General features: G+C 51.7%; 62 protein-coding genes, 5 tRNA genes and 1 pseudogene (1 of these 68 only partly in view). 58 read left to right on the top strand and 10 right to left on the bottom strand.

Annotation, left to right across the window (positions count from 1 at the left end):
• The 10 genes and pseudogenes from J3482_RS01415 to J3482_RS01455 all read left to right on the top strand — a co-directional run.
• Positions 1 to 322, top strand: a 322-nt coding sequence (locus tag J3482_RS01415; RefSeq protein ID WP_206921971.1) for a hypothetical protein, incomplete at its 5' end; no start/stop codon positions are given.
• Between the two features lie 43 nt (positions 323 to 365).
• Complete coding sequence (locus J3482_RS01420; protein ID WP_206921972.1) at positions 366 to 1,034, top strand: hypothetical protein; 669 nt, start codon at positions 366 to 368, stop codon at positions 1,032 to 1,034.
• A 130-nt stretch (positions 1,035 to 1,164) separates the two neighbouring features.
• Positions 1,165 to 1,503, top strand: coding sequence for a hypothetical protein (locus tag J3482_RS01425; RefSeq protein ID WP_206921973.1), 339 nt, complete (start codon positions 1,165 to 1,167; stop codon positions 1,501 to 1,503).
• 445 nt (positions 1,504 to 1,948) lie between these two features.
• A complete protein-coding gene (locus tag J3482_RS21455; protein ID WP_328702631.1) occupies positions 1,949 to 2,380 on the top strand; it encodes an aldo/keto reductase in 432 nt (143 codons plus the stop codon).
• A 202-nt stretch (positions 2,381 to 2,582) separates the two neighbouring features.
• Positions 2,583 to 3,542, top strand: coding sequence for a 6-phosphofructokinase (pfkA, locus tag J3482_RS01435; RefSeq protein ID WP_206921974.1), 960 nt, complete (start codon positions 2,583 to 2,585; stop codon positions 3,540 to 3,542).
• Positions 3,543 to 3,563: 21 nt separating this feature from the next.
• Complete coding sequence (locus tag J3482_RS01440) at positions 3,564 to 3,998, top strand: hypothetical protein (RefSeq protein ID WP_206921975.1); 435 nt, start codon at positions 3,564 to 3,566, stop codon at positions 3,996 to 3,998.
• An 86-nt stretch (positions 3,999 to 4,084) separates the two neighbouring features.
• Positions 4,085 to 4,633, top strand: a pseudogene (locus J3482_RS20795) (phosphate propanoyltransferase); the annotation flags it as partial.
• A 108-nt stretch (positions 4,634 to 4,741) separates the two neighbouring features.
• Positions 4,742 to 5,806, top strand: coding sequence for an acetate/propionate family kinase (locus J3482_RS20800; RefSeq protein WP_236017778.1), 1,065 nt, complete (start codon positions 4,742 to 4,744; stop codon positions 5,804 to 5,806).
• 277 nt (positions 5,807 to 6,083) lie between these two features.
• A complete protein-coding gene (locus J3482_RS01450) occupies positions 6,084 to 6,602 on the top strand; it encodes a hypothetical protein (protein ID WP_146822774.1) in 519 nt (172 codons plus the stop codon).
• 147 nt (positions 6,603 to 6,749) lie between these two features.
• Entirely contained in the window at positions 6,750 to 7,298 is a 549-nt protein-coding gene (locus J3482_RS01455) for a DoxX family membrane protein (protein ID WP_146822772.1), read from the top strand.
• 98 nt (positions 7,299 to 7,396) lie between these two features.
• Here the strand turns inward: J3482_RS01455 and J3482_RS01460 are convergent, their stop codons facing one another.
• Positions 7,397 to 7,900 carry a hypothetical protein gene (locus J3482_RS01460; protein WP_223204122.1) on the bottom strand — a complete coding sequence of 168 codons (504 nt, stop codon included), beginning with the start codon at positions 7,898 to 7,900 and terminating at the stop codon, positions 7,397 to 7,399.
• Entirely contained in the window at positions 7,878 to 8,384 is a 507-nt protein-coding gene (locus tag J3482_RS01465) for a hypothetical protein (protein WP_146822770.1), read from the bottom strand. Before J3482_RS01465 ends, J3482_RS01460 begins: the two co-directional genes overlap by 23 nt.
• A gap of 235 nt (positions 8,385 to 8,619) precedes the next feature.
• Here J3482_RS01465 and J3482_RS01470 point away from each other — a divergent pair, with 235 nt between their 5' ends.
• From J3482_RS01470 to J3482_RS21460, 4 genes are all read left to right on the top strand, one after another.
• Positions 8,620 to 9,225, top strand: a complete 606-nt coding sequence (locus J3482_RS01470; protein ID WP_146822768.1) for a nitroreductase family protein — start codon at positions 8,620 to 8,622, stop codon at positions 9,223 to 9,225.
• Positions 9,226 to 9,469: 244 nt separating this feature from the next.
• Complete coding sequence (locus J3482_RS01475) at positions 9,470 to 10,009, top strand: small multi-drug export protein (protein ID WP_223204121.1); 540 nt, start codon at positions 9,470 to 9,472, stop codon at positions 10,007 to 10,009.
• Between the two features lie 31 nt (positions 10,010 to 10,040).
• Positions 10,041 to 10,727 (top strand): response regulator, encoded by a 687-nt coding sequence (locus J3482_RS01480; protein ID WP_206921977.1) that lies wholly within the window; start codon positions 10,041 to 10,043, stop codon positions 10,725 to 10,727.
• A complete protein-coding gene (locus J3482_RS21460; protein WP_206915434.1) occupies positions 10,724 to 12,115 on the top strand; it encodes a sensor histidine kinase in 1,392 nt (463 codons plus the stop codon). Before J3482_RS01480 ends, J3482_RS21460 begins: the two co-directional genes overlap by 4 nt.
• Here the strand turns inward: J3482_RS21460 and J3482_RS01490 are convergent.
• Complete coding sequence (locus tag J3482_RS01490) at positions 12,105 to 13,685, bottom strand: putative polysaccharide biosynthesis protein (protein ID WP_188332222.1); 1,581 nt, start codon at positions 13,683 to 13,685, stop codon at positions 12,105 to 12,107. The genes J3482_RS21460 and J3482_RS01490 overlap by 11 nt on opposite strands.
• Positions 13,686 to 13,826: 141 nt before the next feature.
• Between J3482_RS01490 and J3482_RS01495 the strand changes: the two genes are divergently transcribed.
• Positions 13,827 to 14,600, top strand: coding sequence for an SDR family oxidoreductase (locus J3482_RS01495; protein ID WP_146822760.1), 774 nt, complete (start codon positions 13,827 to 13,829; stop codon positions 14,598 to 14,600).
• 142 nt (positions 14,601 to 14,742) lie between these two features.
• Positions 14,743 to 16,188, top strand: coding sequence for a cardiolipin synthase (cls, locus tag J3482_RS01500; RefSeq protein ID WP_146822758.1), 1,446 nt, complete (start codon positions 14,743 to 14,745; stop codon positions 16,186 to 16,188).
• Positions 16,189 to 16,242: 54 nt separating this feature from the next.
• Here cls and J3482_RS01505 read toward each other — a convergent pair whose 3' ends face one another.
• The gene (locus J3482_RS01505) at positions 16,243 to 16,491 is read right to left on the bottom strand and encodes a hypothetical protein (protein WP_146822756.1); all 249 of its coding nucleotides are present in this window, start codon (positions 16,489 to 16,491) and stop codon (positions 16,243 to 16,245) included.
• Positions 16,492 to 16,549: 58 nt separating this feature from the next.
• Here J3482_RS01505 and J3482_RS01510 point away from each other — a divergent pair, with 58 nt between their 5' ends.
• Together J3482_RS01510 and rpiA are read left to right on the top strand one after the other, a co-directional pair.
• Positions 16,550 to 16,795: a hypothetical protein gene (locus J3482_RS01510; protein ID WP_146822754.1), complete on the top strand. Its 246-nt coding sequence runs from the start codon at positions 16,550 to 16,552 to the stop codon at positions 16,793 to 16,795.
• Between the two features lie 146 nt (positions 16,796 to 16,941).
• Positions 16,942 to 17,616 (top strand): ribose-5-phosphate isomerase RpiA, encoded by a 675-nt coding sequence (rpiA, locus tag J3482_RS01515; RefSeq protein ID WP_223204120.1) that lies wholly within the window; start codon positions 16,942 to 16,944, stop codon positions 17,614 to 17,616.
• Between the two features lie 74 nt (positions 17,617 to 17,690).
• Here rpiA and J3482_RS01520 read toward each other — a convergent pair whose 3' ends face one another.
• Complete coding sequence (locus tag J3482_RS01520) at positions 17,691 to 17,966, bottom strand: hypothetical protein (RefSeq protein WP_146822750.1); 276 nt, start codon at positions 17,964 to 17,966, stop codon at positions 17,691 to 17,693.
• A 145-nt stretch (positions 17,967 to 18,111) separates the two neighbouring features.
• Here J3482_RS01520 and J3482_RS01525 point away from each other — a divergent pair, with 145 nt between their 5' ends.
• The 7 genes from J3482_RS01525 to J3482_RS01555 all read left to right on the top strand — a co-directional run bounded on the left by J3482_RS01525 (position 18,112) and on the right by J3482_RS01555 (position 22,563).
• Positions 18,112 to 18,306: a hypothetical protein gene (locus J3482_RS01525; RefSeq protein ID WP_146822748.1), complete on the top strand. Its 195-nt coding sequence runs from the start codon at positions 18,112 to 18,114 to the stop codon at positions 18,304 to 18,306.
• Positions 18,307 to 18,470: 164 nt separating this feature from the next.
• Positions 18,471 to 19,151 (top strand): TVP38/TMEM64 family protein, encoded by a 681-nt coding sequence (locus tag J3482_RS01530; RefSeq protein ID WP_146822746.1) that lies wholly within the window; start codon positions 18,471 to 18,473, stop codon positions 19,149 to 19,151.
• A gap of 64 nt (positions 19,152 to 19,215) precedes the next feature.
• A complete protein-coding gene (locus tag J3482_RS01535) occupies positions 19,216 to 19,662 on the top strand; it encodes a MarR family winged helix-turn-helix transcriptional regulator (protein ID WP_236017771.1) in 447 nt (148 codons plus the stop codon).
• 12 nt (positions 19,663 to 19,674) lie between these two features.
• Positions 19,675 to 20,535 carry an NAD(P)-dependent oxidoreductase gene (locus J3482_RS01540; RefSeq protein WP_206915424.1) on the top strand — a complete coding sequence of 287 codons (861 nt, stop codon included), beginning with the start codon at positions 19,675 to 19,677 and terminating at the stop codon, positions 20,533 to 20,535.
• Positions 20,532 to 21,062, top strand: a complete 531-nt coding sequence (locus J3482_RS01545; protein WP_146822742.1) for a D-glycero-alpha-D-manno-heptose-1,7-bisphosphate 7-phosphatase — start codon at positions 20,532 to 20,534, stop codon at positions 21,060 to 21,062. Before J3482_RS01540 ends, J3482_RS01545 begins: the two co-directional genes overlap by 4 nt.
• Positions 21,063 to 21,114: 52 nt before the next feature.
• Complete coding sequence (locus tag J3482_RS01550; protein ID WP_146822740.1) at positions 21,115 to 21,357, top strand: hypothetical protein; 243 nt, start codon at positions 21,115 to 21,117, stop codon at positions 21,355 to 21,357.
• Between the two features lie 75 nt (positions 21,358 to 21,432).
• Positions 21,433 to 22,563, top strand: coding sequence for a glycosyltransferase (locus tag J3482_RS01555; protein WP_206915423.1), 1,131 nt, complete (start codon positions 21,433 to 21,435; stop codon positions 22,561 to 22,563).
• 63 nt (positions 22,564 to 22,626) lie between these two features.
• Here J3482_RS01555 and J3482_RS01560 read toward each other — a convergent pair whose 3' ends face one another.
• A complete protein-coding gene (locus tag J3482_RS01560) occupies positions 22,627 to 23,634 on the bottom strand; it encodes an LCP family protein (RefSeq protein WP_236017772.1) in 1,008 nt (335 codons plus the stop codon).
• Positions 23,635 to 24,069: 435 nt separating this feature from the next.
• On the opposite strand from J3482_RS01560, the gene J3482_RS01565 reads away from it, so the two are divergent.
• Positions 24,070 to 24,312, top strand: coding sequence for a DUF72 domain-containing protein (locus tag J3482_RS01565; protein ID WP_146822736.1), 243 nt, complete (start codon positions 24,070 to 24,072; stop codon positions 24,310 to 24,312).
• A gap of 116 nt (positions 24,313 to 24,428) precedes the next feature.
• A complete protein-coding gene (locus J3482_RS01570; RefSeq protein WP_146822734.1) occupies positions 24,429 to 24,653 on the top strand; it encodes a hypothetical protein in 225 nt (74 codons plus the stop codon).
• 71 nt (positions 24,654 to 24,724) lie between these two features.
• On the opposite strand, the gene J3482_RS01575 is transcribed toward J3482_RS01570, so the two are convergent.
• Positions 24,725 to 25,093: a hypothetical protein gene (locus J3482_RS01575; protein WP_146822732.1), complete on the bottom strand. Its 369-nt coding sequence runs from the start codon at positions 25,091 to 25,093 to the stop codon at positions 24,725 to 24,727.
• A gap of 154 nt (positions 25,094 to 25,247) precedes the next feature.
• Between J3482_RS01575 and cax the strand changes: the two genes are divergently transcribed.
• Both cax and J3482_RS01585 read left to right on the top strand, forming a co-directional pair.
• Positions 25,248 to 26,309: a calcium/proton exchanger gene (gene cax, locus J3482_RS01580; protein WP_499704303.1), complete on the top strand. Its 1,062-nt coding sequence runs from the start codon at positions 25,248 to 25,250 to the stop codon at positions 26,307 to 26,309.
• Positions 26,310 to 26,329: 20 nt separating this feature from the next.
• Positions 26,330 to 26,971: a DUF502 domain-containing protein gene (locus J3482_RS01585; protein WP_223204130.1), complete on the top strand. Its 642-nt coding sequence runs from the start codon at positions 26,330 to 26,332 to the stop codon at positions 26,969 to 26,971.
• 96 nt (positions 26,972 to 27,067) lie between these two features.
• Here the strand turns inward: J3482_RS01585 and ilvA are convergent, their stop codons facing one another.
• Complete coding sequence (gene ilvA, locus J3482_RS01590; RefSeq protein ID WP_146822728.1) at positions 27,068 to 28,300, bottom strand: threonine ammonia-lyase; 1,233 nt, start codon at positions 28,298 to 28,300, stop codon at positions 27,068 to 27,070.
• A gap of 134 nt (positions 28,301 to 28,434) precedes the next feature.
• On the opposite strand from ilvA, the gene hisC reads away from it, so the two are divergent.
• On the top strand, positions 28,435 to 29,538 hold the full coding sequence (hisC, locus tag J3482_RS01595) for a histidinol-phosphate transaminase (RefSeq protein WP_223204116.1): 1,104 nt from the start codon (positions 28,435 to 28,437) through the stop codon (positions 29,536 to 29,538).
• A gap of 169 nt (positions 29,539 to 29,707) precedes the next feature.
• Here the strand turns inward: hisC and J3482_RS01600 are convergent, their stop codons facing one another.
• Entirely contained in the window at positions 29,708 to 30,058 is a 351-nt protein-coding gene (locus J3482_RS01600) for a hypothetical protein (RefSeq protein ID WP_146822726.1), read from the bottom strand.
• 66 nt (positions 30,059 to 30,124) lie between these two features.
• On the opposite strand from J3482_RS01600, the gene gltX reads away from it, so the two are divergent.
• The 12 genes from gltX (at position 30,125) to trhO (ending at position 41,223) form a co-directional block, all read left to right on the top strand.
• Positions 30,125 to 31,624 carry a glutamate--tRNA ligase gene (gltX, locus tag J3482_RS01605; RefSeq protein WP_206921978.1) on the top strand — a complete coding sequence of 500 codons (1,500 nt, stop codon included), beginning with the start codon at positions 30,125 to 30,127 and terminating at the stop codon, positions 31,622 to 31,624.
• 162 nt (positions 31,625 to 31,786) lie between these two features.
• Positions 31,787 to 31,860 (top strand) — tRNA-Gln (locus tag J3482_RS01610).
• Between the two features lie 3 nt (positions 31,861 to 31,863).
• Positions 31,864 to 31,938 (top strand) — tRNA-Glu (locus J3482_RS01615).
• Positions 31,939 to 31,947: 9 nt separating this feature from the next.
• Positions 31,948 to 32,023: transfer RNA gene (locus J3482_RS01620), tRNA-Lys, on the top strand.
• A 149-nt stretch (positions 32,024 to 32,172) separates the two neighbouring features.
• Complete coding sequence (locus tag J3482_RS01625; protein ID WP_206921979.1) at positions 32,173 to 33,732, top strand: hypothetical protein; 1,560 nt, start codon at positions 32,173 to 32,175, stop codon at positions 33,730 to 33,732.
• Positions 33,733 to 33,748: 16 nt separating this feature from the next.
• Positions 33,749 to 35,554 carry an excinuclease ABC subunit UvrC gene (gene uvrC / locus J3482_RS01630; protein WP_146822720.1) on the top strand — a complete coding sequence of 602 codons (1,806 nt, stop codon included), beginning with the start codon at positions 33,749 to 33,751 and terminating at the stop codon, positions 35,552 to 35,554.
• A 184-nt stretch (positions 35,555 to 35,738) separates the two neighbouring features.
• A complete protein-coding gene (locus tag J3482_RS01635; protein ID WP_021295750.1) occupies positions 35,739 to 36,365 on the top strand; it encodes a succinate dehydrogenase cytochrome b558 subunit in 627 nt (208 codons plus the stop codon).
• A 63-nt stretch (positions 36,366 to 36,428) separates the two neighbouring features.
• On the top strand, positions 36,429 to 38,141 hold the full coding sequence (gene sdhA, locus J3482_RS01640; RefSeq protein WP_236017782.1) for a succinate dehydrogenase flavoprotein subunit: 1,713 nt from the start codon (positions 36,429 to 36,431) through the stop codon (positions 38,139 to 38,141).
• Entirely contained in the window at positions 38,138 to 38,914 is a 777-nt protein-coding gene (gene sdhB / locus J3482_RS01645; protein ID WP_146822718.1) for a succinate dehydrogenase iron-sulfur subunit, read from the top strand. Before sdhA ends, sdhB begins: the two co-directional genes overlap by 4 nt.
• 86 nt (positions 38,915 to 39,000) lie before the next feature.
• Entirely contained in the window at positions 39,001 to 39,615 is a 615-nt protein-coding gene (locus J3482_RS01650; protein WP_146822716.1) for a hypothetical protein, read from the top strand.
• A gap of 55 nt (positions 39,616 to 39,670) precedes the next feature.
• Entirely contained in the window at positions 39,671 to 40,141 is a 471-nt protein-coding gene (locus tag J3482_RS01655; protein ID WP_146822714.1) for a hypothetical protein, read from the top strand.
• A 146-nt stretch (positions 40,142 to 40,287) separates the two neighbouring features.
• Entirely contained in the window at positions 40,288 to 41,223 is a 936-nt protein-coding gene (gene trhO, locus J3482_RS01660) for an oxygen-dependent tRNA uridine(34) hydroxylase TrhO (protein ID WP_146822712.1), read from the top strand.
• Positions 41,224 to 41,270: 47 nt separating this feature from the next.
• Here trhO and J3482_RS01665 read toward each other — a convergent pair whose 3' ends face one another.
• Positions 41,271 to 42,125 carry an SPL family radical SAM protein gene (locus J3482_RS01665; RefSeq protein WP_206921995.1) on the bottom strand — a complete coding sequence of 285 codons (855 nt, stop codon included), beginning with the start codon at positions 42,123 to 42,125 and terminating at the stop codon, positions 41,271 to 41,273.
• 180 nt (positions 42,126 to 42,305) lie between these two features.
• On the opposite strand from J3482_RS01665, the gene J3482_RS01670 reads away from it, so the two are divergent.
• From J3482_RS01670 to ccsA, 16 genes are all read left to right on the top strand, one after another.
• Positions 42,306 to 43,490 (top strand): MalY/PatB family protein, encoded by a 1,185-nt coding sequence (locus tag J3482_RS01670; protein ID WP_146822708.1) that lies wholly within the window; start codon positions 42,306 to 42,308, stop codon positions 43,488 to 43,490.
• Between the two features lie 156 nt (positions 43,491 to 43,646).
• A complete protein-coding gene (locus tag J3482_RS01675) occupies positions 43,647 to 43,874 on the top strand; it encodes a helix-turn-helix domain-containing protein (protein ID WP_021295742.1) in 228 nt (75 codons plus the stop codon).
• A 198-nt stretch (positions 43,875 to 44,072) separates the two neighbouring features.
• Positions 44,073 to 44,513 carry a MarR family winged helix-turn-helix transcriptional regulator gene (locus J3482_RS01680; protein ID WP_021295741.1) on the top strand — a complete coding sequence of 147 codons (441 nt, stop codon included), beginning with the start codon at positions 44,073 to 44,075 and terminating at the stop codon, positions 44,511 to 44,513.
• Positions 44,514 to 44,545: 32 nt separating this feature from the next.
• On the top strand, positions 44,546 to 45,397 hold the full coding sequence (gene murI, locus J3482_RS01685) for a glutamate racemase (RefSeq protein ID WP_146822706.1): 852 nt from the start codon (positions 44,546 to 44,548) through the stop codon (positions 45,395 to 45,397).
• Between the two features lie 12 nt (positions 45,398 to 45,409).
• Complete coding sequence (rdgB, locus tag J3482_RS01690; protein ID WP_206915420.1) at positions 45,410 to 46,000, top strand: RdgB/HAM1 family non-canonical purine NTP pyrophosphatase; 591 nt, start codon at positions 45,410 to 45,412, stop codon at positions 45,998 to 46,000.
• On the top strand, positions 45,997 to 46,524 hold the full coding sequence (locus tag J3482_RS01695) for a metallophosphoesterase family protein (RefSeq protein WP_206915418.1): 528 nt from the start codon (positions 45,997 to 45,999) through the stop codon (positions 46,522 to 46,524). Before rdgB ends, J3482_RS01695 begins: the two co-directional genes overlap by 4 nt.
• Before the next feature lie 78 nt (positions 46,525 to 46,602).
• Positions 46,603 to 46,676 (top strand) — tRNA-Gly (locus J3482_RS01700).
• Between the two features lie 3 nt (positions 46,677 to 46,679).
• Positions 46,680 to 46,756 (top strand) — tRNA-Arg (locus J3482_RS01705).
• 231 nt (positions 46,757 to 46,987) lie between these two features.
• Entirely contained in the window at positions 46,988 to 48,280 is a 1,293-nt protein-coding gene (tig, locus tag J3482_RS01710; protein ID WP_146822698.1) for a trigger factor, read from the top strand.
• 108 nt (positions 48,281 to 48,388) lie between these two features.
• Positions 48,389 to 48,982, top strand: a complete 594-nt coding sequence (clpP, locus tag J3482_RS01715; protein WP_021295736.1) for an ATP-dependent Clp endopeptidase proteolytic subunit ClpP — start codon at positions 48,389 to 48,391, stop codon at positions 48,980 to 48,982.
• 92 nt (positions 48,983 to 49,074) lie between these two features.
• On the top strand, positions 49,075 to 50,349 hold the full coding sequence (gene clpX / locus J3482_RS01720) for an ATP-dependent protease ATP-binding subunit ClpX (protein WP_146822696.1): 1,275 nt from the start codon (positions 49,075 to 49,077) through the stop codon (positions 50,347 to 50,349).
• A gap of 200 nt (positions 50,350 to 50,549) precedes the next feature.
• Positions 50,550 to 52,241, top strand: coding sequence for an ATP-dependent protease LonB (gene lonB, locus J3482_RS01725; protein WP_146822694.1), 1,692 nt, complete (start codon positions 50,550 to 50,552; stop codon positions 52,239 to 52,241).
• 135 nt (positions 52,242 to 52,376) lie between these two features.
• Positions 52,377 to 54,815: an endopeptidase La gene (lon, locus tag J3482_RS01730; RefSeq protein WP_206921980.1), complete on the top strand. Its 2,439-nt coding sequence runs from the start codon at positions 52,377 to 52,379 to the stop codon at positions 54,813 to 54,815.
• Positions 54,812 to 55,417: a ribosome biogenesis GTP-binding protein YihA/YsxC gene (gene yihA / locus J3482_RS01735; RefSeq protein ID WP_146822690.1), complete on the top strand. Its 606-nt coding sequence runs from the start codon at positions 54,812 to 54,814 to the stop codon at positions 55,415 to 55,417. Before lon ends, yihA begins: the two co-directional genes overlap by 4 nt.
• Positions 55,418 to 55,504: 87 nt before the next feature.
• Positions 55,505 to 56,908 carry a glutamyl-tRNA reductase gene (gene hemA / locus J3482_RS01740; protein WP_206921981.1) on the top strand — a complete coding sequence of 468 codons (1,404 nt, stop codon included), beginning with the start codon at positions 55,505 to 55,507 and terminating at the stop codon, positions 56,906 to 56,908.
• Between the two features lie 6 nt (positions 56,909 to 56,914).
• Positions 56,915 to 57,360, top strand: the 5' portion of a protein-coding gene (gene ccsA / locus J3482_RS01745) for a cytochrome c biogenesis protein CcsA (protein WP_223204115.1). 373 nt of this gene lie beyond the right edge of the window; the window shows 446 of its 819 coding nt (coding positions 1-446); it begins with the start codon at positions 56,915 to 56,917; its stop codon lies off the right edge, out of view.

A 57,360-nucleotide genomic window follows, 5' to 3' on the forward strand; every position in this document is an offset into this window, starting at 1 on the left:
GGTTTTCTCCAATCTCACATTCTACCAAAGAGGGGCGGATGGCTCATATTTTATGCCCCGGGGTGCCATCCCTTTTTACACAGTATATTGGACTCTACTTTCGGGAGATGGCGGCAAGTGGGACAAAAACATCTATCTAAACAACTGCGGGGCCGTCCTATTTCGTGGCGGTTTCGATTATTTTTTCGCTCTAAAATTTATACAAGCTAGTATTTGGTTTAATGATATAAGAATATTTGAAATTAAATTACAAGTAAATATATTAATACTTGAAAAAATGTGGTATGATTGGAATACGGTTTTTGATTTACTTTTGAAGTAACTGTGGATCAAAAACCGAAATTCCGTGGGAAGAGATGATAAGGGTGTTTAAAAAGACTGCTCTAGGTGTTGTATCTGGTCTAACTATTGCTATGGTAACAGGTGCTCCAGTGTTTGCAGCAACACAGACTTCACAGGCAACTATTCTAGTTAGCACTACTACGAGTAGCTCGACGCAAAGTTTTGTGCCATCTCAAGCTGCACAGGACTTTTTGGGGAAAATGATTAGTAGCGGCTTAATAAACGAGTTTTCTTTTGACCAAAATGGAAAGTTAACATTAAATGATTCAATCAGTGACCTTGCATCGAAGTATAATTTAAACAGCTCAGATGTGGCTAATCTTCAAGCTATAATAAATGCCGCACAGAGCTACGGTAGTGAGTCTACTTCGTCTTCAAAGACGGGCATACAGCCGCAGTTAAGTTACAGTGGTGGGACAGTTTACTTTAGTCACGACGACGTAGATGCTTACTTATTTGCGGCAGCTTCTGTCGGGCCTGCTGCACTCATGGCGGCACTCGATGCACTTGCAACACTTACTGGCGGCCCAGTAGGGGCAGGCTTATCGCTTATTTTAGATGTTTTAGGAGCATCTTCCTTGGCTGGTTTCACTTACATGTGTGTCCAGGCGGAATATAATGGTCAAGGAGTGTATATCGGGCTAACTTGGAACGGGGTGTTCCCAAACATTTCGTACGGATTCTGGAAATAACATTTATCCTCCCGTTTCATGTTTATTGCAGGCGTGGTGTCTTTATGGATACCATGCCTGTGATGACCCACGGTTTCACTTTGTGATATTATGGATTCCGAAACTACTACACGGTAGGAGTTGTTAAAGAGTGAATAAGGAAAAAGTAATGAAGATTGCCCACTTTAGCTATGTCGGCATTTTTACTGCAATGTTTGGATACACGTTACTACCTAAACTACCGTACCTTTGGCTCGCAATCGCTTTAGTAGGCGGCGTGCTATTAGCGGTTAAGAATAATTTTCTGAAAACCGCTCATTCGAGGAATAAAATTAGAATGTTGGACATCGTGATAGTTCTTGGCCTGATTGTGATGATTTTTCTTGCTCCTATGCCTGCGATTATAAAAGAAGTAATCATTTTGATTGTGGCATTTTTCTACTACGTGTATTGTTACAAAATTATGCTCAAAGAATTGAGCGACGAGTGATCCTGACGCTCCTATTAAAAATCCTTCAAAATAATCCTACCAATTATGAAGTATCTCACTGTGCTCAAAATCCATTTCTGTAAGCTACCGAGATGAACAAGTGCTTTTCCATGTGGAGTAGGAGATATTAAAGCCGTTTAGATGCGATTCCTTCACGGAATAAGACAGTGACCAGTGCGTAATAGGTGTTTCCAATGCTTTACATGTAAACTGCGACGTTTTTATACTAGCTGTAACGGACATTAGTCAAAGATAAGGGGCGGGCCGAGTATTCAGCTCGTTTTTTCCGATTAGCAAGATTAAATCGTGTAGCGGGTGGAGATATAATAAATGTGCGATGTACCATTTTGGAGGGGCTGTGTGCATTTATAGGCAGGGCGAGAAATCCGTGATATACTGCGGATTACCGCTCCATCTCCATACATTCGCAGTACAGCATATATAGGTGAGCAACTGGGCGGCTTGGCAAATCGCGAAGGCACTTGGAATATCCCCGCAGGAACAACTCGCGCGCTTTGAACGGATCCAACCGATGTACAACTTAGTCAAACGACCCGCTCAAGGGCGTTTGGTGGATGAAGCAAGATACATAGCTCGGTATCGTGATGAGATGAATTTTGTCGTGGCGGACCGTTTTGTGGCGTATGCCGAAAAGCATGGAATCAACCCGGCGACGCTGGCCGTCGCTTGGGTGATGTCGCATCCCGCGGTAACAGCGCCGATTATCGGGGCACGAACCGTAGCGCAACTGGAGGATTCGCTCGCTGCCGTCGATGTGGGTATGACCCCAGCATGGCGTGATGAAATCTCTGCACTCTCTGTCGAGCCCGCGCCTGCGACAGACCGTGGCGAAACGCTCTTGCCGAATTGGAATTAATTCCACGTTCATGGATGACGGGCTAGTGTCCTTCGCACCGATAGTGTACCCCAACTGACTTTTCCGTATCTGACGAGAGATGGCAATTGTTCGCGCCCCAATATAGTCCAACTGGACCACTCTAAACTATCCTTTCGGTGCATGTGCAAAAAAGCCGTCGATGTAACAATACAGACATCAGCAGCACACAGGGGTGACGAGTATGAAAAGAATTGCACTGCTCACCAGTGGCGGGGACGCGCCAGGCATGAACGCAGCGATTCGCGCAGTTGTGCGTACGGCATATCACTTCGATTGTGAAGTGCTGGGCATTCGACATGGCTATCAAGGATTGCTTCAAGACGACATCATTCCACTAACTCCAAGCTCCGTGGGTGACATTATACAGCGCGGTGGGACGATTCTTTTGACGGCCAGGTGTGATGCGTTCAAGACGGATGAGGGATTGGCACAAGGCGTTGCCACCTTGCGGCGAGAAGGCGTGGAAGGGCTGGTGGTCATTGGCGGGGACGGATCGTTTAGAGGTGCTTGTGCCCTCGCACAACATGGCATTCGCACGATTGGTATTCCCGGCACGATAGACAATGACATTCCTGGTACGGATGAGACCGTGGGATTTGACACGGCATTGAATACGGCCGTGGAGGCCATTGATAGGATTCGAGATACCGCAAGTTCGCACGACCGGACCTATGTTGTCGAAGTGATGGGCCATCACTCAGGTGCGATTGCACTTGCCGTAGGAATGGCGGCAGGGGCCGCATCCATCATGATTCCAGAAGAGGAACCGAACTTGGAGCGGGTCTTGCGTCAATTAAATCAAGCCGCAGCGAGAGGAAAGAAACATCCGATTGTCTTGGTGGCCGAAGGTGCGGCGCATGCGATGGAGGTCGGGGAATTTTTGAAAGATCACATCGCATATGAAGTGCGCGTGACGGTGCTTGGACATATCCAACGTGGAGGTGCACCGTCGGCTCGGGATCGGATTTTAGGGAGCCTGTACGGAACACAAGCCGTTCACCTGCTCTTGGAAGGTTGTACCAACCAGATGGTCGGTATGCGATGTGGCCGGGTGGAGGCAACCAGTTTTGATCAGGTGCTCAGTAGTGTGCATCAAACCAATCTATCACTTCACACGATTGCCGATATCCTTGCAGTCTGACGTTCGTAAGGGGGAAGTACGATGAATGTGTTGATGGTCGTTGACGAACTTGCTGATGTGGATGCCTTGAAAGCGTTGAAACCGTATTTCGATCCGGTCGAAGACTTGCAACTGACGGTACTGTACATCACGGATGATAAAAGTTGTATACAATTGGGCACCGACGAGCACCCACACTTTGTATTGCCAGATGCGGAACTCATCTATCGAGATGAAATCGAAGATCGGGTATTGCGGACGTTTCGCCCGTGGCACGAACGGGTGCATTTTCGGCACGAAATCGGCGGCGACGACGTGGAAATCCTCAGGCGAGTCATCCGGGAGGCGTCTATCGACCTGATAGCACTGAATCCAAGACAGCACACGGACGACGCATACAACGGACTTCCTCTTCGGAAGATTGTGTTACGTGGTGACGAACAACCGGTTTCGATAGCGGACGCCGTGAGAACTTGAGCTCGCTCTGTTGCGGGGGATGGATGGATTCGCTTGTTTCATAATCACGCGGTTTGCAGGAGATTGCTTCGGCGAGGAGAGGTTATATGTTTGTACCGGTTGGTGTGTCAGGTCGCCATATTCATTTGACGCAGCAAGATGCGGACGCGTTATTTGGCAAGGGATACGTGTTTGAGAAATTTAGGGCATTGAGGCAACCTGGACAGTTCGCGTGTGCAGAAACGGTGACCTTGCGTGGGCCGAAGGGCGATATTACACATGTTCGCGTATTAGGTCCCGTTCGCGCATATTCGCAAGTTGAAATCTCCAAAACAGATGCACGCGTGCTTGGTGTCACCCCGCCGGTGCGTGATTCGGGCGATATCGAGGGGACACCGGGTATTGAGGTCATTGGGCCACATGGGTCTATCTGTTTAGAAAGCGGGGTTATTCTCGCCCATCGACATATCCACCTGCATCCTACGGATGCCATGCAACTGGGCGTGAAGGATAAGGAATTCGTCGCCGTAGAGACAACGGGTGAACGGCAGGTCATCTTGGAGAAGGTGCTTTGTCGGGTCAGCCCAGATTATCGTTTGGAATTTCACGTCGATACAGATGAAGCAAATGCGTCCGGGTTGTCAAATGGTGATACGGTAAAAGTGATTCAAGTGGACGCCGTCCACGAAATTCTGACGTTCATTCCAGAAACCGTACTCGTGCTCAACTGTGGAAGCAGTTCGGTCAAATATAAGCTGTATGCTATGCCTATCGAACAAATAATTGCGAAGGGCAATATTCCACGAACACCGGATCACCCGTTGGAAACGACCTTAGCCGACATTTTCCAGCAGGTTGGCAATGACGTCGACTTGGTCGCCCATCGGATTGTTCATGGTGCAGATTTGTTTTCGGCATCGATACGAATCACGGATGACGTTTTTCAGCAGATTCAAAGCATTTCTCACCTAGCTCCACTCCACAACCCTGTAAATCTGGAGGGGGTGGAAGTCGCAAGGCGGTTTTATCCGGACATTCCTCACGTGGCGGTATTTGATACGAGTTTTCATCAGACGATGCCGCCGGAGTCGTTTTTATATCCCATTCCATATGCGTACTATGAAAAACACAAGATTCGTAAGTATGGATTTCACGGCAGCAGTCATCGTTACGTGTTGGAACGCGCAGTTCAAATGCTCGATGCACCGAAAAATAGGCTGCGCCTGATTAGTTGTCACATTGGCAACGGCGTCAGTGTCACCGCGATTCGCAATGGGCAGTCCTACAATACGTCGATGGGATTGACGCCCTTGGCTGGCGTCGCGATGGGAACCAGAAGTGGGAATATCGATCCCGCTATCATCCCGTTTCTCGAACGTCTCGAGGGGATGACGACCAATGACGTGATCGACATTTTAAATCACCAGAGTGGCTTGTTGGGCATTTCCGGCATTAGCAATGACGTTCGCGTGCTGTTGGAACACGAGCAGCAGGGAGACGAGCGGGCTCGTCTGGCACTAGATCTGTTTATTTCGAAAATCCACAATTACATCGGCGCGAGCCTGGCGAAACTCAATGGTGCTGATGGCCTCATCTTTACGGCAGGGATTGGCGAGAATAGCCCGGAAATTCGCGAGAAAATCTGTTTGGGATTAGAGTACGCGGGTATTTACCTAGACAATCAGGCCAACTGGGAAGGGTCGGGGGAGCGGGTCATTTCGAGCCCGTATTCACCCATTAAGGTGATGGTGATTCCGACGAACGAGGAACTGATCATGGCGCGCGACGGCTATTGGCTGTCTCTCGAAAAAGCTGGGGTAACTGGTTGAGGTTGAAGGGTAGGGTACCGCGAAACTTGCGCATGGGGTTGGGATGACATAAGCCCAACCCCAATTTGCATGATACTTTTTCACATGTGGCGATGCATTCAAGAAATAGTCCAAATGGACTATATACAATTAGTCCGCCTATATCTCGCTATCGTTTGTGGGCGGAGTTAGGATGAAATTAACCTAAAACTAAAATAAGATCACTTCAGCATCCAGAAAGCTGGTATTACAAGATATGAAACGGCTATTGGAATACCTCATCTCAGGGGGTGGTCGTTTGGATAAGCGGGTCATGTTGTTTACGGTCCGACATGAAAATTTAATGGTGGCGATTGCAATCGCTGGCCTTGCGGTGTGGGGTGGGATGACGGGACATCCTGCGTTTATCTTCGGACTCGCATTGGTTGGCGCGACAGCGTATTTTGCCGGCGTCATCATTGCAGTTTGCATGGCGTTCTTATTGATGGGATTAGATTTGTTTTTGGGACATATATCTTTCGAGTCGTCGAGTGTTGTGATATTGCAGTTGATAGGTTACTGTTCTGTCGCACATCTGGGATATAAGCACAAGACGTTACGAGCGGAGCAACGAACGCTCAAAAAAGGCCATCAGGTGCCCTGGGCAGTCATTAACGAAGTTCGAACGTCCTTGTCCGCCATTCGATTTCTTCTATTTCCTCTGCAAGGCGATGACACGTCAAACGAGGAATTGAAGAAGGCGACTAGTGAGCTTTCACGCCTTGAGAAGATATTTCAGGACATTGAACGAGAAAATCACGAACACCCGCGGACATAAGGGGTTGGAAGCTGAGCTGATTTGACTAGTCTGTTTGGATATCACAAATTAGTTTCTTTGTGTCTGATGCGCATCGCCGAAGAACAAGATAATGAAGCCATCGAAGGAAGCGTAGCAATCGCGTGCGCTTCTTAGGAGGCAAGGACGATGGTCAAATTTCTTCGTGAAAACCCGTATGCGAGATTGGTTCTGACGGCACTGCGAATCTGGATTGGTGTGGAGTGGGTACGAGCGTCCTTGGAGAAGGTGGGTTCTGCGGTTTGGACGGGAAGTCAGGCAGGTGTAGGTGTTTCTGAATTCCTACGTGGGGCGATTGCACAAAGTACGGGTGCGCATCCAATGGTACAGGGATGGTATGCAGACTTTATCCGCGACGTTGCACTGCCACACGCGAAAATTTTCAGTCTGGTTGTGAGTTTCGGCGAACTGTTGGTAGGCGTTGCGTTGGTGATTGGTTGCTTTACGACGTTTGCTGCTCTGATGGGTGTATGTATGAACATGGCTTATTTGTTGGCAGGCACGTCGAGCACGAATCCGAACATGCTGATATGGGAGATGCTTTTGCTGATAGCTGGGTATAACGCAGCTTATCTTGGCCTCGACTATTTCATAATTCCATGGGTTCGGAGACGTTTTCACCGCTCGCAAACTATTTTGAACAACAATTCCGGACAGAATCCTAAGCTGTTTGCCTGAAGCTGGCGGTACAAAACACACCAGAAAAAGTGGATGTATTGAATCACACGGTAAGATGACTGCCTCATTTCGAGGCAGTCATCTTGCCTAATCACCCATTACGTATGTGATTCTGCCTTGCGCAGGAGATAAAATAGCCAAACCCATACGGATTGAACCATGAGGTAAATGACGAACGAGACGTTTATCGAGTAACCGTGGTTATAGTGATAAATACCGAATCTTTTCGCGACCCATTCCATAGAGGTGGAAAGAAGCGCCCAACAGAGAATGTAAATGGGGCTAAATTTGGCCCTGATGTGTAGAAAGTCATACAGGTAGAAAAATAGATAGCTGACAGGGCCGTACATCAGGTACGACAAAAAGTCGATGAACTCAAACTCGGACCTGTCATTGACGTCGTAAAAACTGATGGGGATCACGCTGAGGACGTGATCGAACAAAAATCCAAATGTGACGCCGCACATGAAAAACAAAGTGGACAGCTTCCACGAGAAGCGGCGTGGTAGAAAATATACGACGACGCTCCCCAAACAAACGGCCAATAAAACTGCCCACTCATTGGTGTTCAACTGCGCGTCATACACGGTCAGACGAATCATCTCTGCTCAAACCACTCTCATTAAAATTTCGATACCACCAGACCAAGTACCACGATACGCTGATAAATCCAAAGTACATTACGAGGGTACTGCCTAGATGCATCACGAATGAGTGATGATAGGTGATAATGTTGAAAAAGTCGAGTATCCAGTCGAAAGCAGCCAACCCAATCCACAGGCATGTGGCAAAAAACCATCTTGGTTTTTTGCCTTCTGAGCGCTGTAACGCATCCACGGCTATCATGATGAGAACTGGGATGGTGACGATGCGGACGATGATGGTTGAAAATGCAATCATGGGGGTCCGCTGGATAGTTACATAGTGCAGGTTAACGTCGAAAACAGTAAAGGTCGCCGTCGTGAGAATGAGAATGACACAGTACAGAAAAGCGAAATCCAAGACAGATAATCTCTTTGGTAAAAGCGAAAACAGAATGACAGATGACCAGGCAAACAAAGCAGAGAGGGGTAGTTGTATTTGCATTTGGCCGTTCCTTCCACTGAAATACTTGGGTAACACCTTATTATGTTGTACCGAGGACGTCATACTTACACCTCGATCCATTACAGAATTCGACAGATTTCTGCCGTTTTCGGCATGTTGAGTCGTTTGTCGATGCTCGGGCAGATTTATCTTGCGTCCATTTCATTTAATATAGTAGAATACAGATTGTAAGTAACCAACTAGACATATTGTGGATGCGGAGGAAAGCACGAAAATGGCAAATACACAGGAATTGCTCACGGCGCTTCGGGAACGGCGTTCAATTTACGGAATTAGCAAGGAGTCACCTATCTCCGATGAGCGTATTCAAGAAATTATTGAAGAGGCTCTCAAGCACACGCCGTCTGCGTTTAATTCGCAGAGCACGCGTATTGTGGTGCTGTTGGGCGAGCAACACGACAAACTGTGGAACATCACGACAGACGTGCTGAAGGCGATTGTACCGGCTGACCAGTTCGCATCTACGCAACAACGTATGGATGGCTTCCGCGCCGGTTACGGTACGGTTCTCTTCTTTGAAGATATGACGGTCGTTGAGGATTTGCAAAAGCAATTCCCACTGTACCAAGACAACTTCCCAGTGTGGGCGGAACACACCAATGCGATGCATCAGCTCGTCATTTGGATGGCACTTCAAGCGGAAGGGCTTGGCGCGAATTTGCAGCACTATAACCCACTCATTGACGAGCGCGTCAAGACCGAGTGGGCGTTACCAGAGAGCTGGAAACTGGTTGCCCAAATGCCGTTTGGTAAAATTGTTGCACCGGCGGGAGAGAAAACGTTTAAACCTGTGGCAGATAGGCTGAAGGTATTCAAGTAAACCATTTCACAGGCAAGCTCGATAAGAATGTAGCGCACGTCTTTTCTGCGCGCATTCGGGTATAATTGAAAAGAACAGATAACATAAGGGCGGTCATTGGACCGCCCTTATGCCGTTACGCAGTTGTCCATCTCCATAAAATCTCCATCTGACATGCATATTTCCGCTCTATAATCGTAACGTGGGCAGGTAGGCGTTGATTGAAGACAGAGACAGAATTTGTGGTTGGGGAGATGTTCAGACATTGATCGAGACGGAAGTCGAACAGTCGACATCCTTTGTCCGGCGTGTCGTATACGGGGCTTGCATCGGATGTGGCTGTTTTTTGGCTGCATTGTTGATTGGCATTCTCGAGGGGAAATTGCTTTCCACGATTTCGCTGATTGGCACCTCTATTGTGTTTGAAGCGCAACCCGCTGCGCTCGCCAGTATTCCGCTTCGATTTCATCCGCTCTCCGGGGCGCTCATCAGCATTCTGGCCAACTTGATTTCGATTCCCCTGATGGTATTGACGTTTAACGAAATCATGGAGCGCTGGAAATGGGTTAAACGCAAATTGCAAAAGGCTGAGAAGTGGTCTAGCAAGTACGGAAAGTACGGTGTGTGGATACTGACGCTGTTATCGCCTTTACTCGGTGCTTATGTGTCAATTGCGGTTGGTTTCGCCATGCGCTGGGATGTGCGCCTCGTCTTGACGAGTGTGTTGATTGGGATGATTGGCTCATCTTTTTTAATCGCCTACGGTGGTGAATCTGTCGCCCATTTATTTGGGGTTCACACGTGATGTTCACGTATTCTAACAAACAGGTGATTGGATGGCTCAACATATCTTGGTGGTAGACGACGAACCGAAAGTGCTTGATATCATCCGGCCGTTTTTAGAGCAAGAGGGTTTTACTGTCAGCACGGCCACGGATGGCAATATGGCGATGGAGATGGTGAATGAAAGGCAGCCGGATCTTATCTTGCTGGACTGGATGTTGCCTGGTAAAAGCGGGATTGACGTCTGCAGGCAACTGCGGTTGACGTCCAATACGCCGATTATTATGGTGACTGCGCGAACGGAGGAGGCCGATAGGGTGTTGGGCTTGGAAATCGGCGCTGATGACTATATTGTCAAGCCGTTTAGCCTCCGTGAATTGGTGGCGAGAGTGCGTTCTGTGTTGCGGCGGACGCAGGACGCCTCCATCAGCCAATCCGTCTACGTCCGCGGGACGTTGAAAATTGATGAATCCAAATTTAAGGTGTGGAAAGGTCAACAGGAAATCTCGTTGACCCCAGCGGAGTTTCAAATTTTAGTCACCTTGGCGGCAAAGCCAGGTGTCGTATACAGTCGATTGCAGTTGTTGCACGCTGTCATGGGTGACGCGTACATGAACTACGAGCGTACAATCGACAGCCATATCAGCCATTTGCGTAAGAAATTGGAGGATAATCCGGCGGATCCGAGGTTTATTCAAACGGTATATGGGATGGGCTACCGATTTGGTGATAACTTGTGAAAATATCTGTTACGCGCAAGTTATTTGCGATTATTGCCGCACTCATCATCTGTATGTCTGGTGCGTTTTTCGTGTTGGCCCACGAGGATTTGGAGCGCTTGTTTCAATCATACGCTTCCCAGGCGAGTGAGCGGAATGCCGTTCAATGGGCGGATTTAGTGAGTTACTTTTATGAATCCGAGGGGCACTCGTGGAAACAGGTGAGTACAGACTTAACGGATGTATTGGCACATGCGAGAGCGAGGCAGGATTTGCCCGAGCAGTTGGTCGTTGTCAATCACAAGGGGCAGTCGGTCGTCGAAATTGGAACGCCGCTGGGGCAGCACGATACGAATTTGGATGCCACGATTCCGATTATCGACGACGGACGGCAAATCGCCACGATGCATATTTATGGCCTTGGGCTTGAAGGGCTTTATCAAATTGAGAAGACGGTACTCCATGCGATGACACTCGCCTTGATGTGGGGTGTCATTATTGCCGCTGTGCTGGCATTGCTGACGGGCGCCTTGATGGCGCGTCGCATGACCCGACCTTTAAAACAGATATTAAAGGCAATTAAACAAATTACGGCAGGGGATTTGACCACCCAGATACCCGTTGTCACAGCGGACGAATTTGGTGAGGTAGCTAGTGCATTTAACCAGATGACGCAACAGTTATACGCCACCGAGGAAGCCCGCAGACACCTAGTTGCGGATGTGGCCCATGAGCTGCGCATTCCACTGACGATTATGCAGGGACAGTTGGAACTCGTGCAGCAAGGTTTCAGGACTGTGAAACCCCAAGATTTATTGCCGCTGCACGACGAAGTCATTCGCCTGTCGCGGCTGGTTCAGGATTTGCACCATTTGTCGCTGGCGGAGGTCGGTAAGCTTGAGTTGCATAAAGAGCAAGTGGATATGGCGATGTTTCTCCGCAGAATTGTCGATAACTTTGAAGTCGAGGCGATAGATCACGATATTCAGCTGACACTGCGCGTCGCGGAATCGGCGAATGTGTGGGCTAATGTCGATCCCGACCGCATGACACAGGTTTGCGTCAACTTGTTGGGGAACGCTTTGCGCTATACTCCGGATGGTGGGCGTATTGACGTTGTTGTATCCAACGAAGCCGATATGTTGCTTTTGGCGTTTTCCGATACTGGACCAGGAATTGATGCTGACCATTTGCCGTTTTTATTTGACAGATTTTACCGAGGCGATGAAGATCGCTCTCGACAGACTGGTGGGACGGGTCTTGGTTTGGCTATCGCGAAGGAGTTTGTCGAGGCGCACGACGGCGCCATTCGCGTAGAGAGCACGCCGGGTACTGGGACAACCTTTACGGTGTCTTTACCACTTGTCGTGGGGGATGCGGGCGCGTATGCCGGACATCTTAGGAGATAAACGGCATGTGACCAAACAATTTGGTCATCATGGGCCCGACAAATGGAATCTCCTGTAATGTGCCCAAGGGAACAACCCGCATGTATAAAATGCAAAAGAGGTACACTAGACCACCAATGACGAGGCTAAATGTCACCTGCAACAGTGGTGAGGTGGCGGCGAACGTCGTTTGAATCTGATGAATTGGAATGGCGGCTAGGCCTGTGGCAATCACCATTTTCGCTAAACGTGTAAAATTCATCGACATCGAGACCAAGTCTCGCAAGAAGTAGAGACTTAAGAATGTGGCGACGATACCGCTGATGGCAATCGACGTCGCCACGCCAAAGATCCCCTGTCCAGCTTGCCCGACGAAATAGTAGATACAGCCCATGCGAATCCCACTGGTCAATAGGGTGACGACAGTTGACAGCGCGGCTTTGTTCAATCCTTGAAGAATTGCGGAGAGCGGCTCGAAAATGTAGATAAATACCACAGTGGGCGCAAGGTACACCAGGAGTGCGCCCGCTAGATGGTTTTTGTAGAGGGAATGGGCGAGATCGTGTCCAGACAAGATGAAGAATACGGTCGCTGGCAAAGCAATCATGAATGTCGCTTGAATTACCTGATTCAAACGGTAACTGACTAGCCGTGTGTCGTGCATTGCAGCTGCCTCCGATACGGCAGGAATCACGGCCGACGAAATGGATGATGACAACACGGTCGGCAGAAATAAGAGTTCTGCGGCCATGCCGAATGACCCATATAGGGCAGTCGCTTGTGCTCGGGCAATGCCGACATGGGCGAACGCGATGTAAATCATCACGGGTTCAGACGCGTAGGCGACAATGCCGCAGAGATTGGTCAGCGTCGTTGGCAGCGCGACTTCTACAAGGTCGTGAATCGTCTTTTTAATGTGCCGCGCGCGCGGTAATTCGGCTGGTGTGTTGGTCATAAAATGTCGATCACGTCCAAAGAAACGCCAGAGCATATACGCATAGCCCGCACATTCACCAATCCCGGCTCCAATCATGATGGCAAGCGCCCCGTATTCAATTCCGTGTGGATTGAGCAGCACGACCAGTGGTATGGTCACTGTGGTTCGTACGGCGGTTTCAAGAATCCAAGCAGCCGCAGGGGGGCCTTGATTCTGTGTCCCCATGTAGTAGCCGCTCATAATCGCGGAGAGACAGACCACCGGGATGCGCAAAATTGCGCCAATCAGTGGCAGAAATCCGAGTGGATCTAACCACCGGGCACTAATAGCCGGGGCCAGTGCGATGGCGGTCAGGCAAACGCTCACGGATAACAGAATTACCGTGATATGGGCTATCCACAGCGCACGTTTGACCGCAGCAATGTTCCCGAGTGCCAAGTTCTCGGCAATCACCTTGGACAGTGCCGCGGGTAAAGCGAGTGTGGAAATCGTCAGCAACATGAAGAAGATGGGGTGGATGGTTTGGAACAAACCAAATCCCTGCGCGCCGAGTTTGCGGGCGACTACCACCTGAATCATCATGCCCATGATCTTCGTCGTCGCTCCAGCTCCAGCGAGGATCACGGCTCCTTGTAGAAATGATTGTTTAGCCATAAAGGACTCCTCATGTAGGTAAGGACTTGACATCTATAGGTATGTCCTAAAATGCTTTCACATGCGCCCAGTTGGTAAACAAGCTGCAAACGGCTAAACTACATAGGCATATCATTTCTTGGCCGGGGAGGCACAGACAACATGAAAATGGAAGGAAATACCATATTGATTACGGGTGGCGCGTCGGGGATTGGCCTGGCGTTTGCTGAGCGGTTTCTCGAAGCGGGCAATGACGTGATTATCTGCGGGCGCCGCGAAGATAAACTGCAAGCGGCAAAACAAAAATATCCGGCGTTGCACACGCGGGTTTGTGATGTCTCTAAGCCGGCTGAGCGGGAAGCGTTGTATACCTATGTGACCAGTGAGTTTCCAGCGTTAAATGTCCTCGTCAACAACGCGGGTATTCAGCAGCGCGTGGATGTGCTGTGTGCCACACGGGATTGGAATGACTACCGTCAGGAAATTGCCGCGAATTTGGAAGGACCCATTCACTTGACATTGCTGTTTATGCCGCACTTAAGGTCTCGCGAGTCCGCTGCTGTCGTCAATGTCTCTTCAGGTTTGGCTATTACGCCTGCTGCTTGGGCCCCCATTTATAGTGCCACAAAAGCTGGCCTGCATGCCTTTTCGATGACGCTTCGGCTACAGTTAGCAGATACGAACGTCGAAGTTATCGAGATTTTGCCACCAGCGGTCAACACAGATTTGGGCGGGGTCGGCTTACACACGTTTGGCGCGCCATTAGACGCCTTTGCCGATGGCGTATTTGCCGGATTGCGGTCTGGGAAATCGGAAATTGGCTTTGGCGGGACACAAGAGCGGTTGCAATTCACAAAGTCCGAGGTGGATGAGGCGATGAGAGCGATGTGGCTCAACTTTCTGCACAATAACCCCGAGTTTCGCAAAGACGTGTGATTGCACTGGTCGTTGATTGGCTCCTTTTGGATGGTTGACGTGTAGTGGGCGAGGCGATAACAGGAAAAAGGTTTTGTGTCGCCGAAACAATCTGTTATGGCCCTTGGGCCTGGAACTTGTTGTGGCGAGGACGTGTGAAAAGATGATTGTCATTCATTTGATATATTATCTGATATTTGCTGTCGACTTGCTCACCGCTTTTACAATTATTTTTCTCGAACGACAAAATGCGGCGGTCACATGGGCCTGGCTCATGGTTTTGTTGTTTATCCCGATTATCGGGTTTTTATTGTATGTGTTTTTGGGACCGCATCTTGGACGCATTCGCGTATATAAAGTCAAGCGCCACAATCGACTGTTGATTGAGGGATTGGCGGCTTACCAGAAAGCTCGTCTTGAGACGGGGCAAGTGGTATACAAAGACCCGATGACGCATCACTATCGGGACTTAATCTACATGAATTTGGTTAGCAGTTACGGCTTCTTCACGCAAGATAACCAGATGCAGGTCTTTACAGAGGGTCACCAAAAGTTCACGGCTTTATTGAATGACATCCGAAATGCAAAGCATCACGTGCATTTGGAGTACTATATTTTGCGCAGTGACCATTTGGGCAAGCAGCTGTTAGACGCGTTGGTCGAAAAGGCAAAGTCTGGCGTGACGGTTCGATTACTATATGATGCGGTGGGGAGCACGTGGACGAGGAAGTCGTTTTTTCGACCGCTGGTCGAAGCTGGGGGCCAAGTTGCGGCGTTTTTCCCATCGCGAATCCCGTTTATGAATTTCCGAATGAATCACCGTAACCATCGAAAGCTCGCGATTATTGACGGCGTGTACGGATATATTGGCGGATTTAACATTGGCGATGAGTATCTTGGCCTCAACAAACGGTTTGGTGCGTGGCGCGACACGCATTTGCGGGTAGAAGGCAGTGCCGTGTTAGAGATGCAAGCGATGTTTTATCTGGATTGGAACTATGCTGCAAATGCCCCAATGCCCATTGACGCCAATTATTTTCGCGTGAAAGACTATACAGGTGACGTAGGGATGCAAATTATCTCCAGTGGCCCCAACAGTGAAGTTGAACAAATTCGCAACGCCTATATTAAAATGATTCATGCGGGTAAACATCATATTTATATTCAGACACCATACTTTGTGCCAGATGAAAGTCTCTTGACCGCGCTAAAAACTGCCGCATTGGCGGGTGTGGATGTTCGGATTATGTTGCCGTCGAAACCGGATCATAGAGTGGTTTATTGGGCGTCGAGATTTTACCTTGGGGAATTGCTCGCAGTGGGTGTAAAGTGTTATCTGTACAAGAAAGGCTTCCTGCATGCGAAGACCGTAGTGGTAGATGGCCATATTGCATCTGTCGGAACGGCCAATATCGATATTCGGAGTTTTAAATTGAACTTTGAAGCCAATGCAATGATTTATAGCACGAAGGCCGTGGCACAGTTGGAGCAGATTTTTGAGGAGGATTTGTCGTACTGCGAGGAGTTGACCATGGAACGCTATCGTGGTCGTTCTCGCGTCGAGAAGATTGCCGAGTCGTGTGCTCGCCTCGTGTCGCCGATTTTATAGAGCGAGCTGGGCGTTCAATCAGCCCAGCTCCGTTTCGTCAGTGATTGCGTGGGCCTAGTGAATGGTAAAGGCGATTTGGGTGCCCCCACCAATCAGCGGCGTCACGGTGGAGAACCCTGGTCGTAAATCGACAGTGATGGTCAGGTTGTCACCCGTTTTTGTCAGTTGGTAACTGGTTGCCCAATTTGCGTCAACGGGTGTGGTCACATCAATCGGATAATCACCATGTCCGACGTGCCTCAGTGTGACAATAAACTGCTTTCTATCCGACGTGATGTGCGGGTTTACATAAGTGTGTTGCATATCTCCATGAGTCAAGATGAAAGTGATTTGATTGTCCGCAAACTGGATTTGTTCCAGCGTGAGTTGTGGTGCAGACGAAGGTGCCGATGTGTTATTCGCCATTCCTGTCTTTGTTGTTCCTGTCGTTATTCTTGTCGATGAAGCATTCTGCGTTCGCAAGGTAATGTTTGTCGACTGGCTCGACCGATGGCTTGTCGGTTGGTGGTTTGTGGTTGCATTCTGGGTGGTACACCCAGATAGGGTGATGAAAGACAAACCGGTTGCCAATGCAATGCAACATAACATGGTTGGTTTCATGTTTTGACCTCCTGAACCACAGGCTGGGCGTGGCGCAATTGAATTGGTTTCCATTGAAGTGAATTTTATCGAAGTGAGTTCCATTGAAGTGAGTTCCATTGCGTAGGATGGATGAGTTCTCGAGAAATTATCACGTGAGGAGGATGTATGACAATGTCAGATGCGTATAAGCGCGTAGCAGGTGAGCGTGCGCTCGATTATGTAAAGGACGGAATGGTGCTCGGCCTCGGGACGGGATCGACTGTATACTATACATTGCAAAAATTGGGTCGTATGGTTCAAGATGGGCTGCAAATCAAGGGGATTCCGACGTCGAAGGCCACAGAGGTGATGGCGAAGGAGTTGGGCATTCCGCTGACCGATTTTCGCGAACATCCTGTACTCGACATTACGATAGATGGGGCGGATGCGGTCACGCCAAAATTGGAACTGGTAAAAGGCGGTGGCGGTGCGTTATTGCGTGAAAAATTGGTTGCCAGTGCGTCGAAGCAGATGATTGTCATCGTTGATGAGTCGAAGCGTGTCGATTCTTTCGACGGTGTGAGTATTCCCGTGGAAGTCGTTCCTTTCGCAGTTGAGACGACTGTTGAGCGCATTCGCGCGTTGGGTGGCACACCGACAATGCGCCAGGACGGCGATGAACTGTTTGTGACGGACAACGCACACTATATTGTCGATGTGACGTTTGCTTCAGTGCCTGATGTGGCAGCGTTGCACGACCGCTTAAAACGCCTGACAGGTGTGGTGGAAACCGGTTTGTTCCCCGACTTGGCAAGTTTTGTGATTGTGGGATCAGCGCGCGGTGTCGACGTGGTAGAGCGGTCGTGATTCGGTTTTGCGCATCATTTTGCCAATGCTGGACTTGACTAAGGCATAGGTCACGCTGCCTGTCGAATAAGGTCTTACCAAGTGGGAGGTTGATACCGTTCAACAATCGCTCGAACTTCGGCGACAGCTTCCTTGGGCAGGCGTTTCACTTGTTCCGCGAGGCGAACGACTTCGGCCAGTTCTTCGGAAGTCATTTGTCCTTCTAACAAGTTCATTTGTTGGCGCCGATGGTGAACCGTATTGGTGGATATGCCGAACATTTGAGCAATTTCGGCGTCTGTTTTGCCGAGATCGAACACGAGGTGGCGCAGCTGTTCACGGGAGAGTAGATGAAAGTCTGTCTGTGACAATGATAAAACCTCCTTTTCCATGGTTTTTTCCAAAAGTGTGTAGTTCTATGCACGGACGACGGACGAACCCCTGGGGCAACCCAATCCGGCACATAGCCGTGGTGCGCGTGGGGGATGTTACATATACGGGAATGGGGGGATGGATGTGCAAGAACAGACGCATCGCAAGCCGGGTCACCCGTTGCGGAAGTTCGATGTGACGCAGTTGGATAAATGGGCGGACGAAAACGTGCGGAAGTTTGATGTTCAGGCGACCGTCGAGAACACCTCCCGCAAACCGAATCCTGAAGATGGTGCGCGCATTGAAACAGCACCAAAGCGGAGGACGCCAATCGACTGAAGCACGGCGGATGCACTGCATCCGCCATTTTTGACCTCATCCGAATACTTGTATCTCTCGTGGTATTTCGACATGTCTCGCCAGAAGCCGACGGAATTTGAAGCTTTCGCGTCAGTCTGCTAGTGTGAATATGCTAGAGTGTCATAGAGCGAGGAGACTTCACCATGACTTCTCAAATCAGACAGTTTTTGACGGACTGGCGTATTATGTCCATGATAGGTGCCGGCGTCGTCATGATTGGCATACTATTATATTTGGACCGACACCACCGGGTTTCGCAACTGATTCGGTCGTGGGGAGCCATTGGCATTATTGTGGCGATTATCCTGATGTTACTGTGGTGCTTGACACCGATTCCATCGGAGGGCCTGTTGGTCATTTTCCTGCGTGTCTATGGCGTCGGATGGGGTACGGTGTATGCGTATATAGGCTCTACGCTCAGTGCGTTGGTCATCTTTTTTATTGCTCGTCACTTTACGAAGGTGTGGTTGTCCCGGGCTTCGGCGCACGAGCGGTTTGAACAAGTGAATCATTGGGTGAAGGATTGGGGGAGCCTAGGCTTATTGATAGCCCGTATGCTACCCGTGCCTGCATTCGTCGTCAATTATGTCGCAGGAATGGTGCCAGCCATCAGTTTATGGAGCTACCTATGGACCGCAGTTGTCGCTATTTTCCCATACTACCTGGGTGTTGCGCTGGTTTTCCAAGGAGTTTTTGGGAACTGGATTTATATTTTAATTGGTATTATCCCATTGTCAATCGTCGGATTGGCGGGGGTTCTCGTGCGGCGGCGCAGCCATCATCACGCAGACCTGCACCGCAGATTTTTCAGATGGCATATGTAAAATACAGTCTGGTGTTCTAAAAATGTGATGGCTACAATATAGTAGAAACCCCGAGGTGATGCAGTTGGAAGATCACGAAAACCTCGACCAAGTACGGAAATTAGACAGTATTCTCGAGCGGTTGTCCCGTTCGATGAAAACGCGTCGAGAGGTCGAAGCAACTGGGTTAACCACCACCCAATTATTTGTCCTGCGCTATTTGTCTTTAAATGAGAATGCCAAGTCGTCTGACATTGCAAAAATTGCTGGCCTTAGTCCTGGTGCGATAACGCAAGTCTGCGACGAATTGGTGCGTTTAGGCTATGTGGAACGAACAAGATCTATCGAAGACAGGCGAGTCGTCTTTGTGAGGTTGACCGAAAGTGGCGAGGCGCGCATCAAGGAACTATTGGCGCGCCGGGCAGTCCGCCTTAGTCAATTGTTGGACAAGATGGGGCGGGAGGATGCGGCGGCGCTGACACGGTTGTTGGAACGGCTTGTCGAAGTCTTGGAATCCGAGTCCGAAGAATAAGGGGGTATTGTGATGAAGGTAGGTTGGATTGGATTAGGAAACATGGGTGTGCCGATGGTTCGCAATCTCGCGCGTGCAGGCGTTGACGTCTGTGCTTACAATCGTTCGCCCAAGGAAACAGCACTCGCCGGTGCACGGACGGTGCATTCGCTGACTGCGGCGGTGCAGGATAAAGACGTGGTGGTGTTGATGGTCTCCGACTTCGCCGCAATCGAGGATATCTTGTTCGAGCAAGGGGCTGCGGCGGCGATGTCGGAGAATACACTCGTGCTCAACATGAGTACCATCGGTGTCGACGAAACGGTGAAATTGGCGCAGGCGTTGCAAGGGCGTGGTTTGCGGTTTATGGACGCGCCGGTACTTGGCTCTGTCAAGCCGGCAGAAAATGCGGCGCTCACCGTTGTCGCTGGCGGGGACGTGAAAGATTTTGAGCAGATGATGCCTATCTTCAACGCAATTTCCAAGGCTGCGTTTCATATCGGACCGTGCGGCAAGGGCGCGGCGATGAAATTACTGGTGAACGCGTATTTGGGAATGGCGGTTGAGGCGCTGGGAGAATGTCTTACGTTTGGCAGGGAAAATGGCTTATCCGCCGAATTGATGCTAAGTGTTCTTGAAAATAGCGCAGTTTGGTCGCCGATGATAGCGAGCAAGCGAGACATGCTGCTCCATGAAGAATACGGCGCGCAATTTGCGCTGCGGCATTTGACAAAGGATTTGGGGCTTGTGATTCGCCAGGCAACGCAAGTGGGCGCTGCCATGCCTGCAGTACATACGACGCTGGATACATTTCAAAAAGCGGTGGCTGACGGGTACGGCGATGAGGATATGATTGCTGTGCTCAAACACCTGCGAGGACAGACACAGGCATGAAGCCGGCTGTTTTTTTAGATCGGGATGGGGTCATTAATGACCACCGCCACTATATCAATGGTCCAGATGATTTTTATCTGTTTCCACAAGCACCAAAGGCCATTGCAGCACTGAATCAGGCGAATTTGTTTGTCGGTGTTGTGACCAATCAAGGTGGCGTTGGACTTGGCTACTTGTCGCAGCTTTCGTTGCAGGCAATTCACGAGAAGATGACCGCGTTATTGGCCGAAGCGGGTGCGTATCTCGATGACATCATGTACTGTCCGCACGCGCCTAAAGCGGGTTGTGCTTGTCGAAAGCCAAAGCCGGGCATGATTGAATGGTTAGCCAAACGCCACGAATTAGATTTAGCGCGTTCTTACATGGTTGGAGACCGAGATGTCGACATCTTAGCCGGTCAGGCAGCCGGGTGTAAAACCATTTTTGTCGGCGGCGGGGCGTTGCCAAGCAGCGTAGTTCCCAGTGCCCACGTCGCAGATATTGCGGCGGCGGTGGATTGGATATTGCGCGATGCAGGACAGGTATAGTTTTCATAAGATGTAGCGCAAGGCCCAACATGGGTTAGGAGGCGCTGCTTGTATGTTGCCTGTGACCAACTTCGGTGACGCGCTGTACGGTTGGTACGAAGAACTGGAGGATGCGCTTTGGACCACCTTGCCGGATCAAAATGTGTTATCCTGGTGGATGCGGGCGTCTGTTCCCGTCTCCGCGCTACAGTGGTTGACAACTGGATATCCAGTGTTGGCGCCGTACTATCCGGCGAGCGCAGTGAACGGGTTGATGGACCCAACAGCACCCTACATGGGATATTGGTGGCCATGAGGTCCGTTGAGAGAGGCTGTCGCGCCTCTCTTTTGTGTGTTGTTACCGCGGTCACGTACTAAAGGAGATGTCTCATTGGACCTGAGTATCATCATTCCGTCGTTCAACGAACGGGACAATATTGCGCCGATAGTTGAGCGAATTCATACAGCATTACGAGATGAGCCAATCCGCTATGAGATCTGGTTCGTGGACGATAGTACGGATGACACCGTCGATGTCCTCTCCAAGATGGAAGCGGTGGACAAGCAGGTTCACGTTTACCATCGGGATAGCGAGCGGGGATTGGCGAGCGCAGTTGTCGCTGGATTTGCACGGGCTCGGGGCGACTATCTGATTGTGATGGATGCCGATTTGCAACATCCGCCAGAGCTCCTGCCAGAAATTTTTCGAAACCTCGAGGCAGGCAGTGACATTGTCATCCCGAGCCGTTTTGTCAGTGGCGGTTCAGATGGGGGCCTTGGGCCATTGCGTAAATTGGTGTCATGGGTAGCGAGGGTTATCGGTCAGCTCGCGCTGCGGCGCTTACGCAAAATTTCTGATTGTACAAGCGGCTATTTTGGCGTCAATCGCAATGTGGTCGATGGTGCTCAGTTAGATCCAATTGGCTGGAAAATCCTAATTGAGGTTCTGGTGAAGGGCCAGTATAAAACGGTTCATGAGATTCCTTATGAATTTTTGGCTCGCGATGCTGGCGAGTCGAAAATGAGCATGCGTGAACAGTGGAACTATTTTCGCCATTTATTTCGGCTTGTTTCTCAAAGCCCGTCGGACAGGCGGTTCTTTTTGTTCTGTGCGATAGGTGCCAGTGGCGTCGTCGTCAATTTGGTGGTGTTGTCAATTTTGAAGTACGCGCTGCGAGTTCCAGATACTTCGGCGTCGATTATCGCCTCGTTGGTGGCAATGTTGAGCAATTATATTTGGAATGACCAGATTACTTGGCGGGCGTCGGGGCAGCGTAAATGGAATATCAAACTGCCGTTGTTTATCGCTATTTCACTCGTGGGCATTGCGTTGACGACGCTCGTCATGGACGGGTTTCGAGCGGTTGGCGTCGCTGTCCCGATTGGACAGGTCATTGGCATTCTCGTATCGACAGTCTGGTCGTACATGATGAACAATCGATTGACGTGGAAAGATACACAAGAGAAGGTTCGTGAGGAAGTCGTGGTCACGCGGGAGAAAGGCCGGATTCGGTCTGTCTAATTTGATCGATGTTGGACAAAACGCCTCCGCCAAGGGCATTGCCTTCGGCGGCGGCGTTTACTGTTACGAGGTCGCTTGGGTGCCAGGTAGATGCCAGCATTGTGTCGTCGCCGGATCTTGTACTGGATTTTTCTGCACAATGCCGTCTTCAAAAAACTGCTTTGCGACGTATCGCGCCTGATGTGGGTTGACCACCCAATAGCTCAAGTCGCCGGTTGCGCCGGCGGGGTCGTGAAAAGATCCGGGCAGAGTTTGTTCAATTGTACGATACCCGGCGTATGTGCGCGCGTTTGTTGCTAACTTACTCAAATCGACAAATGTCATATCGGTGTCGACGCTGTGCACGGCATCCATGAGGATACCCGGGAGTTTGGGGATGGTCTGCGGTTGTAACAGGCGACTTTTTAGTGCCACGAGAAACGCTTGTTGCCGCTCGGTTCGCCCGATATCGCCGAGTGCGTCGTGCCGGTAGCGGACGAATGCCAGCGCTTGTTCCCCGGTGAGCGTTTGCCGTCCGGGTTGAAGATTGATAATGCCATGAACCGCGTCGCCTGTTTTGTAGTACATGCGCTTAGGGACGTTTATCTCCACGCCGCCGATACGATTAATCATGTTAACGAGTCCATCAAACCGGGTGAGTGCATAGTGATCTATCGGCAGACCAATTAAATTTTCAACAATCTGAACGGTCATCTCTGGCCCCCCAATGGCCAATGCGTCGTTTACTTTCCGGTATCGCCCATCCGGAAAGGCCACTTGGGTATCGCGAGGAATCGATAATAATTCAATTCGGTGGTGTGCGTCGTCGAGGCTGGCGACACAAAGTACGTCAGAATTGCCGTTGAGATTATTTTCCCGGGCATCTGTTCCAATCAGGAGAATGGTCTTTCGGTCTGGTTGCGGTGCATGTGACAATCGAATCGGAGGCAGTGCCGCATGAACGCGGTGTGGGAAAAGGACGCGCGCGGTAGCAAGCGTGCATCCGCCGACGACGGTTACCAATAGTGCCATCGTTGTAATTAAACGAATCATCCGCGAGAAAGTAAATTTCCGATCACGGCGTTCAGACATTTGGGGCCCACTCCCATCTCCTTGTGATCATGCGTATTGTCTCAGAAGATGGTGCAGGTTATTCGGATTCGTGATGCACTTTCGCATAGAACGAGGGAGCCAGACGGTTACGTCGTCGTGCGACGAACGCTGGCTCCCTGTCGTTGCGCGGAGAATTAGGTTGGCTTAGTTATGGGTAAGGATTTCGTTACACTGGATGCAAATATAGCGGTATGATTCGGCGAGCGTTCGCGCCTGAACCGGTAACCCATCGCGAATGACGACGCTTGAATCGAGTTGGACGATGCGCTCTTCCCGGAATGAGGTACTATTGCACTTTGGACAGTGAATTGCGTGTTGACTGCTGGCCATCTGTGACTCATCTCCAATATGTAAGGTTTACAATAGTAACAGCGACGTGCGGCTTGCTGTGGCTCAACAAGTGGCGCATACAACATGTATTATAAGTGTGGCGCGGTGAAAGGGTCAAAGACGTTGTGCATTGCGTCGCTTTTCAAAAGGTTGGGGGCGGTTCACGTCATTTGTGACGAACCGGATGCTGGAATTGGTAGCGTACCCCTTGTACCTGCGTTGACGAATCGGGCATTCGGTCTGCTGAGAATGCATGGTCGCAATCGTGAAATGTGGGATAAACCTCGGCCACCGCTCGACACTTCGGAGCAGTTGCGACTCCTGTGAGTTGAGGCATGAGCCCTGTTACTACGTATGCAAGGTCTTTGCATGACATCTCGTTTTCATTCGCAATTGTGGTATGGTTGTATAGTGGGCGTGAGCAAAGACACTGGAGGACAAGGATGAATTACGGCTTTCCGGATTGGATGTTCGCAGCGGTGGCGATTGCTGCGTACGAGATTGCTGCTTGGATAAAACACCGTTTCCACTTGGAGTGGGCGATGTGGATTGCGTATGCAATCATCGTCATATGTGCCATCGTGTTGCTAATACGGTATGTGATTCGGATGGTTCGGCGACGGCGTCATCACGAGGCCGATGACCCGGACGATTGGCGGAATTATTGAGAGACGGGCGCATGGATGCGCCCGGTTTCATTTATGCGTGCCAGCGCTTGGCTGGGCTGTGACAGGACGGATTAGATTTGTGAAGATGATTGCAAGTAATCTTCGAGAAGTTGTGCAAAAGGCCCAGACAAGCGGGTATAAAAGGCGACTTGCCCTTGTTCCACCACGCCTGACGGCGACACCAGGTGGAGGACGCTTGTCACGATTTTGTACGCACGTCCGGCGTCTGAACGCCCGCTTGATAGGCGATTGACATGCTGGGAAAACTCTAGATCATCGCATTCGACGAATCCAATAATGTTGTCTAGTGCGATGCGGAATGTGGTTTGACCACGCTGTTGTATAAATTCCTTTGTGGTAAGTTGATATTTAACGCTGTTGCGGATTTCACTGCGTTTCAACTCACCACGTAACATCTTCACTTTGGGAAAGTGATACATGAATTCGCCACCTTTACACCAAAAGAAGTTATGTTGATGATTGTAACATAGTTCGGAGAAACATGTCCGGGTGCTTCGGTCGGATTTCCAAAAGGAACCATGATGAAGGCCCACTATTCTGTCGAAAAGGGTGAACGTTTCGTTGAGTCGTTGGATGAGTATTTTGGCCGTCGTGATGATTGTCATCAGTGCGGTCATTCGCTTTACACATGGAAGTGAGATGCTGCAATTTTTTGCTTCCGCAGTGGCGATTATCCCGTTGGCGGCCATCATGGGGCAGGCGACAGAGTCGATTGCCGCACACGCTGGACCGCGTCTGGGCGGCTTGCTGTCTGCTACTTTCGGAAATGCTGTTGAGTTGATTATCGGCATATTTTCGTTAGAGCAGGGGCTTTTCTCGCTCGTCAAAGCCTCCATTACAGGTTCCATTATTGGCAACCTGCTATTTGTGCTCGGGTTAAGTTTTTTTGTTGGCGGCATTCGCCATCCGATTCAATATTTTAATTTGCGCGTGGCACGCAGCAATGCGTCCATGTTGATGTTAGGCGTCGGTATTGCGTTTGTCGTACCGAGCATTTTTGCGTTGGCGCCGCATGAAAAGAACTACACACTGTCGTTCGGCGTGGCGGCGGTCTCACTCGTGATTTACATTCTTGGCCTGTTCTTTAGCCTGTTCACGCATCGTGAAGTGTTTGCGTACATAGAAGATGAGGCGGCTGAAACAGAGGGGGCTGGCCAGGAAGAGGTCAAGTACCGACTTTGGCCTGCGGTGATTGTCCTGCTGATTTCTACTGTCCTGGTTAGCATCGAGAGCGATTGGCTGGTGGAAAACGTCAAGTCGATTGCTGCTGGATTAGGGTGGAGTGAAGTCTTTATCGGGGTGGTTGTCGTCGCGATTATTGGCAACGCGGCCGAACACGCGTCGGCCGTCTGGATGGCTTGGAAGAACCGAATGGATCTCTCGCTGGAGATTGCAGTCGGCAGTACACTTCAGGTGGCGATGTTCATCGCACCGGTATTGTTTTTTGTCAGTCTGATGATGGGCAATCCGTTTGAACTCGTATTTTCTTGGCCAGAGCTCATCAGTATGATTGCAGCAGTCTTGTTGGTGGTCATTTTAATGCTCGATGGTGAATCCAACTGGCTGGAAGGTGCCATGGCGGTTGGTGCATATCTCGTTCTTGCTGTCGGTTTTTACACGTTACATACTGCCTGAGTGGAGTGTTTGCCGTGAAAATGTTTATCCGGGCAATTGCGAAACACTTTGGGATTGGCTTGGCGACAGTGTTACCGTTCGTTTTCGCTATCTGGGTTGTCGTCGTCGTGGTCAACTACGTGGATGGATTGGTGGGGCAATACATTCCGTACCCAGGGTTTCATATTCCCGGGACGGGCTTCGTGCTCATCTTAGCGGCCATCACGGTCGTTGGCTTGCTGTCACGCATATACATTAGCCGCGTATTCTTCTCTTGGCTAGATGCTCTATTTACGCGAATTCCTGTGATTAAGTCACTTTATTCGACGGCCAAGGAACTCGTGCAAAACACGTTTGGGCGCAAAGGCGCGTTTCAACAACCGGTGCTCGTCGACTGGCCGGATGAACGCGCGCAGGTGCTCGGTTTTATTACCAATGAGGCGCTGCCAGTTGAGATGGATCCCGACGGTACAAAGGTGTCTGTGTATCTGCCCAACGCTTTTCAGTTTGCTGGCGCCACAGTCATTGTCTCGCGCGATAAAGTGAAGCCTTGTGGATTGACGGTGGAGCAGGCATTTAAATTTTCGTTGTCGGCTGGGTTGGGCCATTCCGTGGAATCTGTGAAGAAAGAGGATTTAGAGACTGAGTTGCCAACCGGAAATCATCAACCGCTGGGCATGTAGTCAATGAACTTGTATGAAACTCGACTTTAAATGGCCACTTGCGCACGTGGATGCGCGAGCGGCCATTTGACTGTTGTGCGAAGGTGTGCTGTTATGTCAGTCTCGCAGGACTGGCGTGTAGCCACGTTCGCGCAAGGCGGTACACAACATTTCGATGTGTTTTTTATCGCGGGTTTCGAGGTCGAGCTCTACTTCGGTTTGACCGAGGTGAATGTGTGTACCGACCCGGTGATGGCGAATAGATAGGACATTAGCCCGCAGTGCTGCGAGAACGTCCAACAAATCTTTCAGTGCTCCGGGCCTGTCCAAGAGCGTCACAGCTAATCGGAGAAATCGTCCAGACTCAATAAGTCCGTGTTCAATAATCCGCGATAGTACGGTGACATCCACGTTGCCGCCCGATAATACGCAGATGACTTTGCCAAGGCCACTTGGGATCTTTCGGTTGATGGCTGCGGCAACACTGGTCGCAGCGGCACCTTCGGCGACGATTTTACAGCGTTCAAGCAGGAGTACCATAGCCCGCGAGATTTCCTCTTCTTCGACTAGCACGACATCGTCCACATATTGTTTGATTAAGGCGTAAGATAGGTCGCCGGGGCGCTGCACGGCGATACCGTCGGCAAGCGTCGCCTGTGCAGTCACGGTCGTTGGCCGCCCGAGTTCAAGCGACTCGCGCACCGATGGGACGGCGGTGGCCTCAACGCCAATCACTCGGATATCTTTTTTCAGTGATTTGACAGCTAACGCGATGCCTGCGGCCAATCCGCCGCCGCCCATCGGAATCACGATGGCGTCTGCGTCCGGCAACTGTTCCAACATTTCCAGTCCCATCGTCCCCTGGCCCGCAATAATGGCCTCGTCGTCAAACGCGTGGACATATGTATAACCTCGTTCGTCTCGCAGTGCGACTGCATGCGCGTAGGCGTCGTCGTACGATGCGCCGTGGAGTACGACGTTTGCGCCGTAGGCCTGGGTTGCCGCAATTTTCGCCAGGCTAGCCCCTTCCGGCATGACAATCGTGCAAGGGACGCCGAGATCGCGAGCGGCCAACGCCACCCCTTGTGCGTGATTTCCTGCGGATGCGGCAATAACGCCTCGGTTTCGTTCGGCTTCTGTCAACGACGTGATTTTGTTGTATGCGCCGCGGAGTTTAAATGATCCCGTTTTCTGCAGATTTTCGAGTTTGAGATAAATCTCGTTGTCCGACAGCTGTGTGAAGGTCGCAGAGTAGTCGAGTGGGGTTTGCTGGATGACACCGGCAATCCGGGTGCGGGCCTTCTGGATATCGTCGAGCGTGAGCTGTGGTAATTTGGCTTGATGTTCCAACCAGGAAATCCTCCTTTGTGTCCCAGGGTGCAGTAATCGCAAACGGCTGCGGTAGTGCCAATCCCATCGGCGTGCTAAAATGCTTCTAGCAGAGCGGTGCCTAGACACCGCTCATGATCGTACTGGAGGTGTTTGTGATTTTCAATACAGATGCGCGGGTTCGTTCCAACTTGCGAGCCATTCATCCATACCAGCCAGGCATCAGCGAAGACCAATTGCGCAAAGAGTTTGGACTGGCCCGGCTCGTTAAATTGAACTCCAACGAAAATGCACTTGGTCCGTCGCCAATGGCCCTTGCTGCGATTGAGCACGAATTGCCCAAGCTTCACTTATACCCCGACGGAGGCAGTGAGTTGCTTCGTGAGGCGCTGGCAGCGCATCACGGGCTGCACATGGAACAAGTTTTTGTCGGCAACGGATCTGACGATATTATTAAGCTGATTTCAGAGACGTTCCTCGAACCTGGGGATGAGATTGTCGTTCCGTTTCCGTCGTTTTCGCAGTATGGATTCGGCGCCGAGGTGATGCGGGCGCAGATTCGCGAAGTACCCTTGCGACCGGATTTTTCCTATGACGTCGAGGCACTGCTGCGGGCGGTGAACGAAAAGACGAAGTTACTTTACCTGTGCACGCCGAACAATCCCACCGGTACGGTGCTCAAACGCGACGAATTTACGTGGCTCATAGAACGACTGCCGATAGACGTCTTTGTCGTGGTAGATCTCGCCTATGACAACTATGCCACGGACTCTGATCGGTTCTTTGTCACAGAGTCGGCTCTGGCATATCCGAACGTATGTTACATGTTCACATTTTCCAAGTTGTACGGTTTGGCGGGTTTGCGCGTCGGTTATGCGCTTGGCAATGAACAAGTGTGGGCGTATGTCCACCGTGTGCGAGAGCCGTTTAACGTCAATCGGGTGGCCCAACGGGGTGCACAGGCCGCGTTGCAGGATGTGGCGCACATTGCGAAGTCGCAGGCGCTTGCAGCGAGGAGCCGGGAACAGTATGCGGCGTTGGCACGTGATGGACTTCGCGTAATTCCGTCACAGGCAAATTTCACCTTGGTCGAGGTGGGGGACGGGGTCGCTGCGTTCGAGTGGCTGAAAAAACAAGGCATACTCGTGCGCGCTGGGTATCCGGGTTTGGAATCGTTCGTTCGTGTCACATTTGGTCTCGAGGAAGAAAATGAGTTATGTATCGGCGCATTGCGCGCGTATCAGCAGGTGCGTACGTGAAGTCACTGGTTTTTTTTTACGGCCCCCTATGGTAAACCAACCAGATTAGGGGGCCATTAGCCAATCAGATTGACTGATTTCGCTATTATGTTACCTAGTGGATGACCCGCAGACAAGAGGTGGTTGCTGGCAACGAAGCTAGTTGTTGTCTGTACGCTGCTATCGCCGTTCAGTTTTCCCCGTCCAGCGTGCCAGGCTTGTCTGTAAAGTCCTGTTCCTCGGTGGCAGAATGTCGGTCTGAGTGAATCATATTGGCGTCGCGGAAGCGGCCTGTGACCGCTTGGCCGGGTTTCCAGTCGGATACCTTGCCAAGCTTTGGTGCGTTGAACGCCGCACCGTAAGGCCCTTCTGCGAATTCCTCGACGGCTAAATCGTCGTCGCGGGATTGGACTTCCCAAAGCTCGGCGTTTGGAAAGTCGTTTTCTCCATTCTTGATGGGGCCTGGGTTGTACGAACCGGAATTCGGACTTTCCACAACGTCGCTTTGTTGTGGTTGTGTCTGTGGTTTATCATGATGCATGGGCACTCACCTCAAAGGGTAGTGTGCCTTCGTAAGGAAAGTGTATCCGATACAGGAGGCAATTCGATGGACAAAGAGGACAAGCAAGTGAGGGTTCGCTTTGCGCCGAGCCCGACAGGTGCATTACATATCGGCGGTGCGCGCACCGCTTATTTTAACTGGTTGTTCGCAAGGCAGCACAAAGGAGTTTTTGTGCTGCGGATTGACGATACGGACCGGGCGAGATCGACAGAGGCGTCGTACCAGCAAATTCTCGACAGTTTGCGGTGGCTTGGCCTGGACTGGGACGAAGGACCGGATGTGGGCGGTGCGTATGGTCCATACCGCCAATCGGAGCGGATGTCCATCTATACAGAACAATTGGAGAAGTTAAAGCAGCAAAATCGCGTATATCCCTGCTTTTGTACACCTGAGGAATTGCAGCGCGAGCGCGAACTTGCGCAGCGAGAGGGCAGGGCGCCGCGCTACTCAGGGAAGTGTCGCCACTTGAGCGCGGATGAAGTCGCTTCGCGGCTGGCGGCCGGCGAGTCGCATGTCTATCGCCTTCGCGTCGAATCTGAAGGGGAAACCGTCGTCCACGATATCATTCGTGGGGACGTCGTATTTCAAAACGCCGAAATCGATGATTTTATTATCTGGAAGGCCGACGGAACGCCAACCTATCACTTGGCGTCCTGTATTGATGACGCCCTTATGGAGATTTCGCATATTGTCCGGGCGGAGGAGCACTTATCCAACACGCCGCGACACGTGGTCCTGTTTGAGGCACTCGGCTTCGAAGTTCCGCAGTTTGCTCATGTGCCGATGATTTTGGCGCCGGATCGGAGTAAATTGAGTAAACGCCACGGAGCGACCAGCGTATCGGAGTACAGGGAACAGGGGATTCTGCCGCAAGCGCTCATCAATTATCTGCTTTTGCTCGGATTTTCACCGGGGGAGGATAACGAGGTTTTATCGCGTGAACAGGCCATTGAATCTTTCCGCCTGGATCAGGTGGCCAAACACGCCGCAGTCTATGACGTGAAGAAATTGGAGTGGCTGAACGCACAATACTACCGCGCCCAATCGCCAGATTTGGTGCTCGCGCAAGCATGGGCTGGTTTTGTCGAGCGCGGTTGGGTGGCGCCGGACGAGACGAACCGCGAGCGCTTGGCCTGGCTTCGTACCGCCATTGAGTTTGTCTTGTCGCGCAGCCGCAATGCGGCAGATCTGGTCGAAGGCCTGCGTTATTACTTTCAGCCGGTGAACGCTTATGACCCGACGGGTGTCAAAAAGCAATTTGCTGATTCCGACGTATCCGACCGCCTGCGCCGCATCGCCAAGCGCCTGTCGGAGGTGTCGCCGTTTACAACAGTTGTCGTCGAGAAAGAATTTCGCAGTTTGATTGAGGAGCTGGGCGTTAAAGGCGGTAAGTTGATTCACCCGACGCGCCTCGCGCTGACTGGCGTCACGGTGGGGCCGGGTCTATTTGATATCATGGTCCTGCTCGGGCGTGACGAATGTGTGTCACGGCTCGAGTTGGCCGCGCATCGCATTGAGACGGGAAATGTTACTCTGACGCAATGACGAGTGGTGGAGCACGCCGCCTGCTGGGGAGCAGCTCGCAGGCGACGTGCTCTCCGCCGGATGCTAGGCGCGCTGGATGCGAGCTGTCTATCGAAGATTGAACGATTAATATTGACACAACGGTCGTTCTTGTGTATATTTATATACCGTCAACGACGTCATTGCCGAATGGTGTAATGGTAGCACGACTGACTCTGACTCAGTTAGTCTAGGTTCGAGTCCTAGTTCGGCAGCCACTTGGCCCTATCGTCTAATGGTTAGGACGCCGCCCTCTCACGGCGGTAATAGGGGTTCGAATCCCCTTAGGGTCACCAATGGGACGAGGGTCATTAGCTCAATTGGCAGAGCATCCGACTCTTAATCGGCAGGTTGAAGGTTCGATTCCTTCATGACCCACCAGCTTTCGAAATCGCGGCTTCCTCCAGAGGGGTCGCGATTTTTGTTTGTGTCACAGCCTTGTTTTTTCTGGAAATCGATGTTCCCACAGAGATGTTTGGTATCATGGACAGAGAGTTTGAACTTGGACGAGATACGGGGGCGGCAGACATTTGCGAACGCGGATGACAGGTGCCGAACGACGGCAGTGGGTTGACAAACTTCTTGAGGAATACGCAGCCGTTGCTTGGGCTTACCTAGTGGCGGAATGCGACACCGTCGAACAGGCGGAGGACGCGTTTGTCTATGCGTTTATTTTGGCAAACGAACGGTTGGCAGAGGCACACGTGGAGCCTGCGGAAGATTGGATGATGGAGATTCTGCGCGAAGCGGTGCGTGAGGCGCCTGTTGATTCTGATTGGCGGGAGCAACTCGTTGATGCGGATGGTCAAGTCGCGGTAGTGAAGGACGCTGTGGCCCAGGGAGAATCCCTGCGTGTTCCACAAGCGCTTATCCAGCGCAGTGTACAGATGATGCGAGCCAACATCGCACGCGACGAGGCGATGCGGCATCACCGGGGTCCGCTTTGGACCAAAGTTGGGGCAGCTTTGGCTGTCGTCGTTGGGATTGCGGGCGTTGGGTACGGCGTGTCTGATAAATGGGCCCGTCATTTTCAGAATCGGCCGCCTGTGAGTGCACAAGCAGACGCCACGGAAAAGGCGGTCGCACACTTGGGTGGTGATTTGCCTGTGTCGCCAGTGGCTGTCTACCAATTGGATGCGTCCACACATCTTGACGTCAACCACCTGGCGGTCAATAAGAATTCGTTGTATCAGGGAACCCTTGTGCTTTCAGCGGATAGTTGGCCGCGCATTGAGGTTAGTCAGCAACCGTTTTCCACCAAAGGCGTCACGCTTGGTGGAAATGTCAATGCGACGTATACATTTGAATTGGTTCCCCCGTTGCAGGCGAGTGGGAAGAAATCCGATGATGCTTGGGAGATCTCGAATTGGCATATCGAAGTGATGGGTAACTGGATAGTCGGTGTGATTTCGTGGAATGACGGTGGGTCTTCAGATACCAATGTGCAGCAGATCTACGCGCTTAGTACGAAGAGCGGAAAATATAGCCTCGTCGACACACTTGCGCCGCAACATGGTGTCGAAAATCGTTTTGAGGTCGCCGTCGGAGACGGGAAAATCGTCGTGCAGCCAGGTCTGGATGACGGGTCGAGCGCACCACTGGGCCTTCCCATTCAGATTTATACGCTGAAAGGGGACGACCCGACGCATGCTTGGACGGAAGACAGTCAAATCCCGGCTTCGTTTGGCTTGATGCAAACACCTGTGGTGACACAGCAAGGGATTATTTTTCAAGGAATTGCTGGGAAGACGCAGACGAGTTCCGACAATGTCGACACATGGTACGAACTGACGTGGGATGGTACCATGAATCACTACGACGGACCACCTGTGGACGGACAGGTGCATTGGGCGGTAGTCGGAAGCTCTGGAACCGCTTGGTGGGTCGAAACGACGCCGGATGCGTCAGACAGTCATCAAGGCTATCAGGTGTCGATGGCGCAACTCAGTGACGACAAGTCAAATGGCAGTCCGACAAAGAGTCTCGCTCAGCCTGTGCTTCAATTGGCCGTCGATAATGGCAATTTAATTTGGCTACAGCAGGGGACCGATAAAGACGAAGATACACTTGTGGTCGCACAAGTGGAGTAATGAAGGAGGGCTGAAGATGGAACAGACGCTTTCCGACAAGCTCGCGTTACTTCCAGCCAAGCCGGGCGTGTACCTGATGAAGGGGCAGTCCGGGGAAATCCTCTATGTGGGGAAGGCGAAGGTGTTGAAGAACCGGGTGCGTTCGTATTTCACCGGATCGCACGATAGAAAGACACAGGCCCTCGTCTCGAATATTCGGGACTTTGAATATATCGTCACGGACACCGTGGCAGAAGCGCTGTTGCTCGAGTGTAACTTGATTAAGCAGCATACGCCGCCGTATAACATCATGTTGCGGGACGATAAGACGTACCCGTACATTAAAATCACGAATGAAATGCACCCGCGCTTACAGATTGTTCGCCGCGTCAAACGGGATGGGGCGAAATATTTTGGCCCGTACCCGAGCGCATTTGCCGCCCAGGCCACGAAACGCCTGCTCGACAGGCTATATCCCCTGCGCAAGTGCAAGACGCTGAAAAAGCAGGTGTGCTTATACTATCATATCAACCAGTGTCTCGCGCCCTGTGAGTACGTGGTGGATGCGCCGGTGTATCAGATGATGGTCAAGGAGATCACCAATTTCTTACACGGTGGTCACCAGGATGTGGTCAAAGATTTGCAGCAAAAGATGGAGCAGGCCGCCGCTGAGTTGAATTTTGAACGAGCGGGCGAGTTGCGCGACTTAATTCGGCACATCGAACAGGTGATGGAAGAACAGAAAATCACGACGCCCGACCAAGTGGACCGGGATGTATTCGGCTTTGCCGAAGATAAGGGACTGCTGAGTGTTCAGGTGTTTTTTGTGCGGGGCGGTAAGCTAATCGAACGCTCTGTCAGCATCATGCCGCACTTTGGCGATGCGGTGGAGGATTTTATGTCGTTTGTCGAGCAGTTTTACCACGAGCGCGCGGACATCCCACGCGAGGTGCTCCTGCCGGAGGGGACCACTAGCGAGGCGCTGGTTGAGTTACTTGACGCGAAGGTCCTTGAACCGAAGCGTGGACAAAAGCGAGATCTCGTCAATTTAGCGACAAAAAATGCGCGCCAAGGGCTCGATGAAAAATTGCAATTGATGGAGCGCAACATGGATAGGACGCTGGGTGCTGTCATCGAGTTGGGCGAAGTACTCGCCATTGGTGCGCCGCGGCGGATTGAGTCGTTCGACAACTCGAATATTCAAGGGGCCGACGCTGTGGCTGCGATGGTTGTATTTGTCGACGGCAAGCCGGCGAAGTCGGAGTATCGCAAGTTCAAGATTAAGACCGTGGATGGTCCGGATGACTACGCCTCTATGCGTGAGGTGATTCGTCGGCGCTATTCCAGGCTCTTGCGAGAAGGTAGACCTTTACCTGATTTGATTGTGATTGATGGTGGTCGCGGTCAATTAAACGCGGCGCTCGATGTGTTAGAAAACGAACTGGGGTTGGAGATTCCAGTATGTGGACTGGCGAAAGACAATCGCCACAAGACGAGCCAATTGTTGTTTATGGACGAGGAACAGCCCGTACACATTGATCGGCATTCGCAGGCGTTTTACTTGCTGGAGCGGGTGCAGGAAGAGGTTCACCGGTTTGCTATCACATTTCATCGCCAGACGCGGAAAAAAACCGGATTTTCCTCTGTGCTGGATGAGATACCGGGTATTGGCCCACAGCGGCGCAAAGCGCTCATGAAACACTTTGGTTCACTGGATGCTATCGCGGCGGCAGATGTCGATGCGTTTCGCGGAATGGGCATTGGCGACAAACTGGCTCACGAGATTCTAAATCGCGTCCAGAGCCATCTCCAAGCGGCGAAAACAGCGCAGGAGAAGCGCTGACTTCGATTGTCAAAGAGAGTGGAAGGGTCGAGAAAAGCATGTGAAGTCATTTTGCTTCCTTGACCCTAGGAATTTCAATCATTACAATCTTAGGTGGAATTGAAGGCACCCTATCCGGTTGGCAGTCGCACGCGACTGCCGTTACATATGTTCTCCTGGTTAGGGGTGGAAGGGAGGCAACCTTGTGGCAGTAGCACAAGCCCAGAAGAAGAACCTTACGTTCTTATGGCGCCGGTTACATACGCTGTCCGGTGTAATTCCAGTAGGGTTGTTCCTATTGGAACACCTGTTTACGAACTCCACAGTGTTGCGCGGACCTGCTGCGTTCAACGAGGCTGTTGACGCAATTCAGACGTTGCCGTTGTTGCACTTTATCGAGTTCGTCTTCATTTTTTTGCCCATCACCTATCACGGTGTGTGGGGGCTGTATGTGGCTTTCGTATCCGGCTACAACGCAGGTCAGTATTCGTTTGGGCGCAACATCATGTTCGTGCTGCAGCGAATCACTGGGGTCATTACTTTTGTGTTCATTATTTTTCACTTGTGGACTACGCGCTTTTCTGGGAACGCGCCGACGTTTGACATGGTGCACAATCTAGTGTCCAACCCGGCGTACTTTTGGTTCATGGTTGTGGGCGTCGTCGCTGCGACGTACCACTTCGCGAACGGATTGTGGTCATTCTGTATCCACTGGGGGATTACAGTTGGCGCGCGTGCACAGCGCGTAACCGCTTGGGTGACCATGATTATTTTCGTCGTGTTGGCTGGGGTGGGCGTTGCATCGCTTATCGCGTTTACCCACGCGGCGTAAGGAGGGGACTTCATCGTGGCAGAACAAACGATTATCGTCGTAGGCGGTGGCTTGGCTGGTCTCATGACGACGATTAAGATTGCTGAAGCGGGCGTTCCAGTGAAACTGTTTTCGCTGGTTCCTGTAAAGCGGTCCCACTCTGTGTGTGCGCAGGGCGGAATCAATGGTGCCGTCAATACGAAGGGTGAGGGCGACTCGCCATGGGAACACTTTGACGACACGATTTACGGCGGAGACTTTCTCGCCAACCAACGCCAGGTGCTTGGCATGTGTGAAGCCGCGCCGGCCATTATCCACCTGATGGATCGCATGGGGGTCATGTTTAACCGCACGCCGGAAGGATTGCTCGACTTCCGCCGCTTCGGTGGCACGAAGCATCACCGCACAGCGTTTGCCGGGGCCTCGACGGGCCAGCAGTTGCTATACGCGTTGGACGAGCAAGTGCGCCGGTACGAAGTAGCAGGTCTTGTCGAGAAGTATGAAGGCTGGGATTTTCTCGGCGCCGTGATTGACGATGAGCAAATCTGTCGAGGGATTGTGGCACAAGACCTTCGTTCGATGGAAATTATGCATTTTCGAGCAGATGCCGTCGTCATGTGCACAGGTGGTAACGGTCTCATTTTCGGTAAGAGCACGAATTCGATGATCAACACCGGATCTGCTGGCTCAGAGCTCTATCAACAGGGTGTTAAATACGCCAACGGTGAGATGATTCAAGTTCACCCGACGGCCATCCCTGGCGACGACAAGTTGCGTTTGATGTCGGAGTCCGCACGCGGTGAAGGTGGACGGATTTGGACGTACAAGGATGGCAAGCCGTGGTACTTCCTCGAAGAGATGTATCCGGAATATGGAAACCTGGTGCCGCGTGATGTCGCGACGCGCGCGATTCACAAGGTGTGCGTCGAGATGGGTCTTGGTGTTGACGGACAAAACCAAGTCTATCTTGATCTCTCCCATATCCCTGCGAATGTCCTCAATGTGAAATTGGGTAACATCCTTGACATCTACGAGAAATTTGTCGGTGATGATCCACGAAAAGTGCCGATGCGCATTTTCCCGGCGGTGCACTACTCGATGGGTGGTCTTTGGGTCGACATTGACCAGATGACAAATATCCCTGGATTGTTCGCTGCGGGCGAGGCGGAGTATCAATATCACGGCGCAAACCGCTTGGGTGCCAATTCGCTGCTGTCGTGTATTTATGGCGGCATGGTCGCCGGACCGAACGCGGTGCGCTATGCAAAGAACATCAAGAAATCGGTCGACAGCCTTCCAGAGTCACTGTTTGAATCGTACACAAAGAAGTATCAGGACGACTTTGAGAGCATTCTTAAGATGGAAGGCGACGAGAATCCATACCAATTGCACCGCGAACTGGGTCAATGGATGAACGACAACGTCACGGTCGTTCGCGTTAACGAGCGCCTCAAGAAGACCGACGAAAAAATTCAGGAACTGCAAGAGCGTTTCAAGCGGATCCACATGGCGGACACGTCGCGCTGGGAGAACCAAATGGCCCAGTTTACGCGCCACTTGCGCAACATGTTGCACATGGCCCGCGTGATTACGCTTGGCGCATTAAACCGCAACGAGAGTCGCGGTGCGCATTACAAGCCGGAATTCCCAGAGCGGGATGATGAAAACTTCCTAAAGACCACGATTGCGGAATTCACGCCAGATGGTCCGAAGCTTTCATACGAGGATGTCGATGTGTCGCTGATTAAGCCGCGTCTTCGCAACTACGCCGTGAGTAAGGAGGAGACGAAAGAGTGAGCGTCAGCAATGAAGCAGTCGCAACTGCAACTCGTACCGTCCATCTGATTATTGAGCGGCAAAAAGACCCAAGCTCAGCACCATACAAGCAGGAGTTCGTCGTTCCTTACAGACCAGGTATGAACGTCATCGCATGTTTGATGGAGATTCAGCGCAATCCGAAGGACAAGGATGGCAATCCGGTTGCGCCGGTCACATGGGAAATGAACTGCCTGGAAGAGATTTGCGGCGCCTGTACGATGGTCATCAATGGGCGCCCTCGTCAGGCTTGTTCAACGCTGGTCGATAAGCTGGAACAACCGATTACCGTTCGCCCGATGCGAACATTTCCTGTGGTTCGCGACCTGGTGGTAGATAGAAGTCGGATGTTCGACGCGCTCAAGCGCGTCAAGGCGTGGGTGCCGATTGACGGTACTTACGACTTGGGGCCTGGTCCGCGCATGTCGGCGAGAGACCAGCAGACGGCCTATGAGTTGTCGCGGTGTTTCACGTGCGGTGCTTGTGTAGAGGCGTGCCCGAACGTGAACGACAAAAGTTCGTTTATTGGACCGTTCGCCATTTCGCAGGCGCGCCTGTTCAACATGCATCCAACGGGCGCAATGAACAAGGAGGACCGCTTGGAAGCATTGATGGGCGAAGGCGGCATTCAAGAATGCGGCAACGCGCAAAACTGTGTACAGGTTTGCCCGAAGGGGATTCCGCTCACGACGTCTATCGCAGCGATGAATCGCCAGGTGACCTACCACGCATTAGGTGCTTGGCTGCGTAAGTAATCTTATGACGAGGCCCGTTGGGCCTCGCATTTGGTTTTAGGTTCCAGCCGCATGGTCATACTGTGACGGAGAGGATGTGACCATGCGTGCGGAATCGAAAATTTGAAGCTGCAATGATTATCGCCATAGGCGGGCTGACGACGCTGGTGGTCGGTTCATACATTCATGATTCGGAAAGCGGAAAGCCGGATCTCATGACTCGTCAGGTCAGTCAAATGGCCAAGCGGGTAGGTGGCTGGATGATGCAACACGAAAGTTCAAACGGCGTGCAGACATCCGGGGTTACGGCGATGGCTCAGACAAGCTCAATTGCTTCTGACCAGGCGCCGAGTGCGACCGATTCGGACGCGTCTGATGCGTCGGCACCGCTGTCGTATTCGGATGATCAGCGCCTCATTAGCATCGCCAAGTCGCTATCTGGCGAATTGACACAAGCGGATTGGGACGCGATGGCGAAAGCTGTGGAGACAGAGGACTCGACAGATGCGGCAAAGACGTTGAAGCAAATTTTGTGGACGAAGCTGTCAACTGAGGATCAACAGTGGGTGTTGGCTCACTTCCAAGGGAAGCAGGCGTTCGGCCCCGATGATGTCGTTCTGGTAAAAGACGTGATTCAGGAGGTTCAAAGTATGTTGACACCTGATGAGCGGTCGCTTTTGCAGCAGCAACTGGCGCATTTGGGGATAGATATTGGCCAGTGAGGTGTGACCTGTGCGTACACCCCGCTGGCGCACTTTCGTCGAGTGGGGGACGACTATGAATACGGAGACGATGCAAATTCGTCGGAGGAAGCGGCAGACTTCGAGTTTTATCACACTTGTGGTCGTACTGATTGTACTTATCGTTGGCAGTTTCTTTCTGTTGCGACCGGTGATGAAAAACCAGAATTCGCCGATTGCTGTGACGCAGCGGTTTATCGGTTATGTCGAGTTGAAACAGTTCGACGACGCCCGCGAATTAATGACACCATCGTTTCAAGATGTAAATGGTTGGCATGGAATATTGTTCAGTTTGTACTCTTCATTGGATCCGGCAGAGGCTGGGTACCAAGTGATTAAGGAGCAAAATGGCATCGCCCAAGTCCAGTTCTCCAACGAGTCTGGTGGATACTTGTTCTTGAAACAAGTGAACGGGCAGTGGCGGGTTGCAAGCCCAAGTGAAGTGCCCGCTTCGATGTCGGGGCAGACAACGACGTCCACGGACAGCACGACTGCGAACGGACAATAAAAGGAAATCTACGGATTTGATAAAACGTCGATCCCACCGTCGGATCGACGTTTTTGTCTGCCCTCGTCGATGTGTGCGTCTGGGACACGCGAATGATTTTGTGGTATCATGTAGGATTGAGAATGGTATGGAGGTGATTCGCAACGATGAGTCAGTATCAAGTTCTTTTGTATTACATGTATACCCCGATTGAAAATCCTGACCAATTCGCGAGCGAACATACGGCGCTGTGCGAATCACTGGGTCTTTTGGGGCGGATTATCGTTGCGGCGGAAGGCATCAACGGCACAGTTTCCGGTACGGTTGCGTCCACCGAGGAATATATGCGCGTGATGCACGAAGATGCCCGCTTTAAAGATATGGTGTTCAAGGTCGATGAGGCGGATGGTCACACGTTTAAACGGTTGTCGGTTCGCGTGAAGAATGAAATTGTCAACTTCCGCTTGGAAGAGGATGTAGACCCACGCCGCCTGACTGGTCAGAAGTTAGATCCGAAGCGGTTCCACGAAATGTTGCAGCGTGACGACGTGGTCGTGATTGACGGGCGTAACGATTATGAGTATGAGATAGGTCATTTCCGCAACGCTATCAAGCCGGAAGTCAAGGCGTTCCGCGAATTCCCCAAGTGGTTTGAACAGCATAAGGATGAGTTCAAAGGGAAGAAGGTACTCACCTATTGCACAGGTGGTATCCGTTGCGAAAAGCTGTCGGGTTATTTAGTTCGTGAGGGGCTTTCGGAGGTCTACCAATTGGATGGTGGCATTGTTACGTACAGCAAAGACCCTGAAGTGCGCGGACACTTATTTGATGGAAAGTGCTATGTGTTTGACGAACGCATCGCGGTGCGCGTCAATTACACCGATGAAGACGTCGTGGTCAGCCGCTGTGAACACTGCGGACAGTCGTGCGACAGGTACGTCAATTGTGGATACCTTGATTGCCATCGACAGCACCTGTGTTGTGAGGCTTGTGAAGTGGAGATGCGTGGGTTTTGCAGCAGTGAATGTGAGCGCGCTGCGAAGGAGAATGACCGCGTAGACCCACTTGTGGAACACTTGCAACCCAGTCATTCGACCACCTGATGATGACAAAGAGACCAGTCTACGCGAAGGCGGGAGGCTGGTCTTTTTTATGTCGACGGGGTGTCTTCGGCGCGGCGCATCGTAGGTGGCAAAAAACCGTTTTGATTGCGGAATACGTGATGTTGTCCGAACACTGCGACAAAGTGCTGGTATGCCTTGTGTAAGGCGGCCTTTGTGTACCATTTGGACAATTCATCCGCGTGGTATTTGCGATGGATTTGGAGCGCTGCCGTGCGGCGCCCGTTGGCACCATCGCCTGTGAAATAGTCGTCGAGTACGACGTCTTGCGTCACGTTCCGGAGCAGTTCGGGAAACTGTGGCCCGAACGGCAGGATAGGGGATACCGCGACCTGCGTTTGCACGCCCTCGTCTTGTAGTGCCGCCAGTGCTTGCATCCGGGCTGCGATAGGTGGCGCGTGTGGGGTGAAACGCTTGCGCACCTCTTCGCTGTCGGTCTCGATGGTGAGGCTAACGAGCGCCTTGTTCCCGAGTGCGCGTATGCGGTCGGCGTCGTTTGCCACTAGTGGTGACCTTGTTTGAATTAGGAGAAAATCAAATACGTCGAGATCTTGCAAAAGGATATCGAGAATTTGGCGCGTCCGGTGCATCTGCGCCTCCACAGGTTGGTAAGGGTCTGTGCTGGATGACATAAAAATGTTGACGCTTCCGCGCCTGCGGGCCGACTGCAACTCTCGTACGAATGCGCGTCCGTCAATCTGCTTGACGTCTACGTAGGTTCCCCAATCACCTGGATGAAAACGAGCCACTGGTAGCGCGCGGACGTAGCAGTAGTGGCACCCGTAAACACATCCGACGTAGGGATTGAGCGTGTAGTCATAACCAGCGAGATAGCCGTTGGTTTTGGTCAGCAGCTGGCGCGGTGTTGTTTCCCGAATATCGATTTGGCTCGTGGTGACTCCCTTCTTTCTCGCTCAGCGGATTGACTTCAAGGACGCTGGTCACTTTCTTTTGAAGCAAGATGCTTTGCCAACTTTTCTGCAACTGTGTGGTAGATTATACACAGTAGGTCTTTAGCGTGCATCTCTATCAATAGATTTTCTTGGTGAATGGAGGACTCATAGGTGGCATACGATTTTGACTCGGTCATTTCTAGGCGTCAAACAGGCGCATCGAAGTGGGATACATTGAAGGAGCGGTTTGGACGGGAAGATGTATTGCCGATGTGGGTGGCGGACATGGACTTTGCGTCGCCGCCTTGTGTGCAGCAGGCGCTTATCGAACGTGCGCAACACGGTGTATATGGTTATGCGGTGCGCACTGATGAATACTTCGAAAGCATTATGGGTTGGATGAAGAATCGGCATGGTTGGACGATTGAGCGCGATTGGATTGCCTCCGCAACGGGGGTTGTGCCAGCTTTAACATTGATTGTCCAGGCGTTCACGGAGGAAGGCGACGGGGTGCTTATCCAGCCACCTGTCTATTATCCGTTCAAGCGTGTGATTCAGGCTTGGGACAGAAAGGTTATTGAGAATCCGCTTGTGTACCGAGATGGCCAATACGAAATCGATTTTGCTGATTTGGAAGAGAAGGCCAAACAGGCTAAAGTGATGTTCCTGTGTAGCCCGCACAACCCTGTGGGCCGGGTGTGGCGCGAAGATGAACTGCGCCGTATCGGAGAGATCTGTTTGCGCCATCAGGTAATGGTAGTGGCAGATGAAATTCACGCGGACTTGGTTTATCCCGGTTACCGGCATATTCCGTTCGCAAGTTTGTCTGAGGCGTTTGCTGCTTCTTCCATCACTTGTGCCGCACCAAGTAAGACGTTTAACCTGGCTGGTCTCAATACGGCGTATACCGTGATTCCGAATGCCGCGCTCAAGGCTCGCTATGAACAGATGGCGGCGAAGGCGTCAATGGGATCCATCAATGTCTTTGGCGTTCACGCGATGGCAGCGGCGTATCGGGAGGGCGGCCCATGGTTGGATGAATTGATTGCCTACCTCGAAGGAAATCTTCGCTTCCTCAAGGAATTTGTTGCACAGAAACTGCCGGAATTGCAGGTTGTTGAGCCGCAGGGGACGTATCTCGTTTGGGTGGACTGCCGACGTCTGGGCTTTGCCAAGGAGGAACTGGACCGGTTCTTGGTTCACGAGGCAGGTCTGGCATTCGACGAAGGACATCTGTTTGGAGACGAAGGTGTCGGCTTCCAGCGGATTAACATCGCTTGCCCGCGCTCGTTGCTCGAACAGGGTCTAAACCAGTTACATGATGCGGTTGAGCGCGTTGTTCGCGCGCGCGTGTGACGGTGCCGTGAGCTGCGTTTGTGAGCCCGCGCGGGCGTGAACGGAGAGGCACTCGCCCATCGTGTCAATTCACGGCACGCGGCAGACGGCGATTTCATACTATACCCTGACTGTATCCCGCTCTTGTATTCAATTTGAACAAGGAGGGATAAGGGGATGTCTTCTGGAAAGGACTCGCGCGTGAAATCGTTGCTCACAAACCGTGAACGGGAGGTGTTTGAACTTCTCGTTCAGGATAAGACCACCAAGGAAATCGCCGCCCAACTCTTTGTCAGTGAGAAAACCGTTCGGAACCATATTTCGAATGTCATGAAGAAATTAAACGTCAAGGGCCGGTCGCAAGCGGTGGTCGAGTTGGTCCGTCTGGGCGAGCTGACGATTTGAACCGAACACCCCTACTTTTCTGTAGGGGTGTTCTGCGTGGCAGGATTCTTTATTGTAACGTCAAATTTTTATTACGCATGCGGCTAGAATTAGTGGATGACTACGCTCGGAATTGGTGGACAAGCCTGTTTTTATTGACCGCAGATTTTGTCGAAGGTACTATTTATGTCATCTGTAGGTAAACGGGGTGTGTGCCAGGTGTCGCAGGAATACTCGGATTACGTCGTGGAGATTGAACAGTGTCTTCGCTTGGTCTCCTCTGCCGTGCGGCGAAAGGGCCGGACGCTGCTCGCGGAATACGGCATTACCTCGCCTCAATTGGATGCGCTCATCGTGTTAGATCGAGAAGGCGAGTTGACGATTGGCGAATTGAGCGGCAAGCTATATTTGGCCTACAGCACGACGACAGATTTGGTGGACCGATTGGAAAAAGCGTCCTATGTGACGCGTCAGCGCGGCACTGACGACCGGCGAGTGGTCCGGGTGCGGCTGGAGCCACATGGCGTTCGATTGATTGAAGGCGTTCTAACCGCGCGCCGTAAATACTTAGATGCGGTATTGGCCACGGTTGATACCCATACACGAAAGACAATTTTGGATTCACTTGAAGTATTACATATGAATATGGCTAATCAGTAAGAGTCCCTTTTGAGACGGCAAGGAGCGTTACCATGAAGGCGTGTGAGCAACCCATTGGCATATTTGATTCTGGGGTCGGAGGCTTAACGGTAGCGCGTGCGATACAAACACAACTGCCGCAGGAGTCAGTGATGTATTTTGGCGATAGGGCGCGGTGTCCATATGGAGATCAGGCACCAGAGGACGTATTGCAGTACGCGGTGGAAATTTCTGAATTTCTGTTAGGCCAGCCCGTAAAATGTCTGGTTATTGCTTGTAACACCGCGACGGCCGTTGCTTTGGAGGCGTTACAGGCCAAATTTCCGGTGCCGATTTTAGGGGTTATCGAGCCTGGCGCTGCAGCGGCTGTGGCGACGACGAAAAATCGGCGAATTGGGGTCATTGGAACCAGTGTAACCATTCAAAGTCATGCTTACCGCAAAGCAATTTTGGCTTTGGACAGCCGGATGCACGTCGTGGAACACGCGTGTCCTGAATTCGTGCCTCTGGTGGAACGAGGTCAGCTGGATGGGCCTGTCGTCGAGCAGGTGGTCAGAGATGCGCTTTCGGTGTTTGCTGAGAGTGGTGTTGATACTCTCGTGCTTGGATGTACACATTATCCGCTGTTACAACCTGTCATCCGACGCGTGTTGGGGCCGCTTGTCCATGTAATTTCGTCGGCGGAAGCGACGGCGCGGGTATTGCGAGAAGAGCTCGTGGTCAGTGACTTGCTGAATCGCAACAAAGGCCCCGTTGCCCATCGTTATTTTACGACTGGAGACGGAGCAAAAATGAGATTGGCCCTTGCGAACTGGTTCAAGACGCCGGTCGCTTCTGATGCGGTCGTACCCGTCGGCCTGCCGCTTCCGTCACATGCTGTCGTTCGGCATGCGGCTGTACACTAAGGAGGATGGTCATTGAAACTGGTCATTGCGACGCATAATGCACACAAGGTCTCGGAATTCCAAGCGTTGCTTGCGATTCCGGGCCTTGAGGTGAAGCCGCTCCCGCCAGGGCTTCCGGACGCGCCGGAAACGGGTGCGACGTTTTTGGAAAATGCCCAGATGAAGGCTCGGTTTTACGCTGAGTACGTTCCGGACTTGGTCCTTTCTGACGATTCCGGTCTCGAAGTCCCTTTGCTCGGCGGGGAACCTGGAATTTATTCTGCGCGTTATGCAGGGACACACGGGGACGACGTGGCAAACAATCAAAAATTGATTGCGCGTCTACACGAACAGGGTGTCACGCAAGCGGACGCAGCATTTGTTTGCGCTTTGGCCGTCTGTCGAAATGGACAACTGCTGGTGTCGGTGGAGGGCCGCGTGAAGGGTGATGTGTTTGATGATGTTCGCGGCCAATCTGGTTTCGGGTATGATCCCTTATTTCAGCCGAAGGGTGCCTCGCGGCGTTTTGGCGAGATGTCTGCTTCCGAAAAGGCACAGTATTCGCACCGGGCGCTGGCGGTTCAACTGTTGCGACAACGGCAAAAGGAGTGGCTTGACGGGTGAAACTGTGCATTGTCAGCGATACACATTTGCGAACGGAGGAATTACACGCCGCCGCACTCGTCGCTGCTGACGCAGATTTGATTCTGCACGCTGGGGACGAAGTTGCTGATGCCAAGTGGCTGACGGCTTATGTCGATGTTCCGGTCATTGGTGTCGCTGGCAACTGGGATACGCCAACGCAGGAATATCCATTGGAGCGCGTTGTCGCGGCGGACGAGCCGATTTTGTTGGTGCACGGCCACCGACTTGGCGTCAAAGCTTCCTTGTGGCCGCTGGTTGAGCGCGCAAAGGCGGTTGGCGCTCGGGTGGCGGTGTACGGGCACACGCACATTCGCTATGTTGGCGTGGAAGATGGCGTGTTGGTGGTCAATCCGGGCAGTTTGGCACAACCGCGGGGTGGCAATCCGGCGACTTTCGCGCGCGTCGACTCGACGAGGACAAGTTCTGGTATTCATTATCGGGTGGAGCATTGGACGACTGCGGGCGCGGTTGTGTCGGAATTCGAGTGGTTCGTCGAAAAATAGCCAAAAAATGATGAACTGAGACAGTCTTGATATCCTGACGGGTATCGTCTACACTGTCAAAGGTAACCTTGCCGAGATGCGGGTGTAGTTCAATGGTAGAACTTCAGCCTTCCAAGCTGATAGCGTGGGTTCGATTCCCATCACCCGCTCCATGGGTCTCAGTAGCTCAGCAGGATAGAGCAACAGCCTTCTAAGCTGTGGGTCGGGGGTTCGAATCCCTCCTGGGACGCCACGCTGGCGCTACCCGAGCATCCCTTTGGGTGGTCCGGATTGATGTACTTCGGACACCGCCTGTCGGGATGCTCGATTCGCAGATGAGGGCTACGGTGCTGGCGGGCGGTTCTATAGGCTCGGTACAGGATAGCCTTTTGGGCATGCCATAAGCCATACATACTGATGTGGTGGCGTTCTGAAGATTTGGTTCGTACAGCGCGGGCCGTTGATTGTTGGGAGGAAGTAATGCATGACAGCGAAGTGGGAAAAGACAGAGGCCAATGTTGGCGTATTGGAAGTCGAGGTGACCAGTGAGCGTTTTAAGGCTGCACTCGACGACGCCTTTAAAAAGGTCGTTAAAGATGTGAATGTTCCAGGTTTCCGCAAAGGGAAGGTACCCCGCCGTATTTTTGAACAGCGTTTTGGCGTAGAGGTACTGTATCAGGATGCGGTAGACTTGGTTTTGCCTGAGGCATATGAACAAGCTGTTGCGGAGACGGGGATTGAACCGGTAGATCGGCCATCGGTCGATTTGGTTCAAGTGGAAAGCGGCAAACCGTTTGTCTTCAAGGCGACCGTCACCGTCAAACCAGAAGTTCAGCTTGGCGAGTACAAGGGTGTCACCATTGAGGACAAGACCTTCGAGGTGACAGATGAGACTTTGGCTGAAGAAATTGAGCAAGTCTTGAAGAGTCACGCGACGGTCGAAGTCGTCGAAGACGGTGAAGTTCAAGACGGCGACACCGTGAGCATTGATTTCCTCGGCAAGGTGGACGGGGAAGCCTTTGAAGGTGGCGAAGCGGAAAACTTTGAGCTGGAGATTGGCTCAGGTACCTTTATTGGCGGTTTTGAAAGCCAACTTGTCGGCATGAAACCCGGCGAAGAGCGCGATATCGAGGTCACGTTCCCAGAGGACTACCACGTAAAATCGCTGCAAGGAAAAGCCGCTACATTCCACGTGGTACTTCACGATATCAAGCGCAAGGTACTGCCGGAGTTGACCGATGAATTCGTTCAGGAAGTCAGCGAATTCGAGACCGTCGACGAGTACCGTGCGGACATGAAGAAGCGTCTGGAAGAGCGGGCAAAGCAAGACCATGACCGCTATGTCGAAGATGAAGTGGTGAAGAAGGTTACGGAGAATGCGACCATCGACCTTCCTGAGGTGATGGTAAATCACGAAATCGACCACCAACTCAATTCGTTCGCACAGCAACTGCAAATGCAGCAAATTCCGTTTGACGCGTACTTGGAATTCACAGGTACCAGTTTGGATGAGCTTCGTGAGCAGTTCCGCGAAGCGGCTGAACAGAGCGTCCGTACGGCCCTCGTGCTGGAAGCCATCACGGCGAAGGAAGGCATTCAGGTGTCCGACGATGAGGTTGCGGCTGAGTTGCAGAAACTCGCTGAGAGCTCTGGGTTGGAGTTAGAGCGCGTTCGTGAGATCATGAGCGTCCGTGACCCGAACTTGGAATCGTTCAAACGCGACTTGGCAACGCGCAAGACCATCGAATTGCTTGTGCAAAATAGCAAAATCGCGTAATTTGAGGTACACTGTAGATAATTGAATGCACTTGTGATACGCAAGACAAGGGGACATTGTCTCCTTGTCTTGTCACACACTCGGCATGCTTTGCGAGGAGGAGTCGCGGTGAGTCTTATACCGTACGTGATTGAACAGACCAGTCGTGGGGAGCGCTCGTACGACATCTACTCACGCTTGCTCAAAGATAGAATTGTGCTCTTGGGGACACCTATCGATGACAACGTCGCTAATGCTATCGTCGCGCAGTTGCTCTTCTTGGCGGCGGATGACCCCGAACGGGACATTCAATTGTACATCAACAGTCCCGGTGGTTCTGTTACAGCAGGACTAGCCATATATGATACTATGCAGCACATTCGGCCTGCCGTTTCCACCATGTGTGTGGGATTGGCCGCAAGTATGGGTGCTTTCCTCCTTGCCGCTGGTGAAAAGGGGAAGCGTTACGCGCTTCCGAATGCCGAGATTATGATTCACCAACCGCTTGGCGGCGTTCAGGGCCAGGCGTCGGACATTCAAATCCATGCGGAGTGGATGTTAAAGACGAAAGATAAGCTCAACCGTATTTTGGCAGAACGCACGGGTCAACCCTTCGACCGGATTGTGGAGGATACGGACCGCGATAACTTCATGTCAGCGGATGAAGCTTGTGCCTATGGGTTGGTTGATGAGGTGCTTACTCAGAGCCCGTCGCAGGCATAACAGGAATCGTTTGACGGACACACTGCAAAGAGACGTCCGTTTTGGATTGAGCGCTCGTTGTGGTAACCTCGATTTGGGGAGGGAACAAAAGCATGTTCAAGTTTAATGAGGAAAAGGGCCAACTGAAGTGCTCGTTCTGTGGGAAGACGCAAGAACAGGTTCGCAAGTTGGTTGCTGGTCCCGGCGTATATATCTGTGATGAGTGCATTGAGTTGTGTAACGAAATTGTCGAAGAACAGCTGGGCGAAGAAGAAGAATTTGAACTGAAGGACGTGCCCAAACCGACTGAGATCAAGTCCATTCTCGACCAGTATGTGATTGGGCAGGAACAAGCGAAGCGTTCGCTCTCCGTTGCAGTTTACAATCACTACAAACGGATTAATGCGGGTTCGCAAAAGAGCGAGGACGTTGAGTTGGCGAAGAGTAACATTTTGCTGATTGGACCGACAGGCAGTGGTAAAACGCTGTTGGCACAAACGTTGGCCCGCATTTTGAACGTACCTTTTGCAATTGCGGATGCGACATCGCTGACAGAGGCTGGTTATGTTGGTGAAGACGTCGAAAACATCCTTTTGAAACTTATACAGGCCGCGGATTATGATATCGAGAAAGCGGAACGGGGTATCATTTATATCGACGAGATCGATAAAATTGCCCGCAAGTCGGAGAACCCGTCTATCACGCGCGACGTGTCGGGCGAAGGCGTACAGCAGGCTCTCCTGAAAATTCTCGAGGGAACGGTTGCCAGTGTCCCGCCGCAGGGTGGCCGGAAACATCCGCATCAAGAATTTATTCAAATTGATACGACCAACATCTTGTTTATATGCGGTGGGGCGTTTGACGGTATTGAACCGATTATCAAGCGCCGTCTTGGCAGCAAGGTGATTGGTTTTGGCAGTGCGGGTGCGCAAGAACAAAAGGACACGGCGATTATGCACAATGTCCTGCCCGAGGATTTGCTGAAATTCGGTTTGATTCCAGAGTTTATTGGACGTTTGCCGGTGCTGACGACGCTTGACGCACTTGACGAAGAAGCGTTGAAGAGAATCTTGGTCGAGCCGAAGAACGCACTCGTCAAACAGTTCCAGAAGCTGCTTGATATGGACAATGTAGTGCTTGAATTCCACGACGATGCTTTGTCGACTATCGCGAAGGAAGCGATTCGTCGGGGAACGGGTGCGCGTGGTTTGCGGGCGATTATTGAGTCCATTATGTTGGACGTCATGTACGAGCTACCGTCTCGAGATGATATTCAGAAGTGTATCATTACGCAGGAAGCGGCTCTCCGGGAGGATGCGCCGATTGTCCTCAAAAAAGATGGTACGACCATTCCGTTTACGACACACAAGTCGGAAGAAACGGCGTAACGAACGATTTAGTCGACTCGGAACGAACAAAGGCGATGGGGATGTTATCGGGCATCCTCATCGCCTTTTTGTGCATCTTAGTATTTGATATTTATGGCTTGGCACGCGAAATCGCATACTCGCTCGTCTCAAGTGTTTATTGGCTGGGTGGGGCGGAAATACTGGAGCTATTGTTTGTCACAACAATGGGAGGGGACAGCATGACTGCCAGTATTCTTGCGGCTATTCAGATATTCTTCGCGATTGTGATAGGGCTCTACTTTTGGAACCTACTCAAATCGCAAAACCACAATAAACATGCAATAGAACGTGAATCTCGTAAAGAGTTGGACAAATTGCGAAAGATGCGCGCGATTTCATTGACGGTGCCACTTGCGGAGAAGACGCGTCCAGCGAGTATCGACGATATTATCGGTCAACGTGATGGGCTGAAGGCGTTACGGGCAGCTTTGTGTGGGCCAAATCCACAACATGTCATTGTCTATGGCCCGCCGGGCGTCGGAAAGACGGCAGCGGCCCGGGTGATTTTGGAGGAAGCGAAGAAAAGCCCGCAATCTCCATTTCGGCCAGAGGCGAAGTTTATAGAGTTGGACGCGACGACAGCACGGTTTGATGAACGGGGTATTGCTGATCCCCTGATTGGATCCGTCCACGATCCTATTTATCAGGGTGCCGGCGCGATGGGCGTGGCTGGTATTCCGCAGCCGAAACCGGGTGCCGTGACGAAGGCACACGGTGGGGTGTTGTTTATCGACGAAATTGGCGAATTGCACCCGATTCAGTTAAATAAGTTACTGAAGGTCCTCGAGGATAGGAAGGTGTTTCTTGAGAGTGCTTACTATAGCAGTGAAGATCAAAATATTCCGATGCACGTGCATGACATTTTTCAAAATGGCTTGCCCGCAGATTTTCGGTTAGTCGGTGCGACCACACGGTCACCGGAGGAATTGCCGCCAGCAATTCGATCTCGCTGCGTCGAAATTTTCTTCCGGCCATTATCGCAGTCGGAAATCTACGAAGTTGTCATGGGTGCTGCAGAAAAACTTGAAATGCCGCTGGCGCCTGGCGTCGCTACAGAGATTACGCAATACGCGACAAACGGTCGCGATGCCGTGAACATTGTTCAGGTAGCAGGGAGTGTGGCATTGGCGGAAGGTCGACATGAAATCGGTCTGGAAGACGTCGAGTGGGTGATTCAATTTAGTCATATCAGTCCTCGGCCGGACAAAAAGATCGCCAGTGAACCACAGATTGGCGTAGTCAATGGCTTGGCTGTCTATGGCCCGCAGATGGGATTGTTGCTGGAAATTGAAGTAACTGCGGAACGGGTAGAGGATGGGCGCGGACAACTCACCATCACGGGGTTGGTGGAAGAAGAGACGATAGGTGGCCGCGAGCGGAGTATGCGACGCAAAAGCATGGCCAAAGGGTCGCTCGATAACGTGTTGACGACGCTCAAACGCGTTTTTAAATTAGATGCGGCGAACTATCATATTCACATCAATTTTCCGGGCGGCATGCCAGTGGACGGTCCGAGTGCTGGCGTTGCCATGGCAGTGGCTATTTACTCAGCGATGGTCAAACGGCCCGTGCTGAATACGATTGCGATGACGGGGGAACTCTCAATCCGTGGTCTTGTTCGACCCGTCGGTGGCGTTCCAGCTAAGGTTACAGCGGCCGTTGAGGCGGGTGCGAATGTCATTCTCGTGCCAAAGGCCAACTGGCAGGAGACGTTCCGTCACATCGAAGGGGCGAAGGTCGTGCCAGTGGAACGCTTGGAGGATGCTCTGAAATTTGCACTGGTCGGCGGGATTGAAGAGGATTATCTCGTACCGACAAAAGATGTTCTGCCAGGCCAGGTAGGTGGGGGACTGACCTCAGCCCAGGGATGATCTTCGATAGGGCGTGCGCACGATGGGTGCGGACGATGCGCCGAAGAAAAAGTGTGCGAGCAAATTAGACTTCGCGTTTTGCTTTCTGTACAATGAGACCAATCCACGGGGAGAGCGAAAACTGGAGGTGGGTAGATGGCTTTAGAAGAAGAACGGAAGCCACTGGAACAACAAGGAACATACCCTCTACTGCCGTTGCGCGGTTTGCTAGTCTATCCCTCGATGGTGCTTCATTTTGACGTAGGGCGTCCGAAGTCCGTAAAGGCCTTGGAGCAGGCGATGGTCGACGACCATTTGATTGTTCTCGCGTCACAGGAAGACGGTCAGGTGGACGAGCCGCAAAAAGATGATTTGTATCAGGTCGGCACCTTGGCTCGAGTAAAGCAGATGATGAAGCTGCCAAACGGAACCATCCGCGTGTTGGTTGAGGGGCTTTCGCGCGCGCAGATTATAGACTTTGTCGAGGACGAAGAACTGTTTCGAGTAAACGTTACGTTGCACGAGGATGAAGGAGATCTCTCGCTGACGGCTGAGATGCAGGCAGCCATGCGGTCGGTCGCGCAACAATTTGAGCAGTATGTCAAATTGTCTCGCAAGTTAGATCAGGAGACGTACGCGGCGGTGGTGGACATTGACCATCCTGGTCGTTTTGCAGATATGGTCGCGTCTCACCTTCCGCTGAAAATCCGCGAAAAGCAGGATATTCTAGAAGCGTTTGACGTGCAGCACCGACTCGAACGTCTGCTTCAGATTCTTTCGGACGAACGTGAAGTGCTGGAGTTGGAGCGACAAATTCATCAACGCGTGCGCAAGCAGATGGAGAAAACGCAAAAAGAGTATTACCTGCGTGAGCAGATGAAGGCGATTCAGCGGGAGCTTGGTGACAAAGAAGGACGGACTTCCGAGATTGAGGAACTGCGGGCCAAACTCGACGAGAAACAATTGCCGCCTGAGGTGCACGAGAAAGTTGAGAAGGAAATCAGCCGACTTGAACGGATTCCCTCCGCTTCGGCGGAAGGTACGGTCGTGCGTACATATATTGATTGGCTCCTGGCATTACCGTGGACGGAGCGAGCTGATTCGGTAGTCGATTTGGCGCGTGCTGAGCGGGTGCTTAATGAGGAGCACTATGGGTTGGAGAAAATCAAAGACCGGATACTGGAGTTTATTGCTGTGCAGAAACTGGTCAACAAACAGTCCGGACCGATTATCTGCCTAGCTGGCCCTCCGGGTGTTGGGAAAACGTCGTTGGCGAGGTCAATCGCCACCTCGCTCAAACGCCCGTTCGTGCGCGTTTCGCTTGGTGGGGTGCGTGACGATGCGGAGATTCGCGGACACCGCAGGACCTACATTGGTGCGATGCCCGGGCGTATTCTGCAGGGGATGAAGCAGGCTGGGGTCAAAAATCCGGTGTTTTTGCTCGATGAGATCGACAAAATGGCTAGCGATTTCCGGGGGGATCCGGCAGCGGCCATGCTCGAGGTACTAGACCCTGAGCAAAATAACACGTTTTCTGATCACTACGTGGAAATTCCGTTTGACCTGTCGGATGTGATGTTCATCACGACGGCGAATAACCTTTATCAGATTCCGGGTCCGTTGCGTGATCGGATGGAAGTTATCCAGCTAGCAGGTTACACGGAGGACGAAAAACTGCATATTGCAAAACTGCACTTGTTGCCAAAGCAGCGGGAGGCGCACGCGCTCAAGGGTGACAAATTGCGTGTGTCAGACGATATCTTGTTGGAATTAATTCGCCACTACACACGGGAAGCGGGTGTTCGTCAACTCAACCGTTTGATTGCGACAATTTGCCGCAAGTGCGCTCGGATTATCGCGGCGGGTGAGCAAAAGCGCATTACCGTGACCATCGCGATGGTGCACGACTTTTTGGGGCCGCGCAAGTTTGAGTACGGGCGCGCGCAAGAGCAAGATGAGGTCGGTGTTGTCGCTGGTCTTGCGTGGACGGAGATGGGGGGCGACCTGCTCACGGTGGAAGTGTCGGTGGTACCGGGTAATGGCAAAGTGAAACTGACCGGTCAATTGGGTGACGTGATGAAGGAAAGTGCACAGACCGCTTTGTCGTACATCCGCTCTCGTGCGACCCAGTTGCATATTCCGGCCAATTTCCACGAGAAGGTTGATATTCACGTGCATGTGCCGGAAGGCGCGATTCCAAAGGATGGACCTTCGGCGGGCATTACGATGGCGACGGCGATTGCTTCAGCCTTGACAAACCGCCCAGTTCGTCACGACGTGGCGATGACTGGCGAAGTGACGTTGCGTGGTCGGGTACTGCCGATTGGCGGCTTGAAGGAAAAAAGTTTAGCTGCGCATCGCGCGGGCATTCGAACGATTATTATTCCGCAAGGAAATGAGAAAGATCTATCAGACATTCCTGAGGTGGTTAGGGAACAAGTTCAGTTCAAACCTGTGTCGCACATGGATGCAGTGCTCGACATCGCGCTTGGGAACGAAGCGACACTGGATGAACGCCATCCTTTACACACGGAAGCCTGGTTTGCAGATCTTTTTACGGAAGATAAATATTCTGGCGAGGGAACACACCAGTGATTATTCACAGTTCGGAGTTTGAAATCAGCGCAGTCCGCCCCAGCCAATGGCCGGAGGGTGGGCTGCCTGAATTTGCGTTTATTGGGCGCAGTAATGTTGGAAAATCTACCTTGCTCAATCGGTTGTTAAACCGGAAAAATTTGGCGCGCGTATCTGCCCAGCCTGGGAAGACGCGACAAATTAATTTTTATGTGATTAATGATTGCTTTCGGTTTGTGGACCTGCCTGGGTATGGTTATGCGTCGGTCAGCAAACGGGAAAGGTCGCAATTTGCGAGCATGATAGACAAGTATCTGCTAGAACGCGAACCGCTGTGTAGAATTGTTCAACTGGTCGATATTCGGCATGAGCCGTCGAAGGACGATGTGGCGGTTCACCAAGGTCTGTGTGCGTTAGACGTACCACTGCTAGTTGTGGCCACGAAGATGGATAAAATTGGAAAGTCGCAGGTGGCTTCACATGTCAAGAAAATCCGACAGACGCTGCAATCGGGCGTTGAAATCTATCCCGTCTCTGCAGAAAAGAGATTAGGTTTGGACGAGCTCTGGACGGTCTTTGAGGCGGATATGGCACCTTGGTTTGAAGATGAGGAACTGACATAGAGCGTTCACAACCTTTACCTTGTGAAGAATGACCTCACTTTTTGTCAGTGCTATAATATCGAGGTGAGTAGAAAGGGGGACCTGACAATGCACATCGTGGTACTCGGCATGAATCACAAGACGGCCAGTGTCGAACTGCGTGAGCGCGTGAGCTTGAGTCAAGATGCGCTGGAGCGGTTGCTGGCGGATTTGCGTGATTCTCGCACCGTGATGGAGAGCGTTGTTCTGTCTACCTGTAATCGCACCGAGTTATACGCACTCGTGAATAGTATCCGAGCTGGGCAGGATTACTTACTGACGCGATTTACTGGCATGATCTGTCTCGATAGATCTGTTGTGGAATCATCAACCTATTTTATTCAAGGGGAACAGGCGGTTGCGCACGCGATGCGCGTCGCTTCCGGATTGGACTCTGTTGTGGTTGGGGAAACGCAAATCCTCGGCCAGATGCGAAATGCTTTTCAGATTGCTTTTGAAGCGGGCAACACGGGTGCTATGTTTAACCGGTTGTTCCGAGAAGTCATTCATGTGGGCAAGCGGGCGCAGTCAGAGACGACGATTGGACAAAATCCAGTGTCTGTCAGCTATGCGGCAGTTCAGTTGGCCAACAAATTTTTTGGAGATATGAGCGGTCGCAAGGCACTGGTTGTCGGCGCGGGGCACATGGGCGAATTGGCGTTGCAACATCTTCACGCGCTGGGATTCAAGCAGTTGTATGTTGCCAACCGGACAATGGCACGGGCGCAATCCGTCGCGCAGGCAGTGGGGGCGATAGCCATTGACCTCGCGAATGTGACAGATGTACTGTCCGATGTGGACGTCGTTTTATCGGCCACCGGAGCACCGGGCTATACACTCGTTGCGAAAGATATCGCGAAGGCGTTAAAGGCCCGCAAGCATCAACCGATGGTGCTGCTCGACATCGCGGTGCCCCGGGATCTTGATCCAGAGATCGCAAATTTGCCGGGTGTGTACCTTTACGACGTCGATGATCTCGACGGTGTGATAGAGGCGAATATTCAGGAGCGCGAGCGGCAGTCTGTCGTGGTCGAGTCGATGATTCGGGAGTCGGTTGAGGCGTTTTCCAACTGGCTGACGGAACAAGAGGTCGTTCCACTGATTGCGGCGCTCAGGGCAAAGGGCGAGTCCATTCAACAGCAAGTGATGGAGAGTTTGGCGAGAAAACTGCCAAATTTGACGGAACGCGATCGCAAAGTGTTAAACAAGCACACTATGAGCATTGTCAACCAGTTGCTCAGAGATCCGATTCAAAATATGAAAGAGTTGGCGATGGCGTCTGGGGATGCGGAGTACATCAGTTTGTTTGCGCAGTTGTTTGGTGTGGACGAAGCCGCTATTGCGTCGCAGAGTTCCATGGCAGCGCGGCATTTGTCGGCGGAGGCTACATTCGTCGAGCTGTTCCAACGCATGCGTGGCGAGGCGCGGCGCATGACGGAAGACAACCGGGTGTTGCACCCTGTTCTTCGGTGATGGCTGGTGTGGACGCGCCTCTTGTACGATGCCGCGATTGTTTCGTATGCCGTCAGTTTAACGCTTTTTTTCAGCGACGTGCTGCAACCGCGCCGGGCGTTTAATCGGTCGGCTGTGCTGTTGCTGTTCGTCGCTTTCTTGTCGACGACAGGGCTCTTGTTTATACGCTTTCGCATACTTCACGCGTTTCCAGCATATACGCGCTCCGATACGATGTTGTTCATCGCGTGGATTATGCTGGTGACGACATTGGTGCTCGATACGTTTTTTCGGATTGGGCTCGTGTTGTTTTTTGCAAATGTAGTGGGTTTCTTTATTTTCTTATTTGCGGGCTATCGCCAGGGGTCCGATATGTTGCGTTGGTTTCCCAACCAGGATCTCCTGCTCTTACACATCGTATTGGCGACGCTCAGCGAAGCTGCACTCGCATTTTCATTTGCGTTTGCCGTGAT

This window comes from Alicyclobacillus suci, from assembly GCF_017329615.1.
GTDB classification, from domain to species: Bacteria; Bacillota; Bacilli; order Alicyclobacillales; family Alicyclobacillaceae; genus Alicyclobacillus; species Alicyclobacillus suci.

Bases quoted from the DNA above. Each gene is read 5' to 3' on its own strand.
- J3482_RS01495 (WP_146822760.1), top strand. From the start codon at position 13,827: ATGAAAATGGAAGGAAATACCATATTGATTACGGGTGGCGCGTCGGGG.
- J3482_RS01465 (WP_146822770.1), bottom strand. From the start codon at position 8,384: ATGCAAATACAACTACCCCTCTCTGCTTTGTTTGCCTGGTCATCTGTC.
- cls (WP_146822758.1), top strand. From the start codon at position 14,743: ATGATTGTCATTCATTTGATATATTATCTGATATTTGCTGTCGACTTG.
- lonB (WP_146822694.1), top strand. From the start codon at position 50,550: ATGACTGCCAGTATTCTTGCGGCTATTCAGATATTCTTCGCGATTGTG.
- murI (WP_146822706.1), top strand. From the start codon at position 44,546: ATGAAGGCGTGTGAGCAACCCATTGGCATATTTGATTCTGGGGTCGGA.
- J3482_RS01480 (WP_206921977.1), top strand. From the start codon at position 10,041: ATGGCTCAACATATCTTGGTGGTAGACGACGAACCGAAAGTGCTTGAT.
- J3482_RS20800 (WP_236017778.1), top strand. From the start codon at position 4,742: ATGCCTATCGAACAAATAATTGCGAAGGGCAATATTCCACGAACACCG.
- lon (WP_206921980.1), top strand. From the start codon at position 52,377: ATGGCTTTAGAAGAAGAACGGAAGCCACTGGAACAACAAGGAACATAC.
- J3482_RS01600 (WP_146822726.1), bottom strand. From the start codon at position 30,058: ATGCATCATGATAAACCACAGACACAACCACAACAAAGCGACGTTGTG.
- J3482_RS01460 (WP_223204122.1), bottom strand. From the start codon at position 7,900: ATGATTCGTCTGACCGTGTATGACGCGCAGTTGAACACCAATGAGTGG.
- J3482_RS01565 (WP_146822736.1), top strand. From the start codon at position 24,070: ATGTATTATAAGTGTGGCGCGGTGAAAGGGTCAAAGACGTTGTGCATT.
- J3482_RS01530 (WP_146822746.1), top strand. From the start codon at position 18,471: ATGACTTCTCAAATCAGACAGTTTTTGACGGACTGGCGTATTATGTCC.
- J3482_RS01550 (WP_146822740.1), top strand. From the start codon at position 21,115: ATGTTGCCTGTGACCAACTTCGGTGACGCGCTGTACGGTTGGTACGAA.
- trhO (WP_146822712.1), top strand. From the start codon at position 40,288: ATGAGTCAGTATCAAGTTCTTTTGTATTACATGTATACCCCGATTGAA.
- hemA (WP_206921981.1), top strand. From the start codon at position 55,505: ATGCACATCGTGGTACTCGGCATGAATCACAAGACGGCCAGTGTCGAA.
- rpiA (WP_223204120.1), top strand. From the start codon at position 16,942: ATGTCAGATGCGTATAAGCGCGTAGCAGGTGAGCGTGCGCTCGATTAT.
- sdhA (WP_236017782.1), top strand. From the start codon at position 36,429: ATGACGACGATTAAGATTGCTGAAGCGGGCGTTCCAGTGAAACTGTTT.
- uvrC (WP_146822720.1), top strand. From the start codon at position 33,749: ATGGAACAGACGCTTTCCGACAAGCTCGCGTTACTTCCAGCCAAGCCG.
- J3482_RS01505 (WP_146822756.1), bottom strand. From the start codon at position 16,491: ATGCAACACACTTATGTAAACCCGCACATCACGTCGGATAGAAAGCAG.
- J3482_RS01675 (WP_021295742.1), top strand. From the start codon at position 43,647: ATGTCTTCTGGAAAGGACTCGCGCGTGAAATCGTTGCTCACAAACCGT.
- J3482_RS01540 (WP_206915424.1), top strand. From the start codon at position 19,675: ATGAAGGTAGGTTGGATTGGATTAGGAAACATGGGTGTGCCGATGGTT.
- J3482_RS01490 (WP_188332222.1), bottom strand. From the start codon at position 13,685: ATGGCTAAACAATCATTTCTACAAGGAGCCGTGATCCTCGCTGGAGCT.
- tig (WP_146822698.1), top strand. From the start codon at position 46,988: ATGACAGCGAAGTGGGAAAAGACAGAGGCCAATGTTGGCGTATTGGAA.
- J3482_RS01655 (WP_146822714.1), top strand. From the start codon at position 39,671: ATGAATACGGAGACGATGCAAATTCGTCGGAGGAAGCGGCAGACTTCG.
- clpX (WP_146822696.1), top strand. From the start codon at position 49,075: ATGTTCAAGTTTAATGAGGAAAAGGGCCAACTGAAGTGCTCGTTCTGT.
- J3482_RS01455 (WP_146822772.1), top strand. From the start codon at position 6,750: ATGGTCAAATTTCTTCGTGAAAACCCGTATGCGAGATTGGTTCTGACG.
- J3482_RS01470 (WP_146822768.1), top strand. From the start codon at position 8,620: ATGGCAAATACACAGGAATTGCTCACGGCGCTTCGGGAACGGCGTTCA.
- J3482_RS01440 (WP_206921975.1), top strand. From the start codon at position 3,564: ATGAATGTGTTGATGGTCGTTGACGAACTTGCTGATGTGGATGCCTTG.
- J3482_RS01570 (WP_146822734.1), top strand. From the start codon at position 24,429: ATGAATTACGGCTTTCCGGATTGGATGTTCGCAGCGGTGGCGATTGCT.
- gltX (WP_206921978.1), top strand. From the start codon at position 30,125: ATGGACAAAGAGGACAAGCAAGTGAGGGTTCGCTTTGCGCCGAGCCCG.
- J3482_RS01560 (WP_236017772.1), bottom strand. From the start codon at position 23,634: ATGTCTGAACGCCGTGATCGGAAATTTACTTTCTCGCGGATGATTCGT.
- J3482_RS01585 (WP_223204130.1), top strand. From the start codon at position 26,330: ATGTTTATCCGGGCAATTGCGAAACACTTTGGGATTGGCTTGGCGACA.
- J3482_RS01545 (WP_146822742.1), top strand. From the start codon at position 20,532: ATGAAGCCGGCTGTTTTTTTAGATCGGGATGGGGTCATTAATGACCAC.
- pfkA (WP_206921974.1), top strand. From the start codon at position 2,583: ATGAAAAGAATTGCACTGCTCACCAGTGGCGGGGACGCGCCAGGCATG.
- J3482_RS01575 (WP_146822732.1), bottom strand. From the start codon at position 25,093: ATGTATCACTTTCCCAAAGTGAAGATGTTACGTGGTGAGTTGAAACGC.
- cax (WP_499704303.1), top strand. From the start codon at position 25,248: ATGAGTATTTTGGCCGTCGTGATGATTGTCATCAGTGCGGTCATTCGC.